Source organism: Brasilonema octagenarum UFV-OR1 (assembly GCF_963888615.1).
Taxonomy (GTDB): Bacteria; Cyanobacteriota; Cyanobacteriia; order Cyanobacteriales; family Nostocaceae; genus Brasilonema; species Brasilonema sennae.
Window position 1 is genome coordinate 1 of the sequence record NZ_CAWPKW010000237.1, and the last position, 53,426, is coordinate 53,426.

50 protein-coding genes are annotated in these 53,426 nt (G+C 44.4%); 19 read left to right on the plus strand and 31 right to left on the minus strand.

What is annotated here, in order from left to right:
• Positions 1-67: 67 nt before the first annotated feature.
• The 3 genes from AC5590_RS19250 to AC5590_RS19260 form a co-directional block, all read right to left on the minus strand.
• On the minus strand, positions 68-397 hold the full coding sequence (locus AC5590_RS19250) for an MgPME-cyclase complex family protein (protein ID WP_169265096.1): 330 nt from the start codon (positions 395-397) through the stop codon (positions 68-70).
• Between the two features lie 87 nt (positions 398-484).
• A complete protein-coding gene (locus tag AC5590_RS19255; RefSeq protein ID WP_169265097.1) occupies positions 485-1,180 on the minus strand; it encodes a nuclear transport factor 2 family protein in 696 nt (231 codons plus the stop codon).
• Between the two features lie 115 nt (positions 1,181-1,295).
• Positions 1,296-2,018: a pyridoxine 5'-phosphate synthase gene (locus AC5590_RS19260; RefSeq protein WP_169265098.1), complete on the minus strand. Its 723-nt coding sequence runs from the start codon at positions 2,016-2,018 to the stop codon at positions 1,296-1,298.
• A gap of 317 nt (positions 2,019-2,335) precedes the next feature.
• Between AC5590_RS19260 and AC5590_RS19265 the strand changes: the two genes are divergently transcribed.
• From AC5590_RS19265 to AC5590_RS19330, 14 genes are all read left to right on the plus strand, one after another.
• A complete protein-coding gene (locus AC5590_RS19265; RefSeq protein WP_169265099.1) occupies positions 2,336-2,596 on the plus strand; it encodes a DUF4926 domain-containing protein in 261 nt (86 codons plus the stop codon).
• Between the two features lie 172 nt (positions 2,597-2,768).
• The gene (locus tag AC5590_RS19270) at positions 2,769-3,017 is read left to right on the plus strand and encodes a type II toxin-antitoxin system Phd/YefM family antitoxin (RefSeq protein ID WP_169265100.1); all 249 of its coding nucleotides are present in this window, start codon (positions 2,769-2,771) and stop codon (positions 3,015-3,017) included.
• 122 nt (positions 3,018-3,139) lie between these two features.
• Positions 3,140-3,709, plus strand: coding sequence for an REP-associated tyrosine transposase (locus AC5590_RS19275; protein ID WP_169265101.1), 570 nt, complete (start codon positions 3,140-3,142; stop codon positions 3,707-3,709).
• A gap of 463 nt (positions 3,710-4,172) precedes the next feature.
• The gene (locus tag AC5590_RS19280; RefSeq protein ID WP_169265102.1) at positions 4,173-6,263 is read left to right on the plus strand and encodes a pentapeptide repeat-containing protein; all 2,091 of its coding nucleotides are present in this window, start codon (positions 4,173-4,175) and stop codon (positions 6,261-6,263) included.
• A gap of 729 nt (positions 6,264-6,992) precedes the next feature.
• The gene (efp, locus tag AC5590_RS19285; RefSeq protein WP_169265103.1) at positions 6,993-7,550 is read left to right on the plus strand and encodes an elongation factor P; all 558 of its coding nucleotides are present in this window, start codon (positions 6,993-6,995) and stop codon (positions 7,548-7,550) included.
• A 132-nt stretch (positions 7,551-7,682) separates the two neighbouring features.
• On the plus strand, positions 7,683-8,234 hold the full coding sequence (accB, locus tag AC5590_RS19290; RefSeq protein ID WP_169265104.1) for an acetyl-CoA carboxylase biotin carboxyl carrier protein: 552 nt from the start codon (positions 7,683-7,685) through the stop codon (positions 8,232-8,234).
• A 64-nt stretch (positions 8,235-8,298) separates the two neighbouring features.
• Positions 8,299-8,643: an ArsR/SmtB family transcription factor gene (locus tag AC5590_RS19295; RefSeq protein WP_169265138.1), complete on the plus strand. Its 345-nt coding sequence runs from the start codon at positions 8,299-8,301 to the stop codon at positions 8,641-8,643.
• A 324-nt stretch (positions 8,644-8,967) separates the two neighbouring features.
• A complete protein-coding gene (locus tag AC5590_RS19300) occupies positions 8,968-9,417 on the plus strand; it encodes an NUDIX domain-containing protein (protein ID WP_169265105.1) in 450 nt (149 codons plus the stop codon).
• Positions 9,411-10,130, plus strand: coding sequence for a bifunctional dihydropteridine reductase/dihydrofolate reductase TmpR (tmpR, locus tag AC5590_RS19305; protein WP_169265106.1), 720 nt, complete (start codon positions 9,411-9,413; stop codon positions 10,128-10,130). Before AC5590_RS19300 ends, tmpR begins: the two co-directional genes overlap by 7 nt.
• A 54-nt stretch (positions 10,131-10,184) precedes the next feature.
• The gene (locus tag AC5590_RS19310) at positions 10,185-10,307 is read left to right on the plus strand and encodes a transposase (RefSeq protein WP_169265139.1); all 123 of its coding nucleotides are present in this window, start codon (positions 10,185-10,187) and stop codon (positions 10,305-10,307) included.
• Positions 10,308-10,560: 253 nt separating this feature from the next.
• The gene (locus AC5590_RS19315) at positions 10,561-10,728 is read left to right on the plus strand and encodes a hypothetical protein (RefSeq protein WP_498823674.1); all 168 of its coding nucleotides are present in this window, start codon (positions 10,561-10,563) and stop codon (positions 10,726-10,728) included.
• A gap of 118 nt (positions 10,729-10,846) precedes the next feature.
• Positions 10,847-11,740, plus strand: coding sequence for a dihydropteroate synthase (locus AC5590_RS19320; RefSeq protein ID WP_169265107.1), 894 nt, complete (start codon positions 10,847-10,849; stop codon positions 11,738-11,740).
• Between the two features lie 186 nt (positions 11,741-11,926).
• Complete coding sequence (locus AC5590_RS19325; protein WP_169265108.1) at positions 11,927-13,087, plus strand: methyltransferase domain-containing protein; 1,161 nt, start codon at positions 11,927-11,929, stop codon at positions 13,085-13,087.
• 293 nt (positions 13,088-13,380) lie between these two features.
• On the plus strand, positions 13,381-14,043 hold the full coding sequence (locus AC5590_RS19330) for an HAD family hydrolase (RefSeq protein WP_169265109.1): 663 nt from the start codon (positions 13,381-13,383) through the stop codon (positions 14,041-14,043).
• Positions 14,044-14,231: 188 nt separating this feature from the next.
• Here AC5590_RS19330 and folK read toward each other — a convergent pair whose 3' ends face one another.
• From folK to AC5590_RS19355, 5 genes are all read right to left on the minus strand, one after another.
• The gene (gene folK, locus AC5590_RS19335) at positions 14,232-14,720 is read right to left on the minus strand and encodes a 2-amino-4-hydroxy-6-hydroxymethyldihydropteridine diphosphokinase (protein WP_169265110.1); all 489 of its coding nucleotides are present in this window, start codon (positions 14,718-14,720) and stop codon (positions 14,232-14,234) included.
• 192 nt (positions 14,721-14,912) lie between these two features.
• A complete protein-coding gene (locus AC5590_RS19340; protein WP_169265111.1) occupies positions 14,913-15,941 on the minus strand; it encodes a D-alanine--D-alanine ligase family protein in 1,029 nt (342 codons plus the stop codon).
• 538 nt (positions 15,942-16,479) lie between these two features.
• Positions 16,480-17,118 (minus strand): GerMN domain-containing protein, encoded by a 639-nt coding sequence (locus AC5590_RS19345; protein ID WP_169265112.1) that lies wholly within the window; start codon positions 17,116-17,118, stop codon positions 16,480-16,482.
• A 65-nt stretch (positions 17,119-17,183) separates the two neighbouring features.
• A complete protein-coding gene (locus tag AC5590_RS19350; RefSeq protein WP_169265113.1) occupies positions 17,184-17,999 on the minus strand; it encodes an LmeA family phospholipid-binding protein in 816 nt (271 codons plus the stop codon).
• A 130-nt stretch (positions 18,000-18,129) separates the two neighbouring features.
• Entirely contained in the window at positions 18,130-19,950 is a 1,821-nt protein-coding gene (locus AC5590_RS19355) for a proline--tRNA ligase (RefSeq protein ID WP_248277225.1), read from the minus strand.
• Positions 19,951-20,034: 84 nt separating this feature from the next.
• Here AC5590_RS19355 and AC5590_RS19360 point away from each other — a divergent pair, with 84 nt between their 5' ends.
• Positions 20,035-21,417 (plus strand): 1-acyl-sn-glycerol-3-phosphate acyltransferase, encoded by a 1,383-nt coding sequence (locus AC5590_RS19360; RefSeq protein WP_169265114.1) that lies wholly within the window; start codon positions 20,035-20,037, stop codon positions 21,415-21,417.
• 504 nt (positions 21,418-21,921) lie between these two features.
• Here the strand turns inward: AC5590_RS19360 and AC5590_RS19365 are convergent.
• From AC5590_RS19365 to rimO, 3 genes are all read right to left on the minus strand, one after another.
• Positions 21,922-22,506 carry a Uma2 family endonuclease gene (locus AC5590_RS19365; protein ID WP_169265115.1) on the minus strand — a complete coding sequence of 195 codons (585 nt, stop codon included), beginning with the start codon at positions 22,504-22,506 and terminating at the stop codon, positions 21,922-21,924.
• Between the two features lie 240 nt (positions 22,507-22,746).
• Positions 22,747-24,291, minus strand: coding sequence for a DEAD/DEAH box helicase (locus AC5590_RS19370; RefSeq protein WP_169265116.1), 1,545 nt, complete (start codon positions 24,289-24,291; stop codon positions 22,747-22,749).
• Between the two features lie 186 nt (positions 24,292-24,477).
• Positions 24,478-25,797: a 30S ribosomal protein S12 methylthiotransferase RimO gene (gene rimO / locus AC5590_RS19375; protein ID WP_169265117.1), complete on the minus strand. Its 1,320-nt coding sequence runs from the start codon at positions 25,795-25,797 to the stop codon at positions 24,478-24,480.
• 848 nt (positions 25,798-26,645) lie between these two features.
• Between rimO and btpA the strand changes: the two genes are divergently transcribed.
• Positions 26,646-27,494 carry a photosystem I biogenesis protein BtpA gene (btpA, locus tag AC5590_RS19380; RefSeq protein ID WP_169265118.1) on the plus strand — a complete coding sequence of 283 codons (849 nt, stop codon included), beginning with the start codon at positions 26,646-26,648 and terminating at the stop codon, positions 27,492-27,494.
• Between the two features lie 159 nt (positions 27,495-27,653).
• The gene (locus tag AC5590_RS19385) at positions 27,654-28,619 is read left to right on the plus strand and encodes a vitamin K epoxide reductase family protein (protein ID WP_169265119.1); all 966 of its coding nucleotides are present in this window, start codon (positions 27,654-27,656) and stop codon (positions 28,617-28,619) included.
• A gap of 392 nt (positions 28,620-29,011) precedes the next feature.
• Here the strand turns inward: AC5590_RS19385 and nadB are convergent, their stop codons facing one another.
• From nadB to AC5590_RS19405, 4 genes are all read right to left on the minus strand, one after another.
• Positions 29,012-30,691, minus strand: coding sequence for an L-aspartate oxidase (gene nadB, locus AC5590_RS19390; protein WP_169265120.1), 1,680 nt, complete (start codon positions 30,689-30,691; stop codon positions 29,012-29,014).
• 159 nt (positions 30,692-30,850) lie between these two features.
• Positions 30,851-31,282 (minus strand): photosystem II complex extrinsic protein PsbU, encoded by a 432-nt coding sequence (gene psbU / locus AC5590_RS19395; protein ID WP_169265121.1) that lies wholly within the window; start codon positions 31,280-31,282, stop codon positions 30,851-30,853.
• Positions 31,283-31,340: 58 nt separating this feature from the next.
• The gene (locus AC5590_RS19400) at positions 31,341-31,517 is read right to left on the minus strand and encodes a hypothetical protein (RefSeq protein ID WP_169265122.1); all 177 of its coding nucleotides are present in this window, start codon (positions 31,515-31,517) and stop codon (positions 31,341-31,343) included.
• Between the two features lie 301 nt (positions 31,518-31,818).
• Positions 31,819-31,974, minus strand: a complete 156-nt coding sequence (locus AC5590_RS19405) for a hypothetical protein (RefSeq protein WP_169265123.1) — start codon at positions 31,972-31,974, stop codon at positions 31,819-31,821.
• 467 nt (positions 31,975-32,441) lie between these two features.
• On the opposite strand from AC5590_RS19405, the gene AC5590_RS19410 reads away from it, so the two are divergent.
• Positions 32,442-33,320 (plus strand): MBL fold metallo-hydrolase, encoded by an 879-nt coding sequence (locus AC5590_RS19410; protein ID WP_169265124.1) that lies wholly within the window; start codon positions 32,442-32,444, stop codon positions 33,318-33,320.
• 42 nt (positions 33,321-33,362) lie between these two features.
• Here the strand turns inward: AC5590_RS19410 and AC5590_RS19415 are convergent, their stop codons facing one another.
• From AC5590_RS19415 to AC5590_RS19425, 3 genes are all read right to left on the minus strand, one after another.
• A complete protein-coding gene (locus tag AC5590_RS19415) occupies positions 33,363-35,081 on the minus strand; it encodes a Dyp-type peroxidase (RefSeq protein WP_169265125.1) in 1,719 nt (572 codons plus the stop codon).
• 336 nt (positions 35,082-35,417) lie between these two features.
• Entirely contained in the window at positions 35,418-35,510 is a 93-nt protein-coding gene (locus tag AC5590_RS19420) for an MOSC domain-containing protein (RefSeq protein WP_246163476.1), read from the minus strand.
• Between the two features lie 66 nt (positions 35,511-35,576).
• The gene (locus AC5590_RS19425; RefSeq protein WP_169265126.1) at positions 35,577-36,527 is read right to left on the minus strand and encodes an L-lactate dehydrogenase; all 951 of its coding nucleotides are present in this window, start codon (positions 36,525-36,527) and stop codon (positions 35,577-35,579) included.
• 143 nt (positions 36,528-36,670) lie between these two features.
• Between AC5590_RS19425 and AC5590_RS19430 the strand changes: the two genes are divergently transcribed.
• Positions 36,671-36,994, plus strand: a complete 324-nt coding sequence (locus tag AC5590_RS19430; protein ID WP_211178435.1) for a hypothetical protein — start codon at positions 36,671-36,673, stop codon at positions 36,992-36,994.
• A gap of 175 nt (positions 36,995-37,169) precedes the next feature.
• On the opposite strand, the gene AC5590_RS19435 is transcribed toward AC5590_RS19430, so the two are convergent.
• The 13 genes from AC5590_RS19435 to AC5590_RS19495 all read right to left on the minus strand — a co-directional run.
• Positions 37,170-38,558, minus strand: a complete 1,389-nt coding sequence (locus tag AC5590_RS19435; RefSeq protein ID WP_169265127.1) for a mercuric reductase — start codon at positions 38,556-38,558, stop codon at positions 37,170-37,172.
• A 103-nt stretch (positions 38,559-38,661) separates the two neighbouring features.
• Positions 38,662-40,932 carry a hypothetical protein gene (locus AC5590_RS19440; RefSeq protein WP_211178436.1) on the minus strand — a complete coding sequence of 757 codons (2,271 nt, stop codon included), beginning with the start codon at positions 40,930-40,932 and terminating at the stop codon, positions 38,662-38,664.
• Positions 40,933-41,008: 76 nt separating this feature from the next.
• Complete coding sequence (locus AC5590_RS19445) at positions 41,009-41,185, minus strand: hypothetical protein (RefSeq protein ID WP_169265128.1); 177 nt, start codon at positions 41,183-41,185, stop codon at positions 41,009-41,011.
• 28 nt (positions 41,186-41,213) lie between these two features.
• Positions 41,214-42,719, minus strand: a complete 1,506-nt coding sequence (locus tag AC5590_RS19450; protein WP_169265129.1) for an NHLP bacteriocin system secretion protein — start codon at positions 42,717-42,719, stop codon at positions 41,214-41,216.
• 314 nt (positions 42,720-43,033) lie between these two features.
• Positions 43,034-44,680, minus strand: coding sequence for an NAD-dependent malic enzyme (locus AC5590_RS19455; protein ID WP_169265130.1), 1,647 nt, complete (start codon positions 44,678-44,680; stop codon positions 43,034-43,036).
• 48 nt (positions 44,681-44,728) lie between these two features.
• Complete coding sequence (locus AC5590_RS19460) at positions 44,729-46,432, minus strand: thiamine pyrophosphate-binding protein (RefSeq protein WP_169265131.1); 1,704 nt, start codon at positions 46,430-46,432, stop codon at positions 44,729-44,731.
• Between the two features lie 374 nt (positions 46,433-46,806).
• A complete protein-coding gene (locus AC5590_RS19465; protein WP_282453055.1) occupies positions 46,807-46,929 on the minus strand; it encodes a hypothetical protein in 123 nt (40 codons plus the stop codon).
• Between the two features lie 11 nt (positions 46,930-46,940).
• Positions 46,941-47,450, minus strand: coding sequence for a DUF1003 domain-containing protein (locus tag AC5590_RS19470; protein ID WP_169265132.1), 510 nt, complete (start codon positions 47,448-47,450; stop codon positions 46,941-46,943).
• A 210-nt stretch (positions 47,451-47,660) separates the two neighbouring features.
• Complete coding sequence (locus AC5590_RS19475) at positions 47,661-48,221, minus strand: cytochrome P460 family protein (RefSeq protein WP_169265133.1); 561 nt, start codon at positions 48,219-48,221, stop codon at positions 47,661-47,663.
• An 89-nt stretch (positions 48,222-48,310) separates the two neighbouring features.
• Complete coding sequence (locus AC5590_RS19480) at positions 48,311-48,697, minus strand: DUF6130 family protein (RefSeq protein ID WP_169265134.1); 387 nt, start codon at positions 48,695-48,697, stop codon at positions 48,311-48,313.
• Positions 48,698-49,026: 329 nt separating this feature from the next.
• The gene (locus AC5590_RS19485; RefSeq protein ID WP_169265135.1) at positions 49,027-50,670 is read right to left on the minus strand and encodes an NAD-dependent malic enzyme; all 1,644 of its coding nucleotides are present in this window, start codon (positions 50,668-50,670) and stop codon (positions 49,027-49,029) included.
• A 122-nt stretch (positions 50,671-50,792) separates the two neighbouring features.
• Entirely contained in the window at positions 50,793-52,193 is a 1,401-nt protein-coding gene (gene fumC / locus AC5590_RS19490) for a class II fumarate hydratase (protein ID WP_169265136.1), read from the minus strand.
• 224 nt (positions 52,194-52,417) lie between these two features.
• Positions 52,418-53,426: alpha/beta hydrolase (locus AC5590_RS19495; RefSeq protein WP_211178437.1), on the minus strand; the 1,009-nt coding region annotated here is incomplete at its 5' end.

A 53,426-nucleotide genomic window follows, 5' to 3' on the forward strand; every position in this document is an offset into this window, starting at 1 on the left:
GCGGGCTCTCCAACGCAGTGGCTCCCCTCCCGCAGCACTGGTCTCACTAATGACTAATTATCATACATTAAGATACGGCAGCCAGAGATGCCAAAGCATCAGGAATTTCTGGTGAAGGAGCTTGAAATTCGCCTGTCAGGACATATTCTAATCGAAGTTTCAGCCAGGTAATAAATTGGGGATTCGTGGAGATAATCGCTACTGCTGGCTGGGGGCATTTTGCCTTCGCTTGTGACATTTGGGATGCTTCCAGAAAAGCTGGTTGCTTAACCACCCAAAAATCAATTTCTTTTTCTTGTTCGTGGTAGTGACGAGTGCGTTCCTTGAGAACTTCCTCCATCGGTTCTTCTTCCAGGAGAAACCGTTGACTCGCCAAAATGTAATAATATGTTTGCATTTTCATCCTTTGTTAATCTAGTTATTGTGTAGGACACAGAGGATTGCGCTGTGTCCTACACAATAACTAAAATATAGAGTACCTGATTTAGGAATGGAACGGACAACCACCTTCCTGCTGTTCGCCAGTTGTTTGTTTTTGACCGTTTGTTAGCTTTTTGAGAAACAGACTGTTGTCGAAGTAGTGTTCAATAGAAAGAACTTTCAAATCATCAGTAACACGCGCCAAGCTTATACCGATGACCTCTACTGTCTCTCCTGTTGGTGTATAGTCCTTGTATGAACCATTAAAAGTTCCCCAGTGTCGCCATTTAAATGTAACATTTGGTGGACCCGAATAAACCTCAAGCACTTCCCACAGAAATCCTTGGGGAAATGCTGTATGGAAAAGGTTGGCTGATGATTCAAAGTCTTCCTCAGAAGCCTTGTATTCTTCTGTATCACCAATAAATAAATTATAAGTGCCAGCCTTGACCACATCTGACGCTGTATAAGCAGGACCACCATTACTACTCATACGAAACTGTTCGTTCACAACCGACAACCACTGCTGTGGATTGGTTTTGAACGATGCTTCCATTTCAAAAGTTCTGACTAAGTTTTGGACAATTGCTTCTAGTGAACCTTCAGCGTAGTTGTATGTACTTTGTTTCGCAAGATTTTCTTTTGAGCGAGAGTAATCTGGAGGGGTTTGATAGCGCCACTGGGCGTCAGGACTATGTGCGATCACTGTGTCTCTATCTTGTACCCAAACCGGAGTATCGTTCGACTGTGTTGCGCTCATAATAAATTATGGTCAGAAAATAATCTCTGTCTTGAACATACCAAAGACTTTTTGGATTTACGCAGTCGAACCCCAAAATCGTTATATTATACTGTTAGTTGCTTGCTGATTGTTGTTATAGTTGACCCCGCATTGCTAATTTCATCTCACGGACTGCTCTTTCCATACCAACAAGTGCGGCGCGGCTAACAATCGTGTGCCCAATATTTAGTTCTTCCATCCCTGGCAAATTAGCGACAGAATAGACGTTCCAGTAAGTGAGTCCATGTCCAGCATTCACTCGTAGCCCTGCATTTATTGCTTGCTCACACCCTTTGGATAGCAAGGCTAATTCCTGCTCGCGGCTAGTTTCATCCTTAGCCTCAGCATATTGCCCAGTGTGTAGCTCAATAAACTTTGCTTGCACCTTGACAGATGCTTCTATTTGTGCTAATTCAGCGTCAATAAATAGACTGACAGGAATACCAGCGCTTTGCAATTTATCAACTACCTGTCCTATTCTATCAATCTGACCAGCAATATCTAGTCCGCCTTCTGTGGTGACTTCTTCTCGCTTTTCGGGTACTAAAGTAACGTAATCGGGTTTGATATCCAGGGCAATACCAACCATTTCATCTGTCGCCGCCATCTCCAAATTCAGATGCGTTCTCACTGTTTGTCGTAACAGACGCACATCCCGTTCTTGAATATGTCGCCTATCTTCCCGTAAATGCGCCGTAATACCATCTGCACCAGCTAATTCTGCTAGTACCGCCGCCGCCACAGGATCTGGTTCCACCGTCCGCCGCGCTTGGCGAATCGTGGCGATGTGGTCAATGTTTACACCAAGTGTAGGCAACTTGATTGTCTCCCTATACACAGTCTTCAGGTTTTGATTTTACCAGGGAATAAAGGTTGGAAGGTGAGTGGGGCGATCGCCTGTTTTCATTTTGCACTCACCTCGTCCGAATTATGAGGTTAAGGTTTTGAGTTCTGAGGTGATAGAAACGGAATACTAGAGCGAGCGCCTGATAATATCTTTCTTGTATTAGGCTTTTCTGTCTTAGGGCATTTCAACAGACAATGAAATTACCACTGGGGTTCGACTGCGTACCATCTGAGAAATGACCTCGAAAAAACCGAATCCACGTTTAATTTCTGCATTTCTAAAAATCGATGAAAAAATTTAAACTTTTGGATACTGTCGCCCTACTCAACCCAGTTTCAATTGAGCGATTAAGTTTGGTAGAACCGGATTACACTTCTATCAAAAGTTTACCAAGTGGACAAGTCGGAACGATTGTAGAAGTGTATGAAGAAGCAGAAGAATATCATTATTTAGTGGAATTTGCTGACACCCAAGGGCGTGAATATGCAATGGCTACTTTGAAAGCAGATGAGCTTTTACTTTTGCAATATGAACTTACTGTTGCTTGACTTTCTTTAATTTTGGCAAACAATTCTTACTCTCCAAGAAAGCATTGCTCTTATATTTTTAGAATATTTTTCAATATTTTGTGGGCACTGCCTACTCTACGAACTTAATTTTGTTAACTTAGAGTCTAGGTTATTTTTAATAGCTTTTTAAGTAAAGCAATTGGTTCCAATTATGGATGTGATTCATGTTAACGATGCACAACAGCACCTTGATGCTGTCATCAATGAAAGTGCACAATCTCACACACCAGTCATAATTACTGGTAATCAAAATCAAGCGGTACTTGTTGCTCTTGAGGACTGGAACGCAATTCAAGAAACGTTGTACATACTGCAAGTACCTGGAATGCGAGAGGATCTCCTTGAAGGAATGCGTACTCCTCTTGAGGAATGTGTGACCAAACAGGAGCTTGATTGGTAGTGTGGGAATTACGCTTTACCAAACGAGCACAGAGGTAGGGTGGGCATTGCCCTTCAAAAAGTATACTTTATAACAATAATCTGATAGGGCAATGCCCACGAAAATTATTAATATTACCCAATATGTCCCAATATCGTCGCTCCTATGTCCCAGGTGGAACTGTTTTCCTAACTCTGGTGACTTACTACCGCACACCTCTATTTTCCGAGCCAGAAAACATCTCTCGCTTGCGGACTGCTGTCGCCAAGACACGGACTGAAAAACCCTTTGAAATTACTGCAGGAGTCATTTTACCCAACCATATTCATTTCCTGTGGACGTTACCATCTGATGATTTAGATTACTCGCAACGAGTCTCCCGGTTAAAAGTTCTGTTTACAAGATTGCTACGGGGTAAAAAGTCATTACCTCAAAATGTTTCAGCTTCGCGACGCAAACACCGAGAAAGTAATGTCTGGCAACGTCGGTTCTGGGAACACACTATTCGTGATGAAATAGATCTAGCAAGGCATTTGGATTACATCCATTACAATCCAGTTAAACATGGGTTAGTATCCTGTCCCCACTTATGGGAGTATTCCAGTTTTCACAGATGGGTAAAAAAAGGCGGATATCAGGCTGATTGGGCTTGTAGCTGTTGTGGTAAAAAGCCCCAAGTTCCAGATTTCGCTGAGATGGTATTTGGTGAATAAGGGTAAGGTGGGCATTGCTCTTAATCTTTTAGAACATATTGCAAGATTTCGTAAGCAATGCCCACCCTACGGGCGATCGCACTTTTAGCAAGCGCGAGATATTCCTAGACAAAGAGGTAGGGTGGGCATTGCCCAAAATATTGAAATCTATCAAGAATAGAGTAATGCCCACCTTACAGGCGATAGCTAGCCCCTAAGGGGCAAAGCTCGCCGGGGGGAGTATCCCCCCGGCGAGCTTTGGCGCTGCGCAAACGCTGCTGCCTTCGGCAGATCGCATTTATTAAGGTGGGCAAAAATTAAATCCGGGAGTTGCAACTAGCTTTTTTGTGGTGTGTTTTGCCCACCCTACGGGCTTATTGAGAATTATGCAATCTATACTGTTTGACGAAATTTTTCCAAAATCCGGAAAATTGCACAGTCACATTGTATAAATTCTAAAACAAAAACCCTTCATGACCCAGTTATGCCGCCAGACTACTCCGGTCAAAATCTCCGAGGGCGCTCCTTTAAAGGTCAAAACCTGACTGGAGCAAACTTTAGCAAAGCAGATATTAGAGGAGCAAATTTTAGCAACGCTATTCTCAAAGATGCTAACTTCCGAGGTGCTAAGGCTGGGTTACAGAGACATCAGGTAATTGGATTGCTCATAATCTCATGGCTGCTGTCAGGATTATCAGGGTTTTTGTCAATCATTACTGGTAGATTTGTACCATTTGCAGTATTTTTTTTTGACACTACCACCCTTGATTACATCATCGCTAGTGTAATCTGCCTAATTGCGCTTCCAGTCTTTTTTACTGTCACTATTCGCAAGGGTTTAACAGTAAGTTTAGGAACCTCTGCCGCTGCCGCCGTTTTTACTGTCATCGCAGCCTTTGCTCTTTACATTGCTTTCGTCTCCATTAAAGCCATTGCCTTCACTGGAGTTTTTGCCCTCGTCTTTGCTGGAGCCTTTGCAATTAACTTTGCCATCGCCTTCGTCATCACCTTCGCTGTTGCCATCGCCGGAACCTTCGCTGGAGTGATCGCTGGAGTCATCGTCGTCACCCTAGCTATCGCCTTTGCCGCCCTTCCTTTCGCCATCGCTATCACCGTTGCCGTTGCCTTCGTACTGTTTAGCGCTTACATTGGCTGGCGTAGTCTAGCTGGAGATAAAAAATATACCTGGGTTCGCTTATTTGCCATCGCCTTTGCTGCTACAGGTGGAACCAGTTTTCGTAATGCTGATTTAACCGATGCTGATTTTACTGGTGCAACTCTGAAAAACACAGATTTACGAAAAGCTAACCTGACACGGACTCGTTTTTATAAGGCAAAAAAACTTGACTTTGCCAGAGTCGGCGACACCATATTAACTAACCGAGATGTTCTCTATTTGCTCGTCACTGGCAATGGTCGAGGAAAATCCTATGTTGGTGCTGACCTTAAAGGTGCAAATCTCATCAGCGCTGACTTGAAAGACGCTAATCTCAAAGACGCTGATATTAGTGAAGCTACCTTTCAAGGAGCTTGTTTAGAGTCGACAAACTTGACTCTCACTCAAGCTGTTGGCACTGATTTTACCAGCGCTCACATGACTGGTGCTTGTGTGAAAGCGTGGAATATTGAAAGTACAACCAAGTTAGATAATGTCGATTGTCGCTTTATCTATCTTCTAGAAAAACCCAAACCTGAAACCGATGATCGCGAACGCCGTCCGAGTAGTGGCGAATTTCAACCAGGAGAATTTACCAAGCTGTTTGAAGAAGTTTTAACTACCGTTGATTTAATTTTCCGCGACGGCATAAACTGGAAAGCTTTTGCTGCGGCTTTCAAAAAAGTGCAAGTGGAAAATGCAGACACGGAACTCGCTATCCAGAGTATTGAAAACAAAGGTGATGGCGTTGTCGTCGTTAAGGTTAACGTGCCTCTTGATGCTGATAAAGAAAAGATTCATAGTGATTTTACACAAAATTATCAACTAGCACTGCAAGCCGTAGAAGAAAAATATAAAGCACAATTACAAGCTAAAGATGAGCAGATAGTCATCTATCGTCAACAAAGTGGAGAGATGAAAGAGATTATTAGCTTATTAGCGAGTAAACCTATAAATGTTCAAGTTGACAACAAACTAGAGAATAAAAATATGACTAACAGCAATGATGCCAGCCGCAAAATTGAAATTGGCAATGTCGGCAGAGATTTTAATGCTAGCGGACAAGCTTTGAATTTCGGTGAGATTGATATTAGCGGTACTGTTACAAATACTATCAACCAATTACCAGAGTCTCCGGAACCTGAAACACCAGGAATAAAGGAATTGTTGACACAATTGCAAGAGGCAATTGAGGCTGATACGAATTTAACCGAAGAAGATAAAGCTGAGGCATTAGAACAAGTGAAAGCTTTAGCCGAAGCTGGGAAAAATCCTCAAGAAGGGGCGATGCAAAAGGGAGCGAAAACGGCTATGAAAATTTTAAAAGGTACAGTTGCTGGCTTACCGAGTGCAGCAACATTAGTTGAGGCGTGTAGTAAACTTTTGCCACTGATTTCAAAGTTTCTGGGTTTAGGCTGAGTATAAAGCTTTTCATACGAAATTGTGTTCACAAACCTCCATCCCCTCTCCTTTATAAGGAGAGGGGTGCCCGTAGGGCGGGGTGAGGTAATACGTATGAATGCAACGCGCGTATCAGTTGCTTACACCATACGAAAGTAGAAGCTAATTTCAGTCCTAACTTTCCCGATATCCCGATTATTGAATTAGTGAATGAGTATCTGAGGCAAACCCTTCGGGCATATACGGACGATCGCACTTCCCCTCAGCCCTACGAACAACACCATTGTTCGTTTCCTAATGCATATGCACATACTCGTTTATTAGTCAAGCTCCAGTGAACAATTTATTGAGATAAGAGAATTGTTCACTTCAACGCAGGATGATCGAAAATTTAGACAGCTGGACAACTAGAATTTAATCCATTAAAAAAAAGTTGTCGTCTTTTTGACGAAAAACAATTTTTGATTTTTGTTTTTTTATTTTATGAGTTTGTCTGATTTTCCGAATCTCTGGGTACCTTTGGCGCTTTTAGGGTTAATTATCATTGCTGCTGTCTTTTTCAGCCGCAGCAGCTAATATCATGTTGCTGGCATACTAAAAAAGTGAAGTTCGCCGGGAAAGTCGGGGAGGAAGGATAACTGTTGGTTTTTGACTAAGTACTAATAACTAATGATCAAAGAAATAACTAATCACTCCTATTGGAGGTTAAAATAAATCCCGATTGTCTCCCAAAATTTTAAAAGTTTCATGATCTCCAGCAACGATTTTCGACCCGGTGTTTCGATAGTATTAGATGGGTCCGTATGGCGTGTGGTGGAATTCCTCCACGTTAAGCCAGGAAAAGGTTCTGCTTTTGTGCGGACGAAATTGAAAAATGTTCAAAGTGGAAGCGTGGTGGAAAAAACTTTCCGCGCAGGTGAAACAGTTCCCCAAGCTAACCTGGAAAAAAGCACAATGCAACATACCTATAAAGAAGGTGACGAATACGTCTTTATGGATATGGAAACATATGAAGAAGGCAGATTGAGCGCCTCACAGATTGGCGATCGCGTAAAATACCTCAAAGAAGGTATGGAAGCCAATGTTGTTCGCTGGGGCGACCAAGTCCTGGAAGTGGAACTGCCTAACTCCGTAGTATTGGAAATTGTGCAAACAGATCCAGGTGTTAAGGGTGACACTGCTACTGGTGGTTCTAAGCCTGCAACTTTGGAAACGGGAGCAATGGTGATGGTTCCTTTGTTTATTTCTCAAGGAGAACGCATCCGTATAGACACCCGTGACGATAAATACCTTGGCAGGGAGTAACTTTCTTCTCACCTCTAGATGCAAATCCCGATTTTCATCTATGACAGGGATTTCCATCCCTGCCTAACTATACAAATTCATTTCAAAAGATAAAGTCTCTGTACGATCTAATTGCATGAGGTAAGGAAAGCTGTGCCATTGGACTTTAATGAAATCTGCCAACTGTTGACAACCATTGCACAAACGGACATTGCAGAAGTCACGCTCAAAAGTGACGATTTTGAACTCACAGTTCGTAAGGCTGTAAGCGTTCCTCCAATGTTGTCAGCAGCACCTCAAGGGGCGTTAGGGGCGGTTGGTACACCGAACACACCAGTTCCACCGCCTATTCCGTTAGTAATGTCGCCTCCGACAGTGACGGTAACCCCGCCAAACCGCCCCACTGACAGTAATACTTCTGGCGTACACTCACCACCGATTGGTTCCTCTGTTATAGAACAGAAGTTTGTGGAAATCCCTTCCCCAATGGTGGGGACGTTTTATCGTGCGCCGAGTCCAGGCGAAGCACCATTTGTGCAAGTGGGCGATCGCATTCGGAGCGGTCAAGCAGTATGTATCATAGAAGCCATGAAACTGATGAATGAAATTGAAGCCGAAGTATCCGGACAAGTCATAGAAATTCTCGTACAAAACGGTGAACCAGTAGAATATGGTCAACCTTTGATGCGAATTAACCCAGATTAAGTATTAATCTATATATCGATGCCTAGTTGTTAAATTTTTAATGAGTCCTTACGGGTCTGCCCTGATGAAACAAGCGTTGCCTGTACCGCCAGAAGTCGTGCAACAAGTGGCTGAATACTTCAGCCTCTTGAGTGAACCTATGCGCCTACGGCTGTTGCATTTGCTGCGAGATGAAGAAAAATGCGTGCAAGAATTGGTAGAGGCAACACAGACTTCTCAGGCTAATGTATCAAAACACTTGAAGGTCATGTGGCAAGCGGGAATCCTTAGTCGTCGCAGTGAAGGAACCTGTGCCTATTACCGAGTTGAAGATGAAATGATTTTTGAATTGTGTAACAGGGTTTGCGATCGACTCGCCTCCAGGTTAGAACAGCAAGCCCGTAATTTTCGGTTCTTAAATACCAAGTAATTCTTGAGAAAAACGGGCTAGCCCCTTAGGGGGCGCACTCTCGGACGGCCCGCTACGCTAACAAAATGCAGAACACACAACACAAGATAACTCCACGAGCGAGTCCGCGCTTATTCAGTATTAAACTGAACTTAGTTTGCTGCAAAGTACTAAACAAAGCGAATAGACTGATGTCTTAGTATTTACTTTATATTTGGAACACTTAAAACAGAAAGTGAGATTGTGCCCACATAATCACCTTTGTGTCAATGCTTAACTTAGAGATGTTATTCTAGATGGTTAAGGCAAAGTAATGCAAAATCAAACCCAATCGGACAGATATCTGTGGAGAAGCATTTCCCTTTAACGACTGTAGGGGCACTTGCTGTGAATTCTCATGGACAAGTCTTAATAGTCAAAACGACCAAGTGGCGAGGCACATGGGGTGTACCGGGAGGTAAAGTGGAATGGGGCGAAACGCTAGAAGCTGCAGTTAAAAGAGAGTTTCGAGAAGAAGTCGGTTTAGAGTTGACTGACGTACGCTTTGGGTTACTACAAGAAGCAGTTCTAGATTCACAATTTGTGCGGGAAGCCCATTTCATTATGGTGAACTACTACGCGTTCTCGAAGGGCGAAACCATCACACCCAACGAAGAAATTGAGGAATGGGCATGGGTGACTCCCCAAAGGGCAACAGAGTATCCTCTTAATACGTACACCCATGTATTGATTTTGGATTATCTGCAAAAGCAAATCGACAAGTTATATCACAATAAAGTTCAAGAACAATGCTAAAAAAAGCGCTCGTAACCGGATCGTCGGGAGGAATTGGACGGGCGATCGCCCTCAAGCTAGCAAGTCAAGGATTTGATATCGCATTTCACTATAACCGTAGTGCAGAAGCAGCCAGCAAAGCTAGTGAGGAAGCAGCGACTTATGGAGTTAAAGCGATCGCCCTCCAAGCAGATGTTACCAATCCTGATCAAGCTAAGTCCTTGGTAGAAAATGCAGCCAAAGAACTTGGTGGCTTGTCAGTTGTTGTTAATAATGTGGGCAATTTCCTCTACAAACTAACTAGCGAAACATCAGTAGAAGAGTGGCAGGAAGTTCTTGACTCCAATCTTAATGCCACTTTTTACATCACTCAAGCCGCACTTCCCCATCTCAAGGCAGCTAATTGGGGACGCATCGTTAATTTCGCTTGTGCTAGTGCCCAGAATCTGGTCGCGCGGCAGAAAGATACAGGTTATATCATCGCTAAAACTGGTATAATCATCTATACCAAATCTTTAGCTCAGGAGCTAATTACAGACAATATTACTGCTAATGTGGTGTCCCCAGGAGTCGTAGAAAATTCCATTGGTTTGGAAGAAACTACTCCCAAGCTACCGACAAAACGACCGGCAACCTTAGAAGAAATGAGTAATGCAGTTTGTTTTTTTATTAGTCCCGAGGCAGATTACATTACAGGACAAATTTTGGAGGTATCGGGGGGTTGGAAATTGTAGTAGAAAATGAGTTAGTTTGTGCAATTTAATACTTTTTAGACAGTAAGAAGATTAATAGTTCGATGGTGCGAAATCTTTGCCTATTTTGGCAAGATAACCACGAATGCTGTAGTAAAAAGTCTTAAAAATAAGTTGAAGCTGGTTAAATGGTCTGTTTATGGGTTTAGAAACTATTGAATGTTCTAAACTCATAACTCCATTGTATTAACTTATAGAAGTTTTCTGTGATTTTTACGGAGCTTCGTACACCTTTGTTCCTTCTTCTGTGTTGCGTGTTTCCCTTCGGGTGTGCGCAGAGCGCACGCCTTACGCCAGTCTCCGAATCTCCTACAAAGACGCACTCGCTTTCGTGACGGAGACCGCCCTATGCCCTGCGGGCACGCTGAGTCCCAAGGGGACACGCGCAAGGGACGCTAACGGGTTCGCCACTTTGCCAAACTCCTACACCAGACGCACTCGCGTTCGTGACGGGAACCGCCCCTACGGGGTTCACCAGTCACCTGCGGAGGGAAACCCTCCCGCAGTGCTGGTTCACCAAGACGGCAAGTGGACTCACCAAGACGGGGGCTGGTCTCACCTGTTAAGCATCTCTAGTTGATGATTCACAAAAATCTTTGGAGGGTTGCTATTGTTTTTCAACAACTAGTTTGGCATCACAGGTACTAAAAGTACTCAAAAACTTAGAATTCTTATCCTTCACTAACTAAACTTAAAAAATGCTTACTCTCGAAGATATTTACAATATTTATGCAAAGCATCAAGATTCATTCAATGCCAAAGTTGAAGAATTTACAATTGGAAACAAGCACTTGAATTTTAATTCTAGACAAGCAATTTTAGGAGTCGTTAATCTTTCCACTGATTCTTGGTATAAGAATAGCATTTGTTACAGTCCGGAACAAGCGATCCGTCGTGGAGTAGTCTTAACAAAGCAAGGTGCTGATATTATCGACATTGGTACTGAGTCTACAGGCGCAACAGCAGCAAGAGTTGAAGATTTTCAACAAAAAAGTCAACTTCTACCTGTTCTGAAAACTTTTGATCAAGAAGGTGTCTTGACTTCAATTGAAACCTATTATCCGGAAGTAGCTAGAGAATGTTTACGGGCAGGGGCAAATGTCATCAACTTAACTGGAGGTGAGAACAGTCAAGACATTTATCGAGCGGTTTCTGAGTTCGACGCAGGAATTATTATCTGTTATCTTCAGGGAAAAAATGCTAGAGAGGTTGGTGAGTTTACGTTTACTGAAGACCCAATAGATTTAGTATATGATTATTTTGCCAACGAGATAGAAACAGCTACTAAACTAGGTGTAAGAAAAATATTTATTGATCCAGGAATGGGTTTTGGATATCAAAATTTCTACTACCAACACAAGTCGCTGCGAACTCGATATCAGATCAAAACCTTATTAAATTCTTTTAGGCTGAGAAAGTTGGGGTTCCCAGTTTGCAATATAGTTCCTACTGCGCTGGAATGTTTTGGAGAAGAATTCAGAAGTTCTCAGGCTTTTACGGCAGTTCTAGCAATATTGGGAAAAAGCGATCTACTAAGAACTCATGAAGTTCCTAAAGTGAAAGGAGTTTTAGATACTCTCAGTTTATTTTAAAGTCTTAGAAAATCAGAAATAACCGTAGAGGAACCAGCAAGAAATCATTCATTGCTTGTTAATGTCAATCGTTTAACAAACTTTGAGATTGGTTTGATCAAAGATTTGACTGTCAAGATTATAATCTTTTCATATTTGATGGTAAGTTATTAGGAATCTCCCTAAGCAGCGAATCTGTCAAATTTTATGGCGATTGGAAATCAAGATCGATATAAGAGTGCAGTTAACCACTACTTATCTCCCAAAAGGAAAGATAGCGTCAAAAGCGAATGGGAGGAACCATTCTCACGCACCGTGATAGGTCAGGCTATCCAAAAACTACAACAGACATACTCTCCTAAATCATTACGGATTATGGATTTTGGATCTGGAATAGGTGGAGGATTGGTTTTGGTTCAGAATGCTTTAGATGATATCGGACTCGACGGTAGAGATCTCTACTATTTAGGTTTGGATAACAGCTTGGAAATGGTTAAAGTAGCCAAAGAAAAGTGGGCAGACACTCCCAATGTCAATTTTCTAGAAACTGATTTTAGGTTGAACATTCCAGACCAACCAACAGAAATTTATTTATCTTGCGGAGTTCCCTATTCCCATCTCACTAAAGAAGAAAGCCGACATACATTAGAAAATATATTTAAGGCTATTAAAAAAAATAAAACCCAATCTCTAGTAGTTGTTGATGTTTTAGGACGATACTCCATAGAATGGGTATCACAGTGGGATCAAAGCCGTTGGGCTTATCGAATGAGCTTTTTAGCAGAAGGGCAAGAGCAAGAATCCATGATGATGACCTGCTACTACAGTCCAGAACTAAAGCAAATGATCCATGAAGCTGCCCAACAGGCAAATTGTAACATTTCTAGTCTTGAGTTTTTTGATCGATCAATGATGGTCGGACGTCATACATCAACCCGAGAATATAATCCTGCTATCCCCCCCTATCGGGAAGTGATCAACTCTTTGTACAAATCTGAGGAAATAACAGACTTTCAAGAATTGCTCTTTCGGTGTGAATTGCCTATAGCACCATCTCCTGTGAACCAGTTCTTCAATAAGTTTTCTCAAATGTGGAATCAGTTGGTTCTCGAAGCGGCGGAATTTTGTGGGGAACATCTTGGAGAACATCTTAATGTTATACATCAGATTTCATTGCCAGAACCAGTGGCAGGATTGAAACAAGAATTATCACGGCTTCAAGAAAGTAACTCTGACCTCCATTTTCGTGCCAATATTGTTGAACCAACTTTGGCTAAGTATTTGTGTCGCTTGGAATCAAATACACAGCCCGGTTTGGGAGTAGGTCATACCTTGATTGCCATACTTTATGTGAATGGAGAAGACTAATCTGAAGTGGGCTTTTTCATCTGAGGTTAAGGGAACAGTCAAGAAGGAAAAAGGTATATCTAGTTGACCAAAAATCAAATAGGAGTCCTATATTGCCTTTTTTAGTAGTTTTGTCTTTTTTTACTCTTAACTATCAGTAACGATGTAAATATTTGATTGTTACGTTGACTGAATGTGTGCAAGACTTAGTTTTAAAAACTTGCATGGACTTTCTTTGCATTTTCGGAGGAACCCAGGTGTCAAAAACTGTGACAATCTTTAAATTCAACAGAGTTATTTTTCTGTGAAAAATTATGAATATACTGGATCGATATTTTGATGCTGTCATCTTTGATATGGATGACTTAATACTTGATAATGGCTCGTGGTACAAGTATGCATATCAATATGCAGCTCACGAATTAGGTTATTTTATCAGTGATGAATGTTATGCTCAACTCTTAGGAATTCCTCATGCTGAATGCGATAAAATATTGAGTAAAACTTTTGGAGAAGAGTTTTCCGTCGAAATTTTCAATAAAGTTTTACAACAGCAATATCAGGAAACGCTAAACAAAAAAGGCGTGAAGTTTAGAGATGGATTTGAAACATTGTTCTCTTATTTAGAAAAACAAGGGGTTTCTATAGGTTTGGCAACTAGTTCAACTTGGAAACACGTAGAAATGCATCTGAGTCAAACCCGTTATTTACAAGCCTTCGATGTGATTTGTACCGCCGATCAGATCCAACGAGGAAAACCCGATCCTGAAATTTACACCTTAGCAAGTCGTTGTATGAACCGTCAGCCAAAGAATATAGTAGTATTTGAAGATTCAAATAACGGTATCAGATCTGCGATCGCTGCTGGATGTATGGCTATTATGGTTCCTAATCAAGCATTACCAGACGAGGACGTGAAGGAAAAAGCCCTCCTGGTTTTATCTAGTTTGGCTGATGCGATTCCATTAATGTATTAAGAATACAAAGGATACATCGATTTCTTCGTACATCCATTTCGCACGTTTACGCTGCAGGAGACGTCGCAAATCCCAGAGATCCTTGTCTTGCAACTGCGGTAGCTCACAGTGCAATTGCAGCACGCAGTTTGGAACAGGACTTACGACATGATCCCTAGTTCTGCTAAGCAGGAAATGTATTTGTTGGCTTAACTGACCAAACTCACTCCAGAACAATCAACTTTTTGAACGAGTTGGGAGATCGGCATCCCTGAGACGGGTTCTATCCAATCAGGAGCAATTTCTGCTAATGGTACCAAAACAAAAGCTCTTTCTGTCATCCGTGGATGAGGGATTTGCAGATCAGGTGTTTCTAGAATTAACTCATCAAACAGAAGTACATCCAAATCTAGGGTTCTTGGTCCCCAACGTTCTTGACGTACTCTACCAAACTCTTGTTCAATTCCCAGCATAGTCTCTAACAATTTCTGGGGACTTAACTGCACCTCTAATAGGGCGCAGCCATTGAGATAATCTGGTTGTGACGGACCTATTGGTTTTGTTCTATACCAACTAGAATGTGATTTGACCGTAATATCTGGAGTTTGATCCAGTTTTTCCAGGGCAGCTTCTAAGATGGCTTGGGAATTACCAAGGTTACTCCCGAGAGCGATCGCACTAACAGAATGCTGTGTCATTGCAAGTTTTTCAATAGTTTAAGACGATAGCACTTATTTTTAGAGTTTAGACTAGTTTTGCTTATCAAACAGCCAAACCCTTCTTCACACAGACTTTCCTGATTTTTAGGCGTGTTTGGATTCCCAACTCTAAAATGCTTGCTACTTCGCCTTACACCCCTGTGTTTCTTCAAAGGGGTAATTTGTCGAGTATCATATCTTGCCCAACGCTTGATTGATCATCGTCTGAAATAACTCATCTAAAGGAATTCCCACTTTGTTCGCCGTACAGGCAACCACCGCGTTGTGGTCAAAAATACAAAACAACCCAGCTTCTAAGAACCAAGGTTGTCCCTGTGGGTCGATTCGGAAGTCAAATAAACTATAATGGCGACAGCCCAAAGCCAAATGACACTTCTTAACTTCTTGCTGAACCTTTTGGGTGATCGGGTCATTAACATCTACAATCCAACCAGGGACATAGTTCTTAGCAGTTGAAGCCAAGTCGCCCTCGATGGGTATCTTGAATTTGTCAGTATAGCTGCGGATCGGTCTGTCCTGGGGGTCTATCTGATACTCTTCCATGGGTAAACCGATGAGTTCCCCATCTTTGACAATAGCACCGCATCTGACTTCTCGACCGGCTTCAATGAATGTCTCTACGATCACCTCCGAAGCAAATTCAAATGCTTTCTTCAGGGCAGCATCATAGTCAGCAACTTCTTTGACTAAGGACACCCCTAAAGAGTTGTCGGCATTTGCGGGTTTGATGACTACTGGAGGTGTAATTGTGGGAACGTCTCCTTTGCGGAGCACTTCTCCAGAAGGAACTTTGACCCCAGCTGCTGCGACAATTGCTTTGGTTTTGGCTTTGTGAGCTGTTAATGCCATCAGATCCGGAGTATTCCCTATGTAAGGGATCTTAAGCAAGTCAAATAGTGCGCGGTACTCAATCATTCCAGGCAGACAAAACATTTGTGGCAACATAACGTCAATGTTTTGCGCTGTTATAAACTGTATAGCTTCTAACAGAGAAAGCGGTTTGGCGACAGCAATATCTTCAAGACTCAGAGAGGAAGGAAATCGCCACAGGCCATCAGGTGTGATGTATGCAATTAAAAATTCGTAGCGCGATGGATTTGCCGTAGCTACCAGACAGCTATGGGCGTAATTGCGTGACAATTCACGGTAAAAATCACTGGATGGAGACCCTGCTACATGAAGGATACGAAGTACTGACATGATTCATCTTCTTAGGCACTGTTATACAGGATATATTAAAAAAAGAATTCAGCAAGTCCTGATTCAGGAGTTAGAATCACTTCCGCCCTTGGATTTAGACAAGGCAGCTTTTGGGTAAGAAGCAACAACCCAAAACGTGCCGCCCATACTCCTCCCTTGCGTCGCACAGAATTCATTCTGACTTCTGGCGACTGACGCCTCTGTTCTTCTGATAATTTTGACAACAAGCCCTAAGCAGTAAATATTTCAGGTGTCTAAACTCCAGTAAGATGGTATTTATTACCCCAAAAGTCCGTTTATATACTGAGTGAATAGAAAAAACTATAAACAACATTGCAAAAGTAACAATTGCCACTCTTATGGGAAAGGGGAAAGGTTAAAAGGGAAAGGTTTTTTGATAATTCTTTCCCCCTTTGCCTTTACCCCTTATGCTCCGGATAGGAACTGCTCACCCGTTATAAGTTATAGTAATATGTTGAAGAATTCTAAAAAAATTCATCCCCCAGTTGAAACCGAGGGATGAAACCATTTACCTGACCTAAAGTGAATAATTTTTATTAAAGCTTTCACGTGTCAATGGCTGTTCTAACTCCAGACCTTCGCCGCCTAAAGTTTCTAAAGGTTTGCCGTTTACTTCAATGTAGACTTTGGCATTCTTATCTACAGCCGTAGCGGTGTAGACAACTTGTCCCACACGACCCATCATTGAAGAACTTCCACCTCCACTTTCAAATTCTTCTGATAAATTGACATGGACACCATCACTTGCTGCCTTAACACCTAGTAGCTTTGTTCCTTGTGGAATTGTGGTAGTTTCGCTACTTTCTGTTGGTCCAGCTAATAACTGTTGGAAAGCTCCTTCTAAAACATCGTTAGGCGACTTCCCAAGAGCTTTGACTTGAACTGTTTGGGGAACCAACTTAAACCCACTACCTGTATCTTGCAGCCAAAAAACTTCAGCTTTTTGCTCAGCAGTCAACTGGTTTGTTGATGCTGGAGGTTGACTTAGTGCTGGAACAGGGATTTGTACAGGGGGATTATTAGGAGGATTCTTAGAAATATTATTATCGGGTTTACTGGCAAAAAAAGCTATACCACCACCCACTGCAATAACCGCTGCTGTTATAGCTGCAATAATACCTGGAGATAAACGGTTAGATCCTTGCTGTTCTTTCATATTGAAAACCTACCTTTAGGCTGAAATAGTATTTGTATGAGGAGAAGTCTGGTTAACGACGATACTTATAAACTAGGGGTTTCCAAAAACCTAGAAGATGGCTCTACTCGCAAAAATGCGGCAATCTCTAACTCTTCTGGTTTCATGTTCAATTTTAGGATTCGTACTTGTAGACCGTCACCTTCCAGATTGCTTAAATCCAATCGTTTGTTGAGATTGTTCACAACTGTGTTGACAAATTGAGGTGGAACCTGTTCTCCATTGGCTGCCACAATTGGGTTAACTAACTGGATATTCCTGCCACCAACGATACGAAATCCTGATTCCACCCTAATTGACAAGGGCTTATCCAGACTTCTATCCTGTAATTCTACTTGGGCACTCAAGCGGTTGTCGGCTAAAAATTTTACATTTGGATTGGTAAAATGATAGACAGAATTCTTCTGCGCTGTGTTTAAAGAACCGCCTGTGTTAATTTTTAGCTTTTGTAACATCACCATAAATTGAGGTGATTGTATGAGTTTATTAATATCCTGTTGAGTTAACACCAAACGGACACCAGCTTGTAAAGGTCGTTTGAATAATGGTCGTTTTTTTCCCAGACTGCGCGGTTCTAATTCAATTGCATCAGTTTCCAATTCTAAAGCTGCAATACGAATGTCTTGCCACTTCTTGAGTTGCAAAGAACGCCCTGCAACACGCACTTTTTCTACCTTGCCTTGCAGCAATTGGTGAGTAGGGGCATTGTCAACTCGCACTTGCAATTGTTCTACCTGAGCCAACTGAGAACGGATAGCATTTTCAGCAGTCTGATCAGCCACCAGTCCAACCGGAGTCACTAACCCTAACAAGCCAGATACAAGGAGTATGAAGAATTCCATGTTTTCGTTTGTGATAGTGGTATTCAGTTACCAGTTACCAGTTATCAGTTATCAGTTACCAGTTACCAGTTACCAGTTACAACAGAAAATACGGATCTGTTTCTTTTGTTAACTGTTCACTGTTAAGTGTTCACTGACTACGCTGTTCACTGTTCACCGATTGAATCCACTGATTTAGTGTAGATACAACGTCAGCGATCGCAATTTCGTGTGACTTTCGACTTTTTCGTTCCACAACTTCGACTTTGCCATTGGCGATCGCTCGTCCGGTGACAATTCTGTATGGAATCCCAATCAAATCTGCATCTTTGAATTTTACTCCTGCCCGTTCATTCCGGTCATCAAGCAAGGTTTCAACTCCGGCTTGATTAAGTTGGGCATAAAGTTTTTCAGCGATCTCCATTTGTTGGGCGTCGTTGATGTTAGGAATTGTAATAATCGCGTGATAAGGTGCGATCGCCACTGGCCAAATAATTCCATCTTTGTCGTAAGATTGCTCTACAGCAGCTTGAGCCAAGCGTGAGACACCCACACCGTAGCAACCCATGAGTAGAGGTTTCTCTTCACCCTGTTCGTTGGTAAAAGTTGCACCCATTGCTATGGAATACTTAGTGCCCAGTTGAAATATGTGACCTACCTCGATCCCACGAGCACTTTCTAGGGTTTGCTCTGGGTTGTGCTTTGCGCGATCACCTGGTCTAGCTTTGCGCACATCCACGGCAAACTCTGGTAACTTAACTTGCTCACCCCAATTTGCCCCGACGACGTGGTAGCCAGATTCATTGGCACCCGTGACAAAGTTTTTTAAATCAGTTGCTGTTTTATCGACCAAACGTAAAAAGCCTGGTGCTATATTCTTCACAGATTTAATATAATCATCCGCAACATCAGGAGCAATGTAACCCAAGGGCAAAGGCTTACTAGCCCATTTTGCTTGAGCTTCTGTATCTGGTACTGCAAGTTTAATCACCGTTTTCGCATCGTACTTCGGAGCTAACTTTGTCAATTCATTTTGTAACTTGACATCATTAACTTCTTGGTCACCTCGGATGCTCACCAGCACTAATACTGATGTTCCATTATCAAAAATTGTTTCGTAAAGAACGTTTTTCACAAGTTGGGTGGAGGAACATTTCAAAAATTCACAGACTTTCTCAATTGTTTCCGTCCCTGGTGTTTCTCGTTTTTCGTAATTGGTAAATGCAGAGGGTTGCGCGTCCGGTGGTAAAGAAACTGCTTTTTCTACGTTAGCCGCGTATTGCCCATCTTTAGTGTAGAGGACTTCATCTTCGCCTGCTTCCGCCAGCACCATAAATTCTTGAGAAGCAGAACCACCTATTGCACCAGAATCGGCTTGCACGTCACGAAAAGCCAAGCCAGACCGCCGCAGTATATTACTGTAGGCGATGTGCATATCCTGATATGTTTTTTCTAGACTTTCTTCATCTACGTTGAAGGAGTAAGCATCCTTCATGATGAATTCTCGTCCGCGCATCAAACCAAAACGGGGGCGAATTTCATCACGGAACTTGGTTTGAATTTGGTAGAGCAGCTGTGGTAGCTGACGATAGGAACGAATCATATCACGAGCAATTGTCGTGATGACTTCCTCGTGAGTTGGTCCTAGGGCTTGTTCCTGGTCGCGACGATCTTTGAGGGCGAACATGATACCCTCAGCTTTGGTGTAGGTGTCCCAGCGTCCAGACTCCTTCCACAAGTCAGCCGGTTGAAGTTGGGGTAAGAGACATTCTTGTGCGCCAGCGGCGTTCATTTCTTCCCGCACAATTTGGGAGACTTTTTGCAGTACTCGCCACATGAGCGGAAGATAGGCATAGACACCGCTACCGATGCGACGAATGTATCCTGCACGAAGCAAAAGTTTATGACTGGGAATTTCAGCATCTGCTGGATCATCCCTGAGTGTGAGAAATAACATTTGTGACAGTCGCATCGTTTGTCCCCTTTCCAAATTCGATCATCTCTATTTCAGTTACAGTTTAAAATGAAGGCTTGCAACTTCAGGAGCATTTTTACCTTGCCTGATGTCGTTTATCAAGCACAGCCACCCCTAGAATTTATCCCTCCAGCGCTAGACCCCTGGTTTTTACGACTTTGCCAGTTGTTCCTACCCAGCTTAATACACTGGAGAACGGCAATTAGTCATATTGAAGCAGACAACCCGGAAGTTTTGCTGGATCTTTATCGCAAGTTTCAGGATCGCAAAATCCGTTTTTTAATCGCATTTCGTCATCCCAAGGCAGAAGATCCACTTTGTCTTGTGTACTTGCTTTCCCACATTTTGCCAAAGCTAGCACGACACAAGGGTGTAGTGCTACAGCCTCCGATTCACGCTCATTTTATCTACGACCGGGGAATTCCTTTATGGGCTGGTTCTTACATTGGCTGGGTGGCTTCACGCTTGGGTGGGACGCCTATCGTCCGAGGTAAGGCAGATTGGACGGGGTTACGATCAGCGCGTGATTTGTTTGCCAATGGTCAGTTCCCGATGGCGGCTGCACCAGAAGGAGCCACGAATGGTCTTTCAGAAATTGTCAACCCATTGGAACCCGGCATTGCTCAACTCGGCTTTTGGTGTGCTGAAGATTTGCACAAAGACAATCGACATGAGCAGGTTTTTATTGTACCAGTTGGAATTAAATATAGTTACGTTTCGGCTCCTTGGAATGCGATCGCCAAACTTTTAACCGAATTGGAAGCTGCTTGCGGTTTAGCCGTAGACACACAAAGCCACTCACAACAGAGCAGTTTCGACTCTCTCTATCCACGGTTATTTCGTTTAGGCGAACATTTACTGTCTTTGATGGAAAAGTTTTACACGCGGTTTTATCATCAAAAACTGCCTGTGCAAGAAGAAGCAAAAGATGTCAATGAACTGTTGGCATCTCGTCTCAATGCTTTGTTAAATATTGTGTTACAAGTTGCAGAACAGTATTTTGACTTACAACCCAAAGGAAATTTTAATGATCGCTGTCGTCGCGTAGAACAGGCTGGCTGGAATTATATTTTTCGTGAAGAATTTAAGGATGTCAAAGCACTGTCACCTTTAGAACGTGCTTTAGGCGATCGCATCGCCGAAGAAGCTAATTTACGAATGTGGCACATGAGGCTGGTGGAAAATTTGGTTGCTGTCACAGGTAAATACGTACGAGAAAAACCCACACCAGAACGCTTTGCGGAGACAACCTTACTGATATGGAGTATGGTGACTAAAATCAGAGGCGGTAGCCCCTCACATTACCGAACACTTGGCAAGCAAGAGGTAAAAATAACAATAGGTGAGCCAATATCTGTTTCTGAACGTTATCCGGCTTATCAGGCAAATCGTCAAGCTGCAAGACAAGCGGTTGCTGATTTGACGAAGGATTTACAGCTGGCGATGGAGGATTTGATAAGGTAGTGTTCCGCTTGTGGCTAATCCTTCACTGTAGAATATACTCTCCCCGTTTGGCATATTGTTGTAAGGGAGACTTTGCAGCCATTTTCAATTGAATGAAATAGAGCTTTTTGCAGACGCTGTTAGCTCATAGAAGAGTTACAGGTATTCACGACGATACTGTTTTAGCAGCACAAGTGTTCTTTCTTTTGACTTTTGACTGTGGGCACTTAATTGGCTCTTGCATAGTCTTGTCTGAACTTCGCCCCTACCAAAAAGAGCTAACACCTAACCAGAGCGACAATCATACGGTTTTTTCAATCGCCGTTACGCCCTTACAAATTGTCAAAGGGTCGTGGCATCGCGAATTTGAGGCGTTGACACCCATTTTTTAGCCTACCACAGATGTGCTCTTTAATGCAGACTTTAGATGGATACGGAATTTCAGTTCTCAACGCTCGGAATCATTGTGTGTCAAGGCTTAGGGATATTTGTAGTACATTTGGACCGGGTAAGTTCAGTCTAGTCTCAGACAAATTGCTTAGGAAATACCTTTGACAAATCTAAGAATAAATCAGGAAAATATGGTATGGCAACTGATTCGTTCGGCAGAACAATCAACTTTTTACGATAACCAAATTTTCCTTGTAAGTCTTGATAAGATTCGCTGTAGCATTCTAGGCAATAATGTACTAAATTAAATATCCAATAATCATAAATACCCGCTTGAGCATAAATCGGTAATTTCACCTCTTGGTCATATTTGAGGGAAGAATCAGCAATCTCAATTAACAGTAATATATCGGTGGGACTGGGATGAGCACTGAGATAGTCATCATCTCGATTTTGTGCAATCACAAGATCTGGTTCAGGTTCGTTGTAGTCAGGAATAATAATTGGTTGTTGTCCTCGTAGGGTTGCACGTTCCCCTACAAGTTTGTATAACTCTCGTTCTAAAAGGGTTTGGCAAACAGAATGTGGTTTACCTTTCGATAGCATTGGGATAATTTCTCCGTTGATCAGCTCAACTCGATCATCCTCACTGAAAAATCCGAGTTCTGCTAAACGATCGTATTCAGAAATTGTAAAACGTTTTGCTGTGGTTATAGTCATAGCATTTTAGGAACTTCAGGACTTGAAAAAATAGAAGCTACCTATGACTTATTTTAAATTGCGCAAAATAATTCATCACAAATGCAAAAACAGCCCAACCAATACAAATCATGCTGGCACATTGGGCTGATTTTGGTGATGATGAAATTGTCCAGATTGATAAGTTTATCAATCTTTAACTGAACTAAAAGCCAATAGTCAAAAGTCAGGAACTCACGACTTATGACTCATCACAAGAACTTAAGAAGCAGTTTCCCTAGCTGCACCGGAACCTAGCTTTTTGGGAGAAACTGAGGTCTCACGACGTCCTGTCCGCAGTTTGGGCTTGGGACTGCCACGTTTTTCTCCTTCTGTGTTGTTGGTGTCGGATGAAGACCAAGAGGAGCGGGGGCGATCAGAAGACAAATCGCCGCGACGTCCTGTCCGCAGTCTGGGTTTGGGAGTTGGGGGTACAAGATCTTCTTCTGTAATGTCTGGTTCTGATTGCAGCCAAGCAGGACGGGTTTGGTCGTAAGCAATTTGCAACGCTGCTGCAGCGATCGCCTGAGCATCGTATTGTTCAATCAGCTCGCTTACCATTGGTAAAAATGAAGCTAAACGCTCACCTGCCAATGCTTCTCGCACTTGAGTTTGCAATTTTTCTATCTGCCGCGCTTCAATTTGTGTCCGTGTAGGAATCGACAGCACTTGCCAAGTCTGCCGATTATGGCGTTCAAACACTTGCTGCTTGCGTCGTTCAAAGGGCTGCACCAGAGAAATGGCTGTACCTTCTTTACCAGCTCGACCTGTACGACCAATCCGGTGAACATAGGTTTCTACGCTATCGGGTAAGTCAAAGTTAATCACGTGAGACAACTGGTCAACGTCTAAACCTCGTGCTGCAATATCCGTTGCAACGACCCACCTTACTTGACGATTGCGGAACCGTATCAATAACCGTTCCCGTGCTTGCTGCGACAAATCACCGTGATATTCATCCACACTATGACCAGCTGCTTGCAGTTGACTGGTGAGTTCTGCTGCTGTGCGTCTAGTACGAACAAAGATTAAAGCCGATTCTGGATCTTCCATTTCAAGAATGGGCTGTAATGCTTTTGCTTTTGTCCAGTGGCGCGGTACAACATAAGCTACCTGATTAATTTTGTTAGGAGCGGCTTTTGGTTGCTCAACGGTTACTGTGACGGGCGAATGTAAGAACTTGTTGACTAATTGACGAATTGAGGGAGGCATTGTTGCCGAGAATAGAGCTGTCTGACGCTCTTTGGGAGCTTGAGAGAGAATTTTCTCCACATCGTCGATAAAGCCCATGCTTAGCATTTCATCAGCTTCATCCAACACAAACCATTTCACCCGATCCAGCTTCAAACTGCCTCGATCAAGCAAGACTATCACTCGCCCTGGCGTACCTACTACCATATGAACGCCGCGTTTGAGTTGTAACATTTGACGATCTATCGATTGACCACCGTAGATTGCTAAAACCCGCAAATCTTGGTTTGCAATAAATTGATTGATCGCATCGTGAACTTGAATAGCTAACTCACGAGTTGGTGTTAGAACCAAAGCTTGGACAGCTTTTTGAGTCACATCCACCTGATCTATAATTGGCAGTGAAAATGCTGCTGTTTTTCCTGTTCCAGTTTGGGATTGACCTACAACATCACGACCTGATAACAGGTGTGGGATTGCTTGCGCTTGGATGTTTGTTGGTGCGCTAAAGCCTAGTTTTTCTAATTGCTGAACAGACTCTTGTGAAATTCCTAAATCTGAAAACGAAAGATTCATTAATTCTCCTATATGTTCGTTTGGTTTTTTGATGAGTCATTTGTGATTTCTCAAAAGACAAAGAACCCTTAGGGTATGCCTATAACAGGTCTTTTGACGTTTAAAGTCGCGTACGCTTTGTGATGAGCGACACTCGCCAAATAGTTGAAAACCTGCCTTGGCAACGGCTGGCTCACAAATGACAACTTAGTTGGTGACAACTTGACCATAAAGGTCGTAAGCATCAGCTTTTTGGATAGCTACTGGTACGATGGTTCCTAAGCGTGCTTCTCCATAAACAAATACCTGCCCATCTACTTCTGGGGAAAACCTGCCAGAACGACCAACTAATTGTCCTGTGACAGGATTTTCTTGTTCAATCAGAACATCAACGACTTTGCCAATTTCAAGTTGATTTTTCTTTAAAGAAATCGGCTGTTGGAGTTCCATGATTACGTTCCGCCGCTCATCCATGACGAATTGAGGCAGCTGATTTGGTAGGTTGTAGGCAGGTGTTCCTTCTTCTTTTGAAAAGGTAAACACACCCACATGGTCAAACTCATGACGCTGGATGAACTGCGACAGATGCTCAAAATGTTCCTGTGTTTCTCCTGGAAAACCGACAATCAACGTCGTTCGCAGCACAGCTTTTGGTAATGTCTCTTTTATGCGTTCGATAATCCCATCGTTCACCCGTCCTTGCCAGGGACGATTCATAGCGCGGAGAATGTCTGGATGGGAATGCTGCAAGGGCAAATCCAGGTAAGGTAAGACGTTAGATGTCTCACCAATTGCTGTTATCACATCTGGGGTGAGTCCGGTTGGATAGGCATAGTGTATACGAATCCAAGGAACATTGACTTTCCCCAAAGCACGAAGTAATTCAGCTAATTTCGGCTTACCATAAATATCGATACCGTAATTGGTCGTAATTTGGGAAATCAAAATGATTTCTTGGACACCTTGACTTGCTAGCTGTTCTGCTTCGGTAACTATTGATTCTATGGTACGCGATCGCTGGTTCCCCCGCAGATGAGGAATTATGCAAAAAGCACATCGGTAATCACAACCTTCGGCAACTCGTAGGTAAGCGACTCCTTCTGTTGTGGTGCGGTACCGGGGTGTGGTCTCATCAGCAATGTAGGTTGGCTGTGAACTAACGAGCTTAACCCGCTTACCTTGTTCTACTTGCTGAATAACATCCACTATTTTGTGATAATCCCCGCTTCCCACCACTGCTACTGCCTCAGGCAACTCTTCCAACAACTGTTCTTGGAAGTGCTGCGCCATACAGCCTGTGATAACAATTTTTTTATCTGCTTCTGCCAGTTCTACTAAAGTTCTAACAGATTCTTCTCTTGCCGCTTCAATAAAACTACATGTATTAACTATAACATATTCTGCTAACTCTTCATTAGAATCTACGCCGTACCCTGCTTCTACTAGGAGTCCGAGCATATGTTCTGTATCTACTCTATTTTTCTCACACCCTAAGTGAGAAATTGCAATTGTTGGCTTGTCACCCATATTCACAAAAATCTTTAGGTTTTTTCATGTACTTCAACGGTTTAAGGGCTAGTTTTTTTGCTTCAAACATCATGAGGTTGGTTAAAACCTCCTAACTTTGCTATGACTTTCTAGTTATATACAGCCTCAGGCAGCTATGACCACGAGCAAGATAGAGTTCATGCTATGATAGCTCTATTAATCTGTTGGTCAAGGGAAAATAAGCAACAGTTTGATAAGTTTGACACTAGTCGTTAATCTTTGTTTATAAATTGCCTGTTGGTATTTTACATTACCGCTACGTGTGTGTTGTTAGTTTACCTCTTGGGAAGCCACTCTCGATTTGGAAATTGGTCAGGTTAATGAGAATTATCGCTCATCTCCCCAAAACCAACAGTGTGTGGCGCTTTTGGAGAAGTCGCTACCCTGAGGAAAATAGCGCGTTAACGCCTGCATAACGGTAATGCTACCCCTGTTTTCAGGCAATGCCTGAAACAAGTGATATGCGAGATGCCTTATCCACGGGAAGCTGCCTCGCGTCTGGTGAGTGGCAAACTCCTCTTGCTGTGTCAACAATATCTTAACATATCTTATGGAAACTTTGCCGCCACATTCCATCCTAAGGAGGACGCAAGCGACCCCGGAGCTAAAAGAAAACAAAACACTACTGGCAAGTCGTTGGAAATGCTTGTTGGGTGCAAATAACAAATAAAATTGTTTAAGAGCTAGTTGAACAAATGGTGATCAAAAGCAAACTTAAATAATTAGTAGTGAATTATGAGTCAATAGTCAATAGTCAATAGTCACCAGTGATAATAACAAATGATGAATGACTAAGGACTGATGACTCCGCAAAGCGGGTTAAAAACGTGGACTTATATCAGCTATTTAAAACCCGAACACCAATTATAGGCGTAGTTCACCTACTACCGTTACCTACTTCGCCCCGTTGGGGAGGTAGCCTCAAAGCAGTCGTTGACCGTGCCGAGCAAGAAGCAACAGCCCTGGCAAGTGGAGGGGTTGACGGTATTATTGTAGAGAATTTTTTCGACGCGCCGTTTCCCAAAAACCAGGTCGATCCAGCAGTTGTGAGTGCCATGACTATGTTGGTACAGCGGATACAAAATATGGTAACGCTGCCTGTAGGTATAAATGTTTTACGGAACGACGCTAGGAGTGCAATGGCGATCGCCAGCTGTGTCAGAGCGCAATTCATCCGCGTTAATGTCCTGACAGGTGTCATGGCAACTGACCAGGGCATTATTGAGGGAGAAGCTTATCAACTCCTGCGCTATCGGCGGGAGTTAGGCAGCGATGTCAAAATTTTTGCGGATGTGTTGGTCAAGCACGCTCGTCCCTTGAGTGCTGTGAATCTCACCACAGCAGTGCAAGACACCATTGAGCGCGGTTTAGCAGATGCGGTGATTATATCTGGCTGGGCGACGGGTCATCCTACAAGCCCAGAAGATTTGGAATTGGCATCTTCTGCTGCTAGCGGCACTCCAGTGTTTATTGGTAGTGGAGCAAGTTTAGAAAACATTGCTACACTGATACAGGCGGCAGATGGTGTCATTGTTTCCAGTGCTTTGAAACGCCACGGTCGTCGTGAGCAACCTATAGATCCAAATCGAGTCAGTCAATTTGTGGAAGCTGCACGTAAAGGTTGGAACTCAAAAGGTGAAACCAAATCAATTTCCGAGCTAAAGCTACACTCGTAACTGAGGAATGGGGAATTGGGAATCGGGAGACAAGTAGTAGTTACTAGTAACTTAAGAACTAATAAGTAAAAAACTAATGACTAGCAACCAACAACTCATAAATTCCAATTTCCCATTTCCAAATCCTAGTCTGTTATTTTCAATTCTTTATTGCAGTTTATGAGTCGCCGTCGTTCTATTCCCTGGATTCATAAAAAATCGCGGATATTAATTGCCGCGATCGCATCTTGTGGCGCATTAACAACAGCTTATCTGACTGTCGTTAAGTTAACACAAGGATCTGCCGCTTGCCCCACCAATAGTTGTGATTTAGTACTTGCTAGCCCTTATGCCACAGTTTTGGGGCTACCTCTAGCTTTGTTTGGCTTCCTAGCTTACGCCAGCATGGCTGTCTTCGCTTTGCTTCCTTTGAGAGTTGATGCAGCAAAAAATAAAGATACTCGGACAAAGTTGGAAAACGTGACATGGTTGTTGCTTTTGGCAGGTGCGATCGCCATGTCTATCTTTAGCGGCTACTTAATGTATCTGCTATTTTTCACAATCAAAGCACTTTGTCTGTACTGTCTTGCTTCGGCTGTATTCTCCCTGACTTTGTTAGTGCTAACTATCATTGGTCGCACATGGGATGATATTGGGCAAATTTTCTTTACTGCCATTATTGTTGGCATGGTGACGCTCATTGGGACTTTAGGCGTTTATGCCAATGTAAATAACCCTAATGCTAGAACTGGATCAAATGGAGTTAGCTTAGAACCAAGCGGACAGCCAACAGCCGGTGTTGGTTGGGCGATCACCACAACTTCTGGTGAAGCAGAAATTGAGTTAGCACGTCACTTAACCAAAATTGGTGCTAAAGAATACGTAGCTTGGTGGTGTCCTCATTGCCACGAACAAAAGCAACTGTTCGGTAAACAGGCGTATCCAGAAATTCAAAAAATTGAGTGTGATCCCCAAGGCAAAGACGCTCGTCCAGATTTGTGCAAAGCTGCTGGCATTCAAGGCTTTCCTACTTGGCAAATTAACGGTAAATTATATTCCAATGTACAGCCATTAGAGAAATTAGCTCAAATTTCTGGTTATCAAGGTCCACGCAATTTTAACAATTTTCCTGGTGCTTTTAAGTAGTCGCGCCCTCGTCCCCCGCTATAGTAGTACTCTACTTAGCGCAAAGTCTGCCGGGGGAAGCAACCCAAGCGGCGAGCTTTAGGGGATATAAGGCGGGGAATGACGAAGGCATCGCCGACCTAAGTTGATCCTGGATCAACTGGGGAAGGGATGTCTGAGGAAATGAGTATACCGAACGGAGCAGCGGCAAATGAGACAGGAAGCCCCACTATACCGCTTGCGGTTGGTGGTGGGTACTTCACGTAGTTTTCAGTTGCTCAAGTAACCCACCCTGGCTTAGTTGCCTCAGGATGGGTTATACCAATTCAAAATTCAATCCGGAAGAAAGCCGAGACGAAACTTGGGTTTGGGAGTGTGTATCTGTCGCATTCTTTTTTCAAATTGGTATTACTTTACTCCCTCAAAACTGGAGATTTCCACCAGTTGTTTTGTTGTATAAGCGTGTGGACTTGCCAGTCAGGGTCTAGTTGAGGGTAATCTAGGCGGTAATGTCCTCCCCGGCTTTCAGTTCTAAAGGCAGCGCTTTTAAGAATTAAAACACCGATATCCAGTAAATTGCCAGTTTCCGCCCACAACCGCAATTGGCGTTCAACGTCAGGTATCTCTAAACGAGCTGACTCTGTGGGACGCAAAGACAGCAAAAATTGACTCACAGGCAAAGAAATATAATCTTGCTGCCAAGACTCAAGAGTTGCGATCGCGCTTTCCAAACCTGATTGCTCTCGGCAAATACCAGCGCTTTGCCAAAGAAGACGTGGTATTTTATCTCGCAGTACTTCTAAATGTTCTTGCTGGGGTTTCCATTCAGTTACATCGGCGCGATACTCTCGTATAGCAAGAAGTTCTGACAGGTTTGACACGCGACTCACATCTGGAGGAATCTGGAGATCTGCCATTTGTGCGCCAAATACGATACATTCGAGTAGGGAATTACTTGCAAGGCGATTTGCTCCATGTACCCCAGTACTTGTAGTTTCTCCCACTGCGTATAAACCAGGAATGTTTGTCCGGTTCATCAAATCGGTGACAATACCACCCATCCAGTAATGAGCTGCAGGGGCAACGGGAATAGGTTGTGAAAAAACATCCACACCCGAATGTTGACAAACTTTAATGATATTGGGAAAGCGGTGGCGGATTTTTTCAGCAGGAATGGGGCGCATATCTAACCACACATGAGCAGTGGCTGGATCAGTTGAAGTGCCTTGTAAATGGCTAAAAATTGCACGACTGACCACATCTCTGGGAGCAAGTTCGCCTGCTGGGTGATAATCAAAGGCGAAACGCCGTCCCTCGTCATCAACAAGATGCGCCCCTTCGCCGCGCACAGCTTCACTGATCAGAAAGCGACCTGGTTTTGTTAAAGCAGTGGGGTGGAATTGGACAAATTCCAAATCCCTGAGAATTGCCCCAGCACGCCATGCGATCGCCACGCCATCACCTGTGCTAACAGCAGGATTTGTGCTTTGGGCAAACACCTGACCCCCTCCACCTGTTGCCAAAACCACAGCATTTGCTTTTATCCATTTAACATGACCTTGATAAAACAGGCTAATACCTTGACATCTGCCTGTTTCTGGTTCTAGCCATAAACTCAAAGCCAAAGCTTGTTGAATCACTTGAATGTTTTGGCGTCGCAGAACTTGGTTGGCGAGAGTAGTAGTGACTTCTCTACCTGTTGTGTCTGCAGCGTGAAGAACGCGGTTGCGGGAATGAGCAGCTTCTAAGGTTAAAGCCAACTGGCTGCCATGACGGTCAAACGCTACTCCCAAGTTTACAAGGGATTGAATGCAGCTAGGAGCAAGTTTTGCAAGAAATTCCACAGCAGGGCGATCACACAAACCTACACCCGCTTGGATTGTATCTTCAATGTGTAGAAAAGGAGAATCTTCTGGGGCGACTGCTGCAGCAATTCCACCCTGCGCCCAATCACTAGCTGAGAGAGAAACTGTTTCTTTAGTAATCAAGCCGACTTGCAACTCGGCAGGCATGCATAGTGCTGTGTATAGTCCAGCAGCACCAGCACCGACAACAATAACATCAAATTGGCTTTTAATATCTGTCTGAGGCAAAGCAGGGAGTGTGGGGAGTGGGGCAAATGGGATGAGGGAGTGAGGGAGTAGGGGAATTCCCCTTGTCTTTTATCCTCATTGTCCCTCTTCCTAAATAAACTAATTTCCACTCCCACAAAGGAGTGGATCACATAGCAGCTTGATGATCTACAAATGCGATTATCTGTAGATACCGTTGTTGAAGCGCTCGGCTCCTTCTGTGAAGGCAGGTACAACTTCTGATACGGTAAAGTGGTCTAGGTTACCTTCCAGAATTTGTTTCTGACGTTCGCTCAATCCGGCAATATCCAACACATCCTCTACTTTTTGGTAAGGAGCATTCCTGATGATTTTATTTGCAAGGGTGGGATACAGTCCTCGATACTTTTGAAAAGCTCGCACGTTGGTATTATTCAAATCAATTTTTTTACCATAAACCTCTGCAAGTTTTTCATCTGCAGGGTTGCGGAGGGTTTGAGCAGCCAGAACTGGGACTGAACGAAAAGCAGTTAGGTTCAAATCAGCTGCTTGAGCTGTTTGAGTTGTTCCCAGCCATCCTAAGCATCCCAACAACAAACTAAACACTGTTAATAAACGCACCAATCCTTTCACGATTTTTTACCTCTTTTCATCCACTAAAAATGAAATAAAAGCCTTAAGCTAAAAGCAGTCAGTGTGCAGAAAGTTCTGAGTAGGAAGTGCTGTAGACGCCACGGACACTCTCCAAGGGTGGAGAAGAATTGTAGACGGAAGTGTTCTGCGGGCGATTTTCCGTAAAGCCCGTTGGGCTTGCCGTAAACGCTTGCAGGGCAGCTATCTCTACGACTCGGTAGGCAGTTTGCCGCACTCGGTACTTTGTACTCAGAACTGATGAAGGCTGATAGCCGACAGCTTAATCAACACAGCAGTATCAGAAACTAATATACAGCGATTAATATCCACAATTCTTACCGCCGCCTAGCTTTACCAGATTTTTGCTAAAAATTATTTCCAGTCACAAAACTACTTACTCTTACTTTAACTGAGTTTGTCTTAACTAACTGTAGATGAATACGATACACGTGTATGTAAATAGTATACGTAGCTGCTCTAAAGTTGACCAGCATTAGTTACGGGATTACTAAGATTGATCATCTTGTAAAATTTTGTCAAATTTTATTGACACCAATCACTTTAATCTGGATAGTCCAAATGATTGGTAAAAACTCTTGTGCGGGTGGCAGTGTAGGAGTGTGGCGAAATATCTCTCCCTTTTTGTCTGACTGATTTAATACTTTGTTTAACAACTCAAATAGGATTGTCATAAATTACATCCCCAAAAAAACATGATTTTTTTCTGGAAACGCAAGCGGACACGTTGAAGATATCTTTAGAACACCAATTACAAAATCAAGGAGTTTACCATGAAGAAAGTTTTAAATATCATTTATCGCTTGATTGGTCTAGAAAGCGACGAATCAAAACTTACTGATTCTTATAAATAGTCTTGGATAAGTGAGTATCAGGGTTTTTTAGGTAAATTGTTGCTTTTTATGACATTTCAATTTAAAAGTTCTAAACTTTCTTTAACTTTTTAAACCTGTCTAAGTTTTACTAATGCTTTAAGTTTAATTTAATCGAAGATTACAAGCCTTGAGATCAGAATAATCATGACTAGCACTCAAAGAACATCTGGGTGCTTTTTTGACGAGTTCTTCAACGCTTTTGCTAACCTGGAGATATAGCGTTCGTTACCCTTCCTTTGCAAATGGTTGGGTGAAAGAGGTTTTATATGGCTCATTTAAATCTGCGTCGCCCCCAAAATGTCAGTGGGGATTTTTATGTTGATACTTCGTGTATAGATTGTGATACTTGCCGGTGGATGGTTCCAGATGTGTTTACAGAAGTTGATGAACAGTCGGTGGTTTATCACCAACCACTCAATGAGGTGCAAAGATTAGCAGCACTTCAAGCTCTGTTAGCTTGTCCCACCAGTTCCATTGGTACAGTAGAAAAGCCCCAAGATGTCAAAGTTGCTCAACTGAGTTTTCCGATTTCTGTAGAGGATAATGTTTACCATTGCGGCTATCACTCGGAAAATTCCTACGGCGCTGCTAGCTACTTCATTGAACGACCGGAAGGTAATATTCTGGTTGATTCTCCCCGGTTTACTCCTCCCTTGGTGAAACGTTTGGAACAGATGGGTGGAATTCGTTATATGTACCTGACTCACAGAGATGACGTAGCGGATCATCAAAAGTTTGCTGAGCATTTTCAGTGTCAGCGCATTCTCCACGAAGATGAGATTACTTCTGGGACTCGCAATGTGGAAATTCCGCTCAGTGGAACAGAACCATTTGAGTTCGCTCCCGATATACTCATTCTTGCTGTTCCTGGACACACCAAAGGACACACTGTCTTACTTTATAAGAATAAATTTTTGTTTTCTGGCGACCATTTGGCATGGTCTGATAGTCTCAAGCAACTCATTGCTTTTCGCGATTACTGCTGGTACTCTTGGCCAGAGCAAATTAAATCTATGGGTGAACTGGTTCATTACACTTTTGAGTGGGTGCTTCCAGGTCATGGGCGTAGATATCATGCTGATGTGGAAACTATGAAAAAGCAGATGGACAAGTGTGTTGAGTGGATAGAATCGGTTGGGCGGTAGGTGTTACAACTTAAGGGTGACACCACCGCCCGACTCTGTGCTTTAGCTAGACAACACTTTTCCTAGAGCACTAATTGACGGTGCAAAGAAGTAGCCGCCACCCGTCGGAATCACCCAGTCTTCAGGAGCGGTTAACTTCTTACACTGAGAGCCACCCTGCTTATCTTCAAGGCGGATAAAGAAAGTTCGTGTGCGATCGCCTCCTTCATTACTTTGACCAATGATCGGATCATGACCAAGAGGTATTTCAGGGATACCCTCACACTGGTGACCTTCAGCAGCCGTATTGCTGAAGTCGGCATTATTAACCCAAGCTTGGGTTACAAACTCAAACTGCTTTTCAATCGAAGTCTGATACGCCAAGAAGTGCAAACCGCGATCAACAAAGTTTGGATCTTGCTGTGGATTATCTGGGGTTGAAGGAGATACAGGACCATAAGGAATACCCCGACGCAGCAAGCGGCGCTTTTGGGTAGTCACTTCACTAGTATCAATAATTTCTTGCTCGGTTTCCCCTGTTCCTCCTGGTGTTTTGTCGTTGCGTGGATAGGTTTTGCGGGTATGGGCAATAAATGGACAGCGAATACCAGTCGCATCCTTGGAAGGGGGAACAACGTCGTTCTTGAATCCTTTCTCATCTGGTGCATCTTCGCCGTTGAATTCAAAATCATTGTTGGCGAGCTCATCATCACCTAAACTTGGGTTATCTTTTTCAGGTGTGCGGACAGTAGGAGCACCACTAGGCCAACGACCAACCAGCTTCGCGCTGACCTTTCTGGGGTTGGTGTCTAAGTCTTCAGCAGTATCCTTGAGAAATTCATGGAACTTGAACACATCTTGACGTAACCGGCGGAACACAAGGTAAGAGCCATCATCTGCCCAGCTAGGTCCTGCTGATACCACCTGACCTTTACTATCATCCAGCGTCTTGGCATTCTCATCCTGACCCTCGTAGCCGAAAACAAACTCTCCTGACCAGAGAAGATCCTGCCCTGGTTTGCCCTGATTCGGATCCTCTGGGTTTTCCCGAGGAGTGAGAACGTCTTTGGGGTCATCAGAAACCCTACCACGAATACCAGGTTGTGACAGTCCATCTAAGTTGCCGAAGTGCTCATGTCCTGAAAGGGGCGGGGGTAAAGTAGCACCCTCTTCAATAAAAGTGATTTTGGCACCGCTCCCTTTTGGGAATGTCACAATGCTTTCTACAATCCGCGCGACTTCTGCCTGCAAGTCGCTATGCTCATCGCTCGCAACAATGAAAACCACGTCAACTTTGCCGTTGTCTGGTCCACCCACAACCCAGCCTATGGGTTTGCCGTCCTTATCCACTGGGTCGTTCAGTTGAGCGGCGCGTGCTGCTAGACCAGATTTAAATGCTTCATCTGTGAAAGCATCAGCATCGTTAGTTAGTTTCTTTAGTCCCTCAAAAGAGAAGGCTACATTGACCCAGGTTGCTTTAACACTGCCTTCACGACCCCGCCGTTTTCGAGTGGCTTTGAATATGCGGTTAAAGGCAATCACTTCTGACGCAGTGGCAATGAACTGAATCTGCGTCTTGAGCCATTGCTTGAAGGCACAAGCATTTTCAATTTCTAGAAAGAGGAGTGTCTGTAAGTCTTTATTGAAGCCACCCAAAATGTTGCCTTGAATATTGTTCACACGGAGAACTGGTTCATCAGGCGTAGGTGGGCGCATTTTGCTTAGGAGTTGACCCGCCAAAGGAGGAGGGGTGGGTGCTTCACGAATGATTTGTTGAGTCATAATGCAAGTCCTCTTTTTAAGTTAAGCAAGTTATTTAGAACTTAGGCATTGACAAATTTTGTTGTATGCACTATGCGCTACCTAAGTGGCTAAATAAAAGTTAAGCCTTTTGAACTTTCCTTCTATTTGTAATAAATGCAAGCAAAATTAACTTATGCACTTTTGTGAGAAATAAGTAATACCATTTCACGAAATCCCTGATACAAATGATTGGTTTATAATTCTTTCCCCCTGCTCGGGTGCCCCCTGCTTCCTGCCCCCCATTTGTATCAACCTTAAAGTGAAAGGGTATAAGTCGGCGCAAAGAATACGCGACTAAACCCATGACTCATTCCTTCATAACGATAGATGGAAGCAATCCCCAATGTTCAGTTCTTCTTCTGTGAGTCCAGTGGTCGTGAAATTTTCACCAAATATGCCTAATGGCAGATCAGTACCAGGTAATTCACCTTGCCAGTAACGTAATGCTCGAAGGTGATATGATTTTAGTTGATTTTAATTATGCAAAGAATTATAAGCTTCATTGAGTTTGGTGGCTGATTCTTCTAATAAGCGTTGTTCATGAGCATTTCTTGATAACAGCAGTTGGCGCTCAATACCTGTTGAGCCAATGATACATGGAAGTCCAAGAACAACTTCACTGCCAACTCCATAGTTAGAATCTGCTCTGGCCGATACTGGAAATATCTGCTTTTCATCTCGCAGAATGGTATCAACTAACTGACAAACTACTATTGATATACCATAGCTTGTATTTCCTTTGCGTTCAAAAATGTTATAGCCTCGTTTACGAGTTAACTGTGCGTACTCTTGCTGAATTTGTTCTAGCGTTGTTCCTTGTGGAATGGGAAATTCAATTAACGAAATTCCCCCAATAAATGCACTAGACCAAACGACAAATTCACTGTCTCCATGCTCTCCAATCACATAAGCATGAACGTCTTGTTTGGCAATATTTAGTCGCTTTCCAAGTTGATATCTCAGTCTAGCAGTATCAAGAACGGTTCCCGAACCGAAAATTAGGTTTTCTGCTCTGGTGGAAGTAGCGATTGCAATCCGTGTGAGTACATCCACTGGATTGCTAACGATAAGTACGATTGAATTTGGTGCAACTCGATCCAATTCTTTTATTGTCGAACGTATAATCTCTGCATTGTCGCTCAATGTATCTAATCGGGTCTGTCCTTGTTTTTGCTGCACTCCAACAGTCACAATAATGATATCTGAATCAGCTAGATCTTCATACTGATTTGATGGTATTATCTCCATCTCTTTAAGTAGGGGAATGCTGTCTTCAATATCCCATGCTTGCCCCTCAGCTTTTGATAAGGTTCGGTCAAAAAGGACGACCCTTACACATTTACCGAGTAGGACTAAAGCATTTGCAACGTCTGCACCTACATTACCTGCACCAATAATACCGATTTTAGATGTTTTACTAATCATGCTATATTTACTTTTTTGTAACTAACGCAATGGGTTAATGTTACTATAAAACTAATCCTTTCGAGTCAAGATTATTGAAGGGATGACTTCGTTTTAAAGAGTGGATTATCTTTGTGAACAACTTTTTAATTTGCAGCCTTTAAATGCTCTTGTGCTACAAGTTGGTCAGTCATTCACTGCTCGAGTCACTTGTTTTAAAACTAACAAGGGTTGAATGTACTTTATTACCTCGTCATGATCAAGGATATGCCGATCCTTGGTTAATCCTCACCGATTTACTACCAGAAGATACGGATGCTTGCTGGTATGCAATGCGTTGTTGGATTGAGTGTCTGTTTAAAGATGGTAAACGCGGCGGTTTTTGTTGGCATCGTACCAAGATTACTGACCCAAAACGTGCCCAACGACATTGGTTAGCGATGGGTGTTGCAACTCTGTGGCAAGGAGCGCGTTGGTGGGGAAGTTGATGCCAATCTACCCATTAGATGTGCTTATCAGCATAGCGCACAACATAGTAATCTTGTCCGCATTCCCGGCAGAAAACAAGGGGATAAAGTAGGCAGTTGTCTGTGGTTGTATATTGACCTTCAAGAGTGAAATGTCGTTTCTTTGATAAGTCCTTGGGCTGCAATTGCTGTCTCCTTACAACTTGGAAAACAATATATTTAACCCTTCGGTCATCGTGGGATGAGTCAAAATACCATCGCGCAGAACGGTGTAGGGCATATGAGCTTGCATCACCATCTGCACCGTTGAAATCACTTCACCTGCTTCATGACACAACAGGGAACACCCTAGAATATGACCTGTATCTGTATCTACGATCGCCTTCAGAAGTCCATCGGTTTGACCGAGTGTTTTCGCTATAGGAACGGCTGACGCATCCACCTTCGCCACGCGGATAGCATATCCTTGTTGCCGTGCTTCAGTTTCAGTCAAACCCACATGAGCCAGTTCTGGATCGATGAACAGACAGGATGGAACCAATCGATCCCGTGTACTACGGTTGCCCCCATCAATTAAATTAGCTTTGAGAATGCGATAATCATCGAGCGATATATGAGTGTATTGCGGGCCGCCGTTGATGTCGCCTAACGCCCAAATCCCCGGAATGTTCGTCTCTAAGCGATCATTGACTTGAATAAATCCGCGTGTATTGATTGCCACACCAGCAGCAGCTAAATTTAAGCTATCGGTATTGGGCGCACGACCAACGGCGACGAGCAAATGCGACCCCTGGAGGGTGATTTCACGATCAGCAACTTGGATTTGAAGGATGGTTTCATTACCAGTGTAATCGACCCTCAACACCTTTGCCTTCAGCAAGAATTCAATACCATCTTGTTCCAGCAATGTTTGAACTGCGATCGCTATATCTGGATCTTGCTGTGACAGGATTTGCTCACTTTGCCCAATGACAGTAACGCGAGAGCCAAAGCGCCGAAACATCTGGGCAAACTCTAAACCAATATAGCCACTACCGAGAACGATCAGGTGTTCAGGCAACTGTTTTAGCTCCATGATCGACTCACTTGTCAAAAACCCAGTTTCTTTGAGTCCGGGTACAGATGGAATTAACGGTCGTGTGCCTGTATTGATAAACAACCGTTCTGCGGCAAGTAAACGAGTATTGCCTGCGGCATTTGTGACTTCGATCGTTTTAGCATCAACAAATCGTGCTGTACCAATGATCAAATTTTCACCCACAGATCCTTCCAAATTGTGCAAATTTATTTCACGCGCAGCTAACACAACCGATCGCTTCCGTTGGATGACCGCTGCTAAATCAACGGTGGGTTGATTGGTCTTCACGCCATAAGCCGCGCTGTTCCGCACTGTATGAGCGACCTCCGCGCTTGCCACCATCGTTTTAGTGGGAATACAGGCGATGTTAATGCAACCACCCCCAATCATGGTTAAGCTACGTTCTACCAGAGCGATTTTTCGTCCATTCGCAGCTAATGCAGGTGCCAGTGTTTTACCCGCTTTGCCGCCGCCAATCACAATGTCATCGTAGTATTCACTGTTCATTTATGTCTCCTCATGTTTCTCTGTCCTCTGTGAAACTGTCCTCCGTCAGACGATTGGCGACAATACAGCCTGCCTCTGCACCAATTACAATGTAGTCATAACCCTACTGAGCATAGGTTGGTAAAGTCTGGCTCATTCGGTTCAGATTACTGGCGATCGCTTTCATCGTCATAAAGGTGGAACTGAACGCGATTAATTGTTCGAGGGGATAGCTTCGACTTTCAACTCGCCGCCTCAAAAGGTGCTGTTCAATCGATTCAATTTCCCGGACTAAGGATGATCCCTGAGAGAATTGCGGGAGCATTGGAGCGGTAATCATTGCTGATAGTTGATCAAACGCATCGACCGTTTGCTGGGCGATCGCCTGGAGTTCTGACAAATACTGTTGTCGAATCGCATCGGGCATCGGTTGTTGCAATTCATCTGCCAATGTTCCAAGTTGGGCAAAAAGCGTTTGTTCGTAACCCAGCAAGAAATTCCAAAGATTTTTATGCTTGGTTGCCAATCCACCCGAACCTTGCTCAAGACCCGCAACCTTTAAACCCATTGGATGTTGAGCAATCGTCTTTGCAAGGGTTGCTTTCAGTTGAGTGATTTCTAGGGATGGGGTTGCACCCTGAAGATAAGTTGTTAACAGAGATTGATAGAGCTGTCCAAGTTGCTTAAAGGTTTGAGCAAAACTCTTTTCTAATCCATTTGCAGCAGAGCCACCCATGAATACGGTTGTAATCAATAAAGCAATCAACACGCCACAGGGAATGGCAATTACCACCGCTGCTAGTCCCTCATAAAAGAAAGGGAAAATGTCTTTTCCGAGCCAATCGGCTGCAATAATGGCACCCACACGAGCAATCGGGGTAAATCCCAATAAGGCACAGGAGACATAAATAAAAAAGTAAACCACACAGCAGGTGATAGGATTATAGCCAAAGGAAATAGCCAGGAGATAGATCAAGAAAAGGCTGATCCAGAAACAAGTGACCGCAGCCAGACTGAGCGCGATCGCCCTTCCCCGTGTCGGTTGAACGAGTATTGTAATTAGGGCAACAATAATAACTTCAGCCCCTGTCTCATATGCAGAAGGATAGGGGAAATCGATATGGTGAACAATAGCGATTACCATTCCGATCGCAATGCCCATACCAACAATTTCGATTGCCCGCTTCATAGATATAGACGTGCGCTTCGGGAAGGTCAAGAGTCTCCTTCGCTGATGAGTTGCAGCAACATTCGCTTTATAGAGCAGTCGATTTTGCAGCGATCGCAACTCCTGGGTAAATTGGATCAGAAGCTGGAGCAATTGAAAGAATCGCAATGTTTCTGAAATGTTGTATTCGCCAATTTCTCCGGTGGAGCGCAGGTGATTAAGTTTATCTTTGATAATGGCTAAGTCTTGCTCTAGTTCAGAAAGATCAGGATTAAAAGAATGGGACGTATTGGCGATCTGCGCTTCGCTCTTTACTCGCTGCGCTAACGTGCTTAACTCATCACAGCTTTTTTCCAGATGTTGAGCAAACTGATTTAATTCAACCCTAAACTGACGAGCTAACGTTTGCTCATTTTGATCGGCAAGAGCCAGCATATCTGCCAATTGGCGGGAAAGCTGGCTTTGACTGGTTAAAATTGCACTCCAATTCTCCTCCGTTAGCGTCTGACTCTGAAATTCAGAAGCAGCTTTTGTCAAAGTTGTCAAGCTGGCTTGTGTGGTTTTTGTCAGCCGACTGAGTAGCGAGGCTGGCGGCACAAAGGCGGGAAGAACAGGAGTATGATTATTTTCGGTATTCTCCAACTGGGGAGACATGGCATACTGATTCACAATTAAGTGAAACAAATGAGGTACACCCTGCAAAAACTGTTTCAAGTTTCTGGTTAACTCAGTGCGAGTATCCTGTCGCCAAAACAGCAGGGTTACGGCAATTCCCACCGCAACGCCAATCCAGTTATCAACCAGACGCGATTTGAGGTACAGCCATATATTTTGCTGATCTGATGTCCCAACTGATCTCATTGCAATCAGCACTCCCAGCAATGTTGCTTGAGAATAGGCTGCCTGCCAGCGATAGGTTTCACAAATTAAGGCAGATAGGATGTAAGTAATCGGCGGAATGATAAATAAGCCTGAGCCATAAAGACCAAATGAATTCACTAAGACAGCAGCGATGAATCCGCCCAAGGCACTGCCGCCGACTCGTCCCAGACCCGCGATGATTGCGCCCCCTGCGGCGGGTTCAATCAGAACGGAGACATAGCCAAAAACGGGATAAACATAGTTATCTAATACATCTGCCCGATGCCAGAAAAAGCTACCCAGTAGGGCAGCACCAAGTGAAAATTTCAATCCCTGTTTGATGATCGTTGAGTACTGAGTATCCAAAGAATTTGCTTCTCCTCTAAACTTCAGCCGGAAATGTGACCCATCGTTTTCGAGGTTGTAGGACGCGATCTTTTATTTACTCGTTGATTGCGCGTTCAACAGAATAGAGAAGTAGCGCAAAAAACGCGACCAACCAGAACCAAAGCTGGGGTGGCTCACTAAAGACCATCAAGATAAACACGATCGCGGCTGCAATTACCCACCACTTCAGCCACCAAGCCCACCACTTCGCCCGTCTATTAGAATGTTGCATAGCATTCGGCTCCAATTAAAAATTAGTATCAGTATACTCCCGTAATCCAACGAAAAGCGGGAGTTAAGTAACTAAGGAGCGATCGCTCCTCAATTACAGCATTGACATCAGCAGTTGTCCCGTCTGTAATTGCTCTGGGTGCTCCCTTACCTTCAGTCCACTTAAAGCCACTGGGTGTATGAGAGTCCGTTTGGAGTTCCAGGATCACCTTCGTCACGCTGGCGTTTATCGGTTGAGGCTTATCGCGATCGTCCTTATCGCGTCCCAATAACAGCTTCTCTGCCAGATCCTGACTGCCGACCAGATTGGATAATTCGGATGCGGTGACTGGCTGTTGAGCCACCTGAATGACTTTTGCAACGATGCCACCATAGCGTTCGCGATCGTATAAATCAGGAATAACTTCGACTTCCATTCCTGGTGCTAACTGCTTTGCATCACCCACTTTGAACAGTGCCACCACATTGACTTTGGCATTGGGGTTATCGACTGCCAGCCTGCCGATGCGACCACTCGGAGGCACTACTTCACCTGAATTGACAGAAATTTCCTCAACTTTACCGTTGTAGAGACTGACGACCTGGCTATTGGCACGAATTCTAGTTTGTAAGGTGTTGATATCGCGTTGTTGGTCGGAAATCGCATTATATCGAGTGACATCACTGACGGTATCTTGCAGGTCGATACTGCGCTTCTCGGTAGTCAGTGCCTCATTCGCTGCTGTCAGGGTTTGCATCTGTGCTCTTAGGTTCTCATCTTCTCCCTTGAGGCGATCGAGGGCGACTTGCGTCTGGTTCACTGAGTTGGCAACTTCTTGTTGACTGAATTGAAAGAAATACGGTTGGAATCCAATCCGAGGGACAGCCCCCTCTTTTGCCAAAGCATTGTAAGCGGAGAGTCTCTCATCCGTAGATGCTTTAAAGCTATGCAGGTACTTGAGGTGATCGAGGTACGCTTCTCGCTGGCTCTGATTGCTCGCCAATTGCACCCGCAGCGATTCAATCTGACCCAAATTTGCCTGACGCTTCTGTGCTACAGCGCTTGAATTGAGTTGACTACGATTCGTTTGAACGGAACCAATTTGGTTGTTTTGTGCCTTGAGATCTGCAAGGCGACCGCGCTTGTCTTGCAATTCTGTTTCCAGTTCAGGAAACTCCATCGTTGCTAATACTTGCCCAATCTTTACAGTATCACCTGGTCGAATATTCAACGCCAATACCCGACCCCCTTCACGCGGTTGAATCGCAATGCTGGAGCGAGGAATCAAAATACCTGCCCGTCCCTCAGCCCGATTGGGAATCTTCCCAAACACTCCCCAAAGGACAAAGGCGATGAACAGCACTCCAACCGGAAGTAATCGCAGCCGAATTTCCCCGCTCTTTTCAACCGCGTTTGACTTTTGAAGTCCCGACTCAGACTGATCAGGTTTAATTTCGGGTTTATTCTTGTCCAAAACTCCCGTTGATGATTCTGGGTGGTGTCCACCCTGTTGAACAGGCATCTGTACGTTGCTTGATGTGTCAGGTGATTCCATTGTTAGCCCCTGGTTGACTGACAAAAGTTGGGGGTAATGTTTTAGATGTGTCGATGGTTAATTATAGCAGTTTTCACCTAAGGTACTTACCAGTAATAAAATATCCCGCGGTCGCCCAGCCTGAAAGGCTCTTGCTCCAACACTAATAACCGTTTTGCACACCCGATAACGAGTACGGTGGGATATTTTCTTTTTTGGATCTCCCTAAATGAACCACACCGTTTGTAAAGGCGCAAGCAAGAGCACCCCTATGACTGTGGTTTGTTTACATGAAAATGGCTGTAAAGTGGATTGCCAGATGAACAGGTGCAGCGTTACACAAGGCTTCTGTATTCAGGTGTGTAGGCTTGCGATTCAATGAAAGCTTGCAGATTGCTTGGCTTTGGCACTCCAGCCAGATTTTTCGCAAAGATAACTTCAGCAACTTTTTGAGCAATGTGCAACGATGTCTTGAAAATTTCTGACTGCGGCGGATAGACTAGCCCCATTGCCAGGTCAGAGGGTGAAACCAGTTCTGCCAACGCCTTCGCTGCTGTGATAAACATCTCATCGGTGACTCGCTTGGCTTGAGTCGCGTAAACTGCCATTCCCATCGCGGGAAAGATGTAGACGTTGTTGCCTTGCCCAGGAACAAAGGTTTTATCTCCATACTTCACAGGTGGAAAAGGACTGCCGCTGGCAAACACCGCCCGCCCCTCTGACCACTTGTACGCCTCTTGCGCTGTACACTCTGAATGCGCGGTAGGGTTGGAGTATGGAAAGATGATCGGACGCTGATTGACTCGCGCCATTGTCTCGATTACCTGCTGGTTGAAGGCTTTTGCCAAGCTGCTGACTCCAATAATTGCGGTGGGCTTGAGATCAGCAATCGCGGCAGCATAGTCATCGATAGGAGCGTGGGGATGGGCGAAAGGCTTCTTAAACTCAGCCAGATCAGTCCGGTTGGACTGGAGCAATCCTTTGCGGTCAAATAGCCAGCAGCGACCGCGAGCCTGTTCTGCCGACAGTCCTTCTTGCATCATCACCTGAGCTAATAAATCAGCAATGCCTGTACCTGCCGAGCCTGCTCCCAGAAAAAGGCAGGTTTGCTCAGACATTTTTCCACCTGTGAGACGAAGGGCAGCCAGGATTCCCGCCGCTGCCACTGCTGCCGTCCCCTGGATATCATCATTGAACCAGCAGACGCGATAGCGTGCCAAAATTGGAATCGCGTCAATATTGGCAAAGTCCTCGAACTGAATGCAGCAACCGGGAAATACATCCTGAACTGCTGTCACAAACTCCTCAATAAACGCATCATAGTCTTCCCCTCGCACACGAGGCTGTCGCAAACCCAGGTACAGCGGATCGCTCAGCAGGCTCTCGTTGTTGGTGCCAACATCCAGGGTAATCGGCAAGGTGTACTGGGGTGGCACACCTGCACAAGCGGTGTAAAGGGACAGTTTGCCGATCGGAATGCCCATGCCGTTGACACCGAGATCGCCTAAACCGAGAATTCGTTCGCCATCGGTGACAACAATAAAGCGCACATCCCGCTCAGGCCAATGTTGCAGGATCTCCTTGATCCGTCCCCGGTGAGTAATAGAAAGGTAAAGCCCTTTCGGTCGCCGCAGAATGTGTCCGAACTTTTGACAGGCTTCTCCCACTGTTGGGGTGTAGACCAGCGGGATGAAGCGGGCTGGATCGGACATCAGCGTTTTGAAGTACAGGGTTTCCTCATTGTCCTGTAGAGCGGAGAGATAAATGTATTTGTCCAGATCGGTCGTTTTGTGTCCGAGGTGCTGCATCACCCGTTGGATCTGAGTTTCCTCGCTCTCCAATCCCTCTGGCAGGAGTCCAACTAAGCCGAGTGACTCGCGTTCTGCTGCGGTGAAGGCCGTAGATTTGTTCAGGTGAGGGTTGTGGAGGATATCGGAACCGTGCAGTTGAGATGATTGGGTATTCGCAATGGTTTGAATCATGGTTTTACCTTTTGTTGTGATTAATTCTTTGGTTAGTTCTTTAGTTTGTTAAATCTGAGGGGGACGACTATTCGCCGCCGCAACTCGGCTACCCCATTCCAGCAGTTCTTTGGTGCAGTCATCGCGATCGATGATGCATTCAATCAAAGCTAATCCCTGATGAGCTTGAGCTTGCTCGATGGCTTCAGTCAGTTCACCGACTGTTTGCACTCGACGGCTCCAGCCCTTGCCCTCACCTGCATTGAAGACCTGCACCAGACCGGCATAGTCCCAATTTTTGATGTTGTTATAAGGACCGTCGTGAATTTCCACTTCGATCGTGTAGCCACGGTTGTTGATCAGAAAAATAATTGGATTTAACCCATAACGAATCATGGTGGAGACTTCCTGAGCCGTCAGTTGAAATGAGCCGTCTCCAATCAGGGCAATGACTCGTTTTTGTTGATTCAGTGCCAGAGCATAACCCAGCAATGCTCCAGTTGCCCAGCCGATCGAACCATATTGCATCTGAAACTCGTAGAGACAGCCATCGGGCAGCGTGATTTTCTGCCCGTTAAACCAGGAATCTCCCGTTTCCACCAATAGCGCCGAGTCGCTGGTCAGGATGGACTGAACTTGTTCGCGAATCGTCCGCGTAGTCAAAGGAGCCTCGTTTGGCAGAACTTGAGCAGGCAAAGGGGATTCATGAATACGCTTGAATGCCTTGAAAGAGGTGTCATTGGGCTGAATGGACTCGGCTAGAGCAGCGAGAAACTCCTGCATGTAGACCTGAGCATATTCCTGTCCATTCAATATCACGCGATCGGGCTGTACTTCAATTAGCTTTTCAGAAGCGATCAGCACAGACCAGCCAACGGTGGTGTAATCGTTAAAGATGGGACCTGCAAACAAGTAAGCATCACAGGATTCAATGATTTCGGCACAGCCAGGACTACTGACCTGTCCCCAATAGCAGCCAATGTATTGGGGATGAGTTTCAGGAAACATGCCTTTGGCGTTCGGCATGACCGCAACCGCATACTCAGAACGGTCAGCGAGTTTATGAAACGCATCGATCGCCTCAAACGCCCGTAATTTCACCCCAGCTACCAGGGCAGGTTTAACCGCCTGATTCAGCTTAGCGGCAACCGCTGCAACTGCTGCTTCTAATGCGACAGGATTGCTTTCCACATGACGTTTGAGCTGCAATGGTACAGATTTGGGAATTGGGACAGTGACCAAGTTGGAAGCAATTTCAATGTAGACGGGTTTACGCTTCTGAATAGCGGCTTCTAGCGCCCGATGCAACAGGCGATGAGCATCCTCAATATGTCGAATCACAACCGCTTCGGCAGTGATTTCTCGAAAGATGCGGTAGGACTGATTGAAATCATAGCTAGCAGTGGAATGATGAATCAGATGGTGCTGAGCGCGATCATTGGAATTGGGTCCGCCGGAAATCACAATCACAGGTAGATCTTCAGCGTAGGCACCCGCTATAGCATTCACCAAGCTTAACCCTCCAACCGTAAACGTGACCACCACTGCCGATACTCCCTTGCTGCGAGCATAGCCATCGGCTGCATATCCGGCATTAAGCTCATTACAGCAGTTGATCATCTGCAAATTAGGGTTCTTTAACATTTGGTCAAGGAGAACCAGGTTGTAATCACCAGGAACGGTGAAATAGTGCTCTATCTTGATCGTTTGCAGAAGTTCAGCCAGGTACGTGCCGATGTTAGAATAGGTGCCAAACTGATTCAAATTACTCATGTCAAAAACTTTATCTTTGATAGTATCGAACCTTATCTAGCGCCATTACTACTAGATCGCAACAGTCATCTGCAGTTATGTTTCACAAATGATTGCGGCAAACTTCAGGTTACTCGTAGTTTCAGTAGGCAAGAGTATTCACGGTACAAGCGGCACTGTGACATCTCTTTTCTTTAATTCTACAACTGTTTGTATGTTCTTAATCTAAAGGGCAAACTCAAATCTGTCGTCACCTCAGAGTTCACGTTTTGAGCCACCTCAGGTATTAGCATGACATCCACCTTAAGTTCAGGTTCAGCATCCACCTTAATTTGGGTGCATCTAAAAGTTAAGGAAGAGCAAGCAGATGATGCGCACAAAGGGAGACGCTGCAATTAAAACTTAATCCCGTCTATTGCGACTTGAATCAGTAACCAGCTATTGAGTCCAACCATCAAGACAGCAATTGTCCAAGCCATCATCTTAAGCCATTTAGGATTGACAAACTCACCCATCAAGCATCGTTGATTTATCTTTGTATCAAAAATGTTTTTAACTGCTCTATTTGTTGATTTTGCTTTTGTACCAGCTTAATAAGTTCCGCAATTTCCTCTTCTTTTAGAAGCGTGATTTTATCGTGTAAAAGTTCAATTTCCAATTCGGCTTTCATATTAATTTCATAATCGTGTTTAGCTTCTTGTCGGTCAATCGCAGCTTGCCGATTTTGGCTCATCATAATAATGGGAGCGGCATAAGCAGCTTGAAACGAAAGCATTAAATTCAGCAGGATAAACGGATAAGGGTCCCAGTGTCTAACCACGGCAACAACATTCAGAATCACCCAAACTGCCAGAAAGCAGCTTTGAGCAATGATGAAACGCCAAGAACCCATAACGGTGGCAACCTGATCAGCAATGCGCTCTCCGAAAGACAAACGCAGCTTAGGTGGATTTTGAGCAGGATCTTGCTCCCGCAACTTCAGCAACAGTTGATATTCGGCTGGAGTGACTTGACTGCTTATGGGTTGTTTAGAGTTCATAGCATTTCAACGATTTTTACCTAAAATCTTTAAAACTCAAGTTGTAAAAGCATTTTAGCGATTTTTCTTAAGACTGAAAATGAAACTGAAATTAATCTGGGCTATGCCGCCAACGATACACATCCATTGCAGCAATAGAAACGGGTTGTGAGCATAAATTAAATCATTACTTTCTGAAACTCACGACATTAGCTAACACACCTTCGGCCTTCAAGGCGCGAAATTCGTAAAGACAAAGTCGCGATCTTTGACGAACGTGTGGCAGGAAAAGCAGCTGTTTTGTACCGCCACGTTGCCAGGTTTGCCGTCGTTAAATTGAGCGTACCCCCAGCCGCCGGTCGAGGCGTATTTTCTTGAGTCCTTGACCATAAACTGAACCCCCTCCTTCTCCTTGGGGGACCCAGCTACGAAAGATTGGAAATGGCCAAAGGCTTGGTCGTTTACCTCCGACGGGACGTAATTCCAGGCGAGCCGGGCAATGATTGTGCCGTCCGGGAAGGGAAGTTTTCCTTCCCGGTATGCCTTGATCGCTACGTCATTGCCCAATTTGGCGCGTATATCGTTGAGGTCGCCTTTTTCGCGGGCCACGGAGATCAACGGCCAGTAGCGGTATCCGGGGGGGATTTTGTCTCCGAGAACCGGGGGGAGCTGTGCATTAGCGTGTTGAGATGGGGGGGGCTGTGCATCAGCGTGTTGAGATGGTGGAACCATGCAGGCAACCACGCTGGCGACCATTACAACTGTAACCAGCAATAAAGCAATCCGTCTCATACAGTAGACCCTTTCAAAAATGGCTATGAAATCTTTACTACGCTTGCACTAAAAATCGATTGTCGTATTCAGTCTCTGCCGTTCTCTCCTTACTTAGCATCGGGCAGCGTGAACGTTACTGTTTCGCTGGTAATGACTTTGTGCGTGGGGTCAGCTAATTCGATCAACACCTTATGCGCTCCAGGTTTCAGTCCAACCAGGATGATCGTTTGACCGCTGGCATCGGCAAAGTGCCAGGACGCATCATCGACGGTAACGTGGATGTGTCCGATACGCGGCGATACATCGAGGGCACCTTTGCCAAACACTGGCAACACGCGCAGGTTCTCCGTCCGATACTGGATGAAGACACGACCCTGGGACAGTGGTTCGGGAAGCGGTGGATCAACAATCAGCTTGGCAGGTGCTTCGTTTTCGATCGCGAACAACGGGGATGCACCGATGATGTCCTTGGCGCTTGGTGTGTGAGTGTTCATAGTGGGTAAATACTTCAAAGTAATTTATAGAACTAAAGCTTACGGATTGACGAAAGTCCTCAAATATGTTCTTTAGAGTGTAGGGTGGGCAGTGGTGAGTAAAACCTGATAATCTAGACATAATTTTAGGGCACTGCCCACCTTACAAGTTGTGGTCGCAAACCATTGAATGCGCGTTCATACACATGATGCTCAATCTGTACAGTGCGTAAGTCCTAAGAACGATCCCTTTGAACAGGTGCAGAGTCATAGCTCCGAGAAGCTATCACCGTTTCTTCGAGGCTAGTTGCCTGTAGAAAGAACGGCGTTAGCAACATAATCAAATTTTCTCAAACGAGTGTCTTATACTCCGGCTTGTAAACGTGCTGACGGATGAATGCATCAATGTTGGCAGGGCGATCAACCCGTGCCAGTCCACTGTCAAACACCAGTTTTGCCACCCGTATTGCGGTCTTAATCTCGGTTTCCAGGATGTTCGACTGCGGCGGATAAATGAGTCCCTGCTTCAACAGGTCTTCCGGCACCTGATCGGCAACCGCTGCTGCTGCTTCAATAAACATTTCATCAGAAACCCGCTTTGCTGCTGTAGCATAGATCGCTAACCCAACCGCTGGAAAGATGTAGAAATTGTTAGCTTGTCCCGGCAGAAAGGTTTGACCATTCAAGTGAACGGGTGGGAACTGCACTCCAGCCGCATAAATTGCCTTGCCCTTCGACCAGGTATACGCCTGCTCAGGTGTGCATTCTGCATGTTCAGTCGGGTTCGACAGTGCCATAATTACAGGGCGATCATTAAGCTGCGACATGGTTTCAACTACCTGTTGGGTGAAAGCACCACCAACTGTACTGACCCCAATGATGGTCGTGGGCTTGATGCTTTCAATAGCAGCTACAAAGTCTTTAGTTGGCGGATGCGAATGTGCATAAGGTTTCTGGAAATCCACGAGATCCGTGCGGGTTGGTTCCAGCAAGCCGTTGATGTCGAACATAGACACCCGCGACTGGGCATCTTCCAGCGTCATCCCCTGTGCCACGAGCGCTGTACAGAGCAGGTTTGCCAGACCGATCGCCGCTGATCCTGCACCTAGGAACAAATATTTTTCATCCTTGAGTTGTGTCCCCTTGAGTTTCGTTGCGTTAATCATACCAGCCAGCGTAATCCCTGCTGTTCCCTGCACATCATCGTTGTAGCAAGATACTTTGTTTCGATAACGTTCCAACAGATGTACCGCATCAACTCCCGTCCAGTCTTCAAAGTGAATACAGCATTTAGGAAACACTTCCTGTACGGCATCCACAAATTCATCGACGAAGCTGTACAGTTCCTCGGTTGACGGACGTGTCTTGCGAAGACCTAAATACAGCGGATCGTGGAGGTATTGTTCGTTGTTAGTCCCAGCATCCAGGTAGATGGGCAGCAGTCCTGTAGGCGGCACTCCAGCAGTTGCCGTGTAAAGTTGCAGTTTGCCAATCGGAATACCCATGCCGTTCGCACCCAGATCGCCTAATCCAAGAATCCGTCCTCCATCCGTGACGCAAATAACTCTCACATCCTTAACTGGCCAATTCTGGAGAATTTTCTTCACCTGCCCTCGCCGCTCGATCGACACATACATTCCTCTGGGATTCCGAAAGATATATCCAAACTTGAGGCAGGCTTCTCCGATTGTCGGGTCATAGACAATCGGCAAAAACCGTGCTGGATCTGACATAATCGTCCGAAAAAATAGGGTTTCGTCGTGATCGAGCAAATTGATCAGGTAAATATAGCGATCAAGATCGGTGTTCTTATGACCAAGCTGCTGCATCACGCGGCGCAATTGCAGATCTTCCGATTCGGTGACATCAGGAACTAGCCCCACCAGTCCCAACGCCTGCCGTTCTGCCTCTGTATAGGCAGTAGATTTATTCAGCGATGGATCATGGAGAAGTTCAATTCCGCGTTTGCCGTTCCGGTTAATTTCGTAGTTCATTACTTCAACTCCTTCAGGTGCTAACTTGTCACATCAATTGAGTTCAAGAAACTTCTTTCCAATTCAATTTTTTGATTAGGTTGTGTGCGGGCTTTGACCATGATTTGAAAGAGGTCTAATGTCTACTTTGCAACATAAGGATGAACCATCTTAGCTGGATCAACGACTCGGTCAAACTCGTCAGCAGAAACGTAACCCAGTTCTAACGCAGCTTCCTTTAGCGTCAGTTCGTGATTGAGGGCATAGTGCGCCACTTGCGAGGCTTTGTCGTACCCAATCATCGGACTGAGAGCCGTTACTAACATCAACGATCGCTCCACAAAGGCACTAATTTGTTTTTGGTTGGGCTGCATTCCTGTCACCAAAAACCGACTAAAGTTGTGACATCCATCGCTGATAATCCGAATCGAGTGCATGACATTGTGAATGATTACTGGCTTATAAACATTCATCTCCAGATAGCCACTCGCCCCACCAAACGTCACTGCTATATCATTTGCCATGACTTGTACTGCAATCATTGTCAGAGCTTCACACTGGGTCGGATTCACCTTACCAGGCATAATGGATGAGCCTGGTTCATTGGCAGGAATATCCAGTTCGTGAAAACCACAGCGAGGTCCACAACTCAATAAACGAATATCATTCGCAATTTTGTACAAAGAGGTTGCCAAAGTTTTCAGCGCTCCACTAAGCATCACCAGCGCATCATGGCTACCCTGCACCGTAAATTTGTTAGGAGCACTGACAAAAGGTAGCCCGCTGAGTTGAGCAATCTCTGCTGCAACGGCTTCTGCAAACTCAGGCGTTGAGTTAATTCCTGTGCCGACTGCCGTTCCTCCCAACGCTAGTTGATATACTCCTTTCAAGCTATCGGCTAAACGCTCCAGATTACCGTCTAATAAGCCTACGTAACCCGAAAATTCTTGTCCCAATGTGAGTGGAGTAGCATCCTGAAGGTGAGTACGACCAATTTTAACAATATCTTTCCAGTCTTCTGCTTTAGAATTTAGCGCATTTTGTAATGCTTTAACAGCCGGAATCAACGCTTCATTTACTCTTTGTGCTGTTGCAATATACATTGCAGACGGAAATGAGTCATTGGATGATTGCGACATATTCACATGGTCGTTTGGATGCACAGGTGTTTTACTGCCCAATGGTTTTCCGACGAGTTGACAGCAACGATTAGAAATCACTTCATTGACATTCATATTAAATTGTGTACCGCTGCCTGTCATCCAAACATGTAGAGGAAACTGATCGACGTATTGTCCTGCTAAAATCTCGTCACAAACCTGGCAAATTAGATTCTTTTGTTCGTCACCTAATCGTTGAGCTTGATGATTGACGATCGCCGCTGCTTTCTTGAGTACCGCATAGGCAACAATCATCTCGCGTGGGATTAAGTCCTCTCCAATGCTGAAGTGTTCGAGCGAACGCTGGGTTTGCGCTCCCCAGAGTTTATCACTGGGAACTTTGACTTCACCCAGGCTATCGGTTTCAATGCGAATTGCAGTCATGATCAATCTTGGTAAATAGTTCACTGAAAATGCTAAGAGCAGATTAGAAGCTGTATCTATTAGTTTTCTGCCTTAATTCAATAATGACCAGTTGAGATTGACTAGTTATGCCGCATGTTCAAGACTTACGCAAACCTCGGAGGTTTCTACTAAAAATGAGATATAATGTTTCGGTGTAAGGGGTTAAACCTCCGAAGTTTGGCATAACGGGAAACGATCGCATCCTATTGCAGATGTTTCTTTAATTCAGCTGCTGCTTGAACAAACAGAGAACGGGTTTCTGGCAACTCAGCTAAACCATTGAGTAGCCCGAAGTCATGAATCATGCCGTTGTACTGCACAGTTGTAACCTCGACCCCAGCTTCATCGAGCTTGCGTCCATAAGCTGTGCCTTCGTCATGCAAGATATCGCTCTGTGCAACCACAATTAATGCTCTTGGCAAGCCTTTGAGTTGCTCAACCGTCGCCTGCAAGGGAGAAGCATAAATGTCTTTGCGCTTTTCTGGATCAGCGATGTACATATCATACATCCATTTCATCGTTGGTACAGTCAAGAACCGCTTGTCGCCGAATTGATGATAAGAATTCGTTTCAAAATCAGCATCTACAATAGGCCACATTAGGATTTGCAGCTTAATGTGTGGTCCTCCTTTTTCTTTCGCCTTCAAAGCAGTGACAGCTGTCATGTTGCCGCCGACACTATTGCCAACGACTGCCAGATTCTTGCCATCCACTCCAATCTCCTCACCATGCTCGGCAACCCATTTTGTCGCAGCATAAATCTCATTGATCGCCTGTGGATACTGAGCATCTGGCGTGCGCGTGTAATTGACAAAGACACCTGCAAATCCTGAAAGCACAACCAGATCGCGAACCATGCGCTTGTGTGTTGGGTAATCACCCAGCACCCAACCACCACCATGAATAAAGATGAAAACGGGCAATGTGCCTTTGACCCCTTCAGGTCGTACAATATTGAGGGTAATTGAATAACCCTCAGCAGTAATCGTCTTTTGGGACTCTTCAATGCCTGAAAGGTCTACTGGAACGGAAGTCTGTGCATCCACAAGGAATTGACGTGCTTCGATTGGAGTGAGTTTCTCCAGCGCCACACCCCCTGAATTCAGCACTTTCAAGAATTCCTTTACTCCTTTGGAAAGACGTGGATCATCTGCAACTTCCAAAATTTTTGGTGATTGTGAGTTTACTTGAGCAACCATGACACTCTCCTTT

Bases quoted from the DNA above. Each gene is read 5' to 3' on its own strand.
- AC5590_RS19250 (WP_169265096.1), bottom strand. From the start codon at position 397: ATGCAAACATATTATTACATTTTGGCGAGTCAACGGTTTCTCCTGGAA.
- AC5590_RS19255 (WP_169265097.1), bottom strand. From the start codon at position 1,180: ATGAGCGCAACACAGTCGAACGATACTCCGGTTTGGGTACAAGATAGA.
- AC5590_RS19265 (WP_169265099.1), top strand. From the start codon at position 2,336: ATGAAAAAATTTAAACTTTTGGATACTGTCGCCCTACTCAACCCAGTT.
- AC5590_RS19270 (WP_169265100.1), top strand. From the start codon at position 2,769: ATGGATGTGATTCATGTTAACGATGCACAACAGCACCTTGATGCTGTC.
- AC5590_RS19275 (WP_169265101.1), top strand. From the start codon at position 3,140: ATGTCCCAATATCGTCGCTCCTATGTCCCAGGTGGAACTGTTTTCCTA.
- AC5590_RS19280 (WP_169265102.1), top strand. From the start codon at position 4,173: ATGCCGCCAGACTACTCCGGTCAAAATCTCCGAGGGCGCTCCTTTAAA.
- efp (WP_169265103.1), top strand. From the start codon at position 6,993: ATGATCTCCAGCAACGATTTTCGACCCGGTGTTTCGATAGTATTAGAT.
- AC5590_RS19295 (WP_169265138.1), top strand. From the start codon at position 8,299: ATGAAACAAGCGTTGCCTGTACCGCCAGAAGTCGTGCAACAAGTGGCT.
- tmpR (WP_169265106.1), top strand. From the start codon at position 9,411: ATGCTAAAAAAAGCGCTCGTAACCGGATCGTCGGGAGGAATTGGACGG.
- AC5590_RS19320 (WP_169265107.1), top strand. From the start codon at position 10,847: ATGCTTACTCTCGAAGATATTTACAATATTTATGCAAAGCATCAAGAT.
- AC5590_RS19325 (WP_169265108.1), top strand. From the start codon at position 11,927: ATGGCGATTGGAAATCAAGATCGATATAAGAGTGCAGTTAACCACTAC.
- AC5590_RS19330 (WP_169265109.1), top strand. From the start codon at position 13,381: ATGAATATACTGGATCGATATTTTGATGCTGTCATCTTTGATATGGAT.
- folK (WP_169265110.1), bottom strand. From the start codon at position 14,720: ATGACACAGCATTCTGTTAGTGCGATCGCTCTCGGGAGTAACCTTGGT.
- AC5590_RS19340 (WP_169265111.1), bottom strand. From the start codon at position 15,941: ATGTCAGTACTTCGTATCCTTCATGTAGCAGGGTCTCCATCCAGTGAT.
- AC5590_RS19345 (WP_169265112.1), bottom strand. From the start codon at position 17,118: ATGAAAGAACAGCAAGGATCTAACCGTTTATCTCCAGGTATTATTGCA.
- AC5590_RS19350 (WP_169265113.1), bottom strand. From the start codon at position 17,999: ATGGAATTCTTCATACTCCTTGTATCTGGCTTGTTAGGGTTAGTGACT.
- AC5590_RS19355 (WP_248277225.1), bottom strand. From the start codon at position 19,950: ATGCGACTGTCACAAATGTTATTTCTCACACTCAGGGATGATCCAGCA.
- AC5590_RS19365 (WP_169265115.1), bottom strand. From the start codon at position 22,506: ATGACTATAACCACAGCAAAACGTTTTACAATTTCTGAATACGATCGT.
- AC5590_RS19370 (WP_169265116.1), bottom strand. From the start codon at position 24,291: ATGAATCTTTCGTTTTCAGATTTAGGAATTTCACAAGAGTCTGTTCAG.
- rimO (WP_169265117.1), bottom strand. From the start codon at position 25,797: ATGGGTGACAAGCCAACAATTGCAATTTCTCACTTAGGGTGTGAGAAA.
- AC5590_RS19385 (WP_169265119.1), top strand. From the start codon at position 27,654: ATGAGTCGCCGTCGTTCTATTCCCTGGATTCATAAAAAATCGCGGATA.
- AC5590_RS19405 (WP_169265123.1), bottom strand. From the start codon at position 31,974: ATGACAATCCTATTTGAGTTGTTAAACAAAGTATTAAATCAGTCAGAC.
- AC5590_RS19410 (WP_169265124.1), top strand. From the start codon at position 32,442: ATGGCTCATTTAAATCTGCGTCGCCCCCAAAATGTCAGTGGGGATTTT.
- AC5590_RS19415 (WP_169265125.1), bottom strand. From the start codon at position 35,081: ATGACTCAACAAATCATTCGTGAAGCACCCACCCCTCCTCCTTTGGCG.
- AC5590_RS19425 (WP_169265126.1), bottom strand. From the start codon at position 36,527: ATGATTAGTAAAACATCTAAAATCGGTATTATTGGTGCAGGTAATGTA.
- AC5590_RS19430 (WP_211178435.1), top strand. From the start codon at position 36,671: ATGCTCTTGTGCTACAAGTTGGTCAGTCATTCACTGCTCGAGTCACTT.
- AC5590_RS19435 (WP_169265127.1), bottom strand. From the start codon at position 38,558: ATGAACAGTGAATACTACGATGACATTGTGATTGGCGGCGGCAAAGCG.
- AC5590_RS19445 (WP_169265128.1), bottom strand. From the start codon at position 41,185: ATGCAACATTCTAATAGACGGGCGAAGTGGTGGGCTTGGTGGCTGAAG.
- AC5590_RS19450 (WP_169265129.1), bottom strand. From the start codon at position 42,719: ATGGAATCACCTGACACATCAAGCAACGTACAGATGCCTGTTCAACAG.
- AC5590_RS19455 (WP_169265130.1), bottom strand. From the start codon at position 44,680: ATGATTCAAACCATTGCGAATACCCAATCATCTCAACTGCACGGTTCC.
- AC5590_RS19460 (WP_169265131.1), bottom strand. From the start codon at position 46,432: ATGAGTAATTTGAATCAGTTTGGCACCTATTCTAACATCGGCACGTAC.
- AC5590_RS19470 (WP_169265132.1), bottom strand. From the start codon at position 47,450: ATGAACTCTAAACAACCCATAAGCAGTCAAGTCACTCCAGCCGAATAT.
- AC5590_RS19475 (WP_169265133.1), bottom strand. From the start codon at position 48,221: ATGAGACGGATTGCTTTATTGCTGGTTACAGTTGTAATGGTCGCCAGC.
- AC5590_RS19480 (WP_169265134.1), bottom strand. From the start codon at position 48,697: ATGAACACTCACACACCAAGCGCCAAGGACATCATCGGTGCATCCCCG.
- AC5590_RS19485 (WP_169265135.1), bottom strand. From the start codon at position 50,670: ATGAACTACGAAATTAACCGGAACGGCAAACGCGGAATTGAACTTCTC.
- fumC (WP_169265136.1), bottom strand. From the start codon at position 52,193: ATGACTGCAATTCGCATTGAAACCGATAGCCTGGGTGAAGTCAAAGTT.